Annotated in this window: 51 protein-coding genes and 1 pseudogene (1 of these 52 running past the window's edge); 26 read left to right on the top strand and 26 right to left on the bottom strand. The window is 70.3% G+C overall.

From position 1 onward, the window contains the following. From OB08_RS03575 to OB08_RS03545, 7 genes are all read right to left on the bottom strand, one after another. A protein-coding gene (locus OB08_RS03575) for a clostripain-related cysteine peptidase (protein ID WP_461472185.1) crosses the window boundary here: on the bottom strand, window positions 1–1,645 show its 5' portion. It extends 275 nt beyond the left edge of the window; only the first 1,645 of its 1,920 coding nucleotides appear in the window; it begins with the start codon at window positions 1,643–1,645; its stop codon lies beyond the left edge, outside the window. A gap of 404 nt (window positions 1,646–2,049) precedes the next feature. Then, window positions 2,050–2,670 (bottom strand): hypothetical protein, encoded by a 621-nt coding sequence (locus OB08_RS03570; protein WP_461472183.1) that lies wholly within the window; start codon window positions 2,668–2,670, stop codon window positions 2,050–2,052. Between the two features lie 72 nt (window positions 2,671–2,742). Beyond that, entirely contained in the window at window positions 2,743–6,525 is a 3,783-nt protein-coding gene (locus OB08_RS03565; protein ID WP_461472181.1) for an efflux RND transporter permease subunit, read from the bottom strand. A 115-nt stretch (window positions 6,526–6,640) separates the two neighbouring features. After that, window positions 6,641–7,030 (bottom strand): CrcB family protein, encoded by a 390-nt coding sequence (locus OB08_RS03560; protein ID WP_461472179.1) that lies wholly within the window; start codon window positions 7,028–7,030, stop codon window positions 6,641–6,643. Then, window positions 7,027–7,446 carry a fluoride efflux transporter FluC gene (locus OB08_RS03555; RefSeq protein WP_461472177.1) on the bottom strand — a complete coding sequence of 140 codons (420 nt, stop codon included), beginning with the start codon at window positions 7,444–7,446 and terminating at the stop codon, window positions 7,027–7,029. The genes OB08_RS03560 and OB08_RS03555 overlap by 4 nt, the downstream gene beginning before the upstream one ends. Before the next feature lie 43 nt (window positions 7,447–7,489). After that, on the bottom strand, window positions 7,490–8,458 hold the full coding sequence (locus OB08_RS03550) for a DNA topoisomerase IB (protein ID WP_461472175.1): 969 nt from the start codon (window positions 8,456–8,458) through the stop codon (window positions 7,490–7,492). Window positions 8,459–8,507: 49 nt separating this feature from the next. Continuing rightward, entirely contained in the window at window positions 8,508–8,777 is a 270-nt protein-coding gene (locus tag OB08_RS03545; protein ID WP_461472173.1) for a DUF7218 family protein, read from the bottom strand. 240 nt (window positions 8,778–9,017) lie between these two features. Here OB08_RS03545 and OB08_RS03540 point away from each other — a divergent pair, with 240 nt between their 5' ends. Continuing rightward, window positions 9,018–9,182: a hypothetical protein gene (locus OB08_RS03540; RefSeq protein ID WP_191765153.1), complete on the top strand. Its 165-nt coding sequence runs from the start codon at window positions 9,018–9,020 to the stop codon at window positions 9,180–9,182. A gap of 94 nt (window positions 9,183–9,276) precedes the next feature. Here the strand turns inward: OB08_RS03540 and OB08_RS03535 are convergent, their stop codons facing one another. After that, complete coding sequence (locus tag OB08_RS03535; RefSeq protein WP_461472171.1) at window positions 9,277–10,056, bottom strand: MerR family transcriptional regulator; 780 nt, start codon at window positions 10,054–10,056, stop codon at window positions 9,277–9,279. 135 nt (window positions 10,057–10,191) lie between these two features. On the opposite strand from OB08_RS03535, the gene OB08_RS03530 reads away from it, so the two are divergent. Both OB08_RS03530 and OB08_RS03525 read left to right on the top strand, forming a co-directional pair. Continuing rightward, the gene (locus OB08_RS03530) at window positions 10,192–11,145 is read left to right on the top strand and encodes a DUF4097 family beta strand repeat-containing protein (protein WP_461472169.1); all 954 of its coding nucleotides are present in this window, start codon (window positions 10,192–10,194) and stop codon (window positions 11,143–11,145) included. Then, complete coding sequence (locus OB08_RS03525; protein WP_461472167.1) at window positions 11,145–11,750, top strand: PadR family transcriptional regulator; 606 nt, start codon at window positions 11,145–11,147, stop codon at window positions 11,748–11,750. Before OB08_RS03530 ends, OB08_RS03525 begins: the two co-directional genes overlap by 1 nt. A 60-nt stretch (window positions 11,751–11,810) precedes the next feature. Here the strand turns inward: OB08_RS03525 and OB08_RS03520 are convergent, their stop codons facing one another. Next, window positions 11,811–12,359: a universal stress protein gene (locus OB08_RS03520; protein WP_461472165.1), complete on the bottom strand. Its 549-nt coding sequence runs from the start codon at window positions 12,357–12,359 to the stop codon at window positions 11,811–11,813. 157 nt (window positions 12,360–12,516) lie between these two features. Between OB08_RS03520 and OB08_RS03515 the strand changes: the two genes are divergently transcribed. Further along, on the top strand, window positions 12,517–12,693 hold the full coding sequence (locus OB08_RS03515; RefSeq protein ID WP_461472163.1) for a DUF3073 family protein: 177 nt from the start codon (window positions 12,517–12,519) through the stop codon (window positions 12,691–12,693). A 38-nt stretch (window positions 12,694–12,731) separates the two neighbouring features. On the opposite strand, the gene OB08_RS03510 is transcribed toward OB08_RS03515, so the two are convergent. Genes OB08_RS03510 through purM form a run of 3 tightly spaced genes read right to left on the bottom strand, consistent with a single transcriptional unit; the run spans window position 12,732 to window position 16,609 of the window. Then, the gene (locus tag OB08_RS03510; protein ID WP_461472161.1) at window positions 12,732–13,961 is read right to left on the bottom strand and encodes an MFS transporter; all 1,230 of its coding nucleotides are present in this window, start codon (window positions 13,959–13,961) and stop codon (window positions 12,732–12,734) included. Between the two features lie 29 nt (window positions 13,962–13,990). After that, entirely contained in the window at window positions 13,991–15,451 is a 1,461-nt protein-coding gene (gene purF / locus OB08_RS03505) for an amidophosphoribosyltransferase (RefSeq protein WP_461472159.1), read from the bottom strand. 6 nt (window positions 15,452–15,457) lie between these two features. Further along, a complete protein-coding gene (purM, locus tag OB08_RS03500; RefSeq protein WP_461472157.1) occupies window positions 15,458–16,609 on the bottom strand; it encodes a phosphoribosylformylglycinamidine cyclo-ligase in 1,152 nt (383 codons plus the stop codon). A gap of 82 nt (window positions 16,610–16,691) precedes the next feature. On the opposite strand from purM, the gene OB08_RS03495 reads away from it, so the two are divergent. After that, window positions 16,692–17,303 (top strand): zinc-binding alcohol dehydrogenase, encoded by a 612-nt coding sequence (locus tag OB08_RS03495; RefSeq protein WP_461472155.1) that lies wholly within the window; start codon window positions 16,692–16,694, stop codon window positions 17,301–17,303. Window positions 17,304–17,366: 63 nt separating this feature from the next. Here the strand turns inward: OB08_RS03495 and OB08_RS03490 are convergent, their stop codons facing one another. Continuing rightward, on the bottom strand, window positions 17,367–17,702 hold the full coding sequence (locus tag OB08_RS03490; protein WP_461472153.1) for a potassium transporter Trk: 336 nt from the start codon (window positions 17,700–17,702) through the stop codon (window positions 17,367–17,369). A 67-nt stretch (window positions 17,703–17,769) separates the two neighbouring features. Continuing rightward, window positions 17,770–18,138, bottom strand: coding sequence for a sterol carrier family protein (locus OB08_RS03485; RefSeq protein WP_461472151.1), 369 nt, complete (start codon window positions 18,136–18,138; stop codon window positions 17,770–17,772). A 113-nt stretch (window positions 18,139–18,251) separates the two neighbouring features. On the opposite strand from OB08_RS03485, the gene purD reads away from it, so the two are divergent. After that, the gene (gene purD, locus OB08_RS03480; RefSeq protein WP_461472149.1) at window positions 18,252–19,523 is read left to right on the top strand and encodes a phosphoribosylamine--glycine ligase; all 1,272 of its coding nucleotides are present in this window, start codon (window positions 18,252–18,254) and stop codon (window positions 19,521–19,523) included. A 117-nt stretch (window positions 19,524–19,640) separates the two neighbouring features. On the opposite strand, the gene OB08_RS03475 is transcribed toward purD, so the two are convergent. Beyond that, window positions 19,641–21,167: a DHA2 family efflux MFS transporter permease subunit gene (locus tag OB08_RS03475; protein ID WP_461472147.1), complete on the bottom strand. Its 1,527-nt coding sequence runs from the start codon at window positions 21,165–21,167 to the stop codon at window positions 19,641–19,643. A 120-nt stretch (window positions 21,168–21,287) separates the two neighbouring features. Here OB08_RS03475 and OB08_RS03470 point away from each other — a divergent pair, with 120 nt between their 5' ends. From OB08_RS03470 to OB08_RS03460, 3 genes are all read left to right on the top strand, one after another. Next, on the top strand, window positions 21,288–22,241 hold the full coding sequence (locus tag OB08_RS03470; RefSeq protein ID WP_461472145.1) for a phosphoribosylaminoimidazolesuccinocarboxamide synthase: 954 nt from the start codon (window positions 21,288–21,290) through the stop codon (window positions 22,239–22,241). Between the two features lie 187 nt (window positions 22,242–22,428). Beyond that, the gene (locus tag OB08_RS03465; RefSeq protein ID WP_461472143.1) at window positions 22,429–23,763 is read left to right on the top strand and encodes a uracil-xanthine permease family protein; all 1,335 of its coding nucleotides are present in this window, start codon (window positions 22,429–22,431) and stop codon (window positions 23,761–23,763) included. Window positions 23,764–23,918: 155 nt separating this feature from the next. Continuing rightward, window positions 23,919–24,803: a VOC family protein gene (locus OB08_RS03460; RefSeq protein WP_461472141.1), complete on the top strand. Its 885-nt coding sequence runs from the start codon at window positions 23,919–23,921 to the stop codon at window positions 24,801–24,803. Between the two features lie 97 nt (window positions 24,804–24,900). Here OB08_RS03460 and OB08_RS03455 read toward each other — a convergent pair whose 3' ends face one another. From OB08_RS03455 to OB08_RS03435, 5 genes are all read right to left on the bottom strand, one after another. Then, window positions 24,901–25,914, bottom strand: a complete 1,014-nt coding sequence (locus tag OB08_RS03455; protein WP_461472139.1) for a LacI family DNA-binding transcriptional regulator — start codon at window positions 25,912–25,914, stop codon at window positions 24,901–24,903. 21 nt (window positions 25,915–25,935) lie between these two features. Next, window positions 25,936–27,405: a glycoside hydrolase family 1 protein gene (locus OB08_RS03450; protein ID WP_461472137.1), complete on the bottom strand. Its 1,470-nt coding sequence runs from the start codon at window positions 27,403–27,405 to the stop codon at window positions 25,936–25,938. 58 nt (window positions 27,406–27,463) lie between these two features. Beyond that, entirely contained in the window at window positions 27,464–28,378 is a 915-nt protein-coding gene (locus OB08_RS03445; RefSeq protein ID WP_461472135.1) for a carbohydrate ABC transporter permease, read from the bottom strand. Further along, complete coding sequence (locus tag OB08_RS03440) at window positions 28,375–29,397, bottom strand: carbohydrate ABC transporter permease (RefSeq protein WP_461472133.1); 1,023 nt, start codon at window positions 29,395–29,397, stop codon at window positions 28,375–28,377. The genes OB08_RS03445 and OB08_RS03440 overlap by 4 nt, the downstream gene beginning before the upstream one ends. Before the next feature lie 137 nt (window positions 29,398–29,534). Further along, window positions 29,535–30,815: an ABC transporter substrate-binding protein gene (locus OB08_RS03435; RefSeq protein ID WP_461472131.1), complete on the bottom strand. Its 1,281-nt coding sequence runs from the start codon at window positions 30,813–30,815 to the stop codon at window positions 29,535–29,537. Window positions 30,816–31,076: 261 nt separating this feature from the next. Here OB08_RS03435 and purS point away from each other — a divergent pair, with 261 nt between their 5' ends. Continuing rightward, entirely contained in the window at window positions 31,077–31,325 is a 249-nt protein-coding gene (gene purS, locus OB08_RS03430) for a phosphoribosylformylglycinamidine synthase subunit PurS (RefSeq protein ID WP_461472130.1), read from the top strand. Further along, window positions 31,322–32,029: a phosphoribosylformylglycinamidine synthase subunit PurQ gene (gene purQ, locus OB08_RS03425; RefSeq protein WP_461472128.1), complete on the top strand. Its 708-nt coding sequence runs from the start codon at window positions 31,322–31,324 to the stop codon at window positions 32,027–32,029. The genes purS and purQ overlap by 4 nt, the downstream gene beginning before the upstream one ends. Before the next feature lie 51 nt (window positions 32,030–32,080). Here purQ and OB08_RS03420 read toward each other — a convergent pair whose 3' ends face one another. Further along, on the bottom strand, window positions 32,081–32,518 hold the full coding sequence (locus OB08_RS03420) for a DUF1761 domain-containing protein (RefSeq protein ID WP_461472126.1): 438 nt from the start codon (window positions 32,516–32,518) through the stop codon (window positions 32,081–32,083). Window positions 32,519–32,625: 107 nt separating this feature from the next. Continuing rightward, window positions 32,626–33,849 carry an ROK family protein gene (locus tag OB08_RS03415; RefSeq protein ID WP_461472124.1) on the bottom strand — a complete coding sequence of 408 codons (1,224 nt, stop codon included), beginning with the start codon at window positions 33,847–33,849 and terminating at the stop codon, window positions 32,626–32,628. A gap of 112 nt (window positions 33,850–33,961) precedes the next feature. Here OB08_RS03415 and OB08_RS03410 point away from each other — a divergent pair, with 112 nt between their 5' ends. The 7 genes from OB08_RS03410 (at window position 33,962) to OB08_RS03380 (ending at window position 44,312) form a co-directional block, all read left to right on the top strand. Continuing rightward, window positions 33,962–35,257: an ABC transporter substrate-binding protein gene (locus tag OB08_RS03410; protein ID WP_461472122.1), complete on the top strand. Its 1,296-nt coding sequence runs from the start codon at window positions 33,962–33,964 to the stop codon at window positions 35,255–35,257. Further along, the gene (locus tag OB08_RS03405) at window positions 35,254–36,165 is read left to right on the top strand and encodes a carbohydrate ABC transporter permease (protein ID WP_461472120.1); all 912 of its coding nucleotides are present in this window, start codon (window positions 35,254–35,256) and stop codon (window positions 36,163–36,165) included. The genes OB08_RS03410 and OB08_RS03405 overlap by 4 nt, the downstream gene beginning before the upstream one ends. Before the next feature lie 86 nt (window positions 36,166–36,251). After that, window positions 36,252–37,073 (top strand): carbohydrate ABC transporter permease, encoded by an 822-nt coding sequence (locus OB08_RS03400; RefSeq protein WP_461472263.1) that lies wholly within the window; start codon window positions 36,252–36,254, stop codon window positions 37,071–37,073. 58 nt (window positions 37,074–37,131) lie between these two features. Continuing rightward, window positions 37,132–38,841 carry a glycoside hydrolase family 13 protein gene (locus tag OB08_RS03395; RefSeq protein ID WP_461472118.1) on the top strand — a complete coding sequence of 570 codons (1,710 nt, stop codon included), beginning with the start codon at window positions 37,132–37,134 and terminating at the stop codon, window positions 38,839–38,841. An 82-nt stretch (window positions 38,842–38,923) separates the two neighbouring features. Then, entirely contained in the window at window positions 38,924–39,841 is a 918-nt protein-coding gene (locus tag OB08_RS03390) for a 2-hydroxyacid dehydrogenase (protein ID WP_461472116.1), read from the top strand. An 845-nt stretch (window positions 39,842–40,686) separates the two neighbouring features. Beyond that, complete coding sequence (locus OB08_RS03385; protein WP_461472114.1) at window positions 40,687–41,331, top strand: sugar phosphate isomerase/epimerase family protein; 645 nt, start codon at window positions 40,687–40,689, stop codon at window positions 41,329–41,331. A 230-nt stretch (window positions 41,332–41,561) separates the two neighbouring features. Next, window positions 41,562–44,312, top strand: coding sequence for a PQQ-dependent sugar dehydrogenase (locus OB08_RS03380; protein ID WP_461472112.1), 2,751 nt, complete (start codon window positions 41,562–41,564; stop codon window positions 44,310–44,312). A gap of 183 nt (window positions 44,313–44,495) precedes the next feature. On the opposite strand, the gene OB08_RS03375 is transcribed toward OB08_RS03380, so the two are convergent. Continuing rightward, window positions 44,496–44,957: a hypothetical protein gene (locus OB08_RS03375; RefSeq protein WP_461472110.1), complete on the bottom strand. Its 462-nt coding sequence runs from the start codon at window positions 44,955–44,957 to the stop codon at window positions 44,496–44,498. Window positions 44,958–45,013: 56 nt separating this feature from the next. Then, entirely contained in the window at window positions 45,014–45,583 is a 570-nt protein-coding gene (locus OB08_RS03370; protein WP_461472108.1) for an adenine phosphoribosyltransferase, read from the bottom strand. A gap of 45 nt (window positions 45,584–45,628) precedes the next feature. On the opposite strand from OB08_RS03370, the gene OB08_RS03365 reads away from it, so the two are divergent. Genes OB08_RS03365 through OB08_RS03355 form a run of 3 tightly spaced genes read left to right on the top strand, consistent with a single transcriptional unit; the run spans window position 45,629 to window position 49,660 of the window. Continuing rightward, window positions 45,629–47,311, top strand: coding sequence for a glycoside hydrolase family 13 protein (locus tag OB08_RS03365; RefSeq protein WP_461472106.1), 1,683 nt, complete (start codon window positions 45,629–45,631; stop codon window positions 47,309–47,311). Between the two features lie 60 nt (window positions 47,312–47,371). Further along, window positions 47,372–48,391 (top strand): LacI family DNA-binding transcriptional regulator, encoded by a 1,020-nt coding sequence (locus tag OB08_RS03360; RefSeq protein ID WP_461472104.1) that lies wholly within the window; start codon window positions 47,372–47,374, stop codon window positions 48,389–48,391. 39 nt (window positions 48,392–48,430) lie between these two features. Beyond that, on the top strand, window positions 48,431–49,660 hold the full coding sequence (locus OB08_RS03355; protein WP_461472102.1) for an amidohydrolase: 1,230 nt from the start codon (window positions 48,431–48,433) through the stop codon (window positions 49,658–49,660). A gap of 32 nt (window positions 49,661–49,692) precedes the next feature. On the opposite strand, the gene OB08_RS03350 is transcribed toward OB08_RS03355, so the two are convergent. Continuing rightward, window positions 49,693–50,787, bottom strand: a complete 1,095-nt coding sequence (locus OB08_RS03350; protein WP_461472100.1) for a VanZ family protein — start codon at window positions 50,785–50,787, stop codon at window positions 49,693–49,695. 69 nt (window positions 50,788–50,856) lie between these two features. Here OB08_RS03350 and OB08_RS03345 point away from each other — a divergent pair, with 69 nt between their 5' ends. The 3 genes from OB08_RS03345 (at window position 50,857) to sufU (ending at window position 54,856) form a co-directional block, all read left to right on the top strand. Then, window positions 50,857–53,022 carry an APC family permease gene (locus tag OB08_RS03345; RefSeq protein WP_461472261.1) on the top strand — a complete coding sequence of 722 codons (2,166 nt, stop codon included), beginning with the start codon at window positions 50,857–50,859 and terminating at the stop codon, window positions 53,020–53,022. Between the two features lie 110 nt (window positions 53,023–53,132). Then, window positions 53,133–54,416, top strand: coding sequence for a SufS family cysteine desulfurase (locus tag OB08_RS03340; RefSeq protein ID WP_461472098.1), 1,284 nt, complete (start codon window positions 53,133–53,135; stop codon window positions 54,414–54,416). Further along, window positions 54,413–54,856: a Fe-S cluster assembly sulfur transfer protein SufU gene (gene sufU / locus OB08_RS03335; RefSeq protein ID WP_461472096.1), complete on the top strand. Its 444-nt coding sequence runs from the start codon at window positions 54,413–54,415 to the stop codon at window positions 54,854–54,856. The genes OB08_RS03340 and sufU overlap by 4 nt, the downstream gene beginning before the upstream one ends. Here sufU and OB08_RS03330 read toward each other — a convergent pair. Further along, window positions 54,853–55,083, bottom strand: a complete 231-nt coding sequence (locus tag OB08_RS03330; protein ID WP_461472094.1) for a hypothetical protein — start codon at window positions 55,081–55,083, stop codon at window positions 54,853–54,855. The genes sufU and OB08_RS03330 overlap by 4 nt on opposite strands. A 126-nt stretch (window positions 55,084–55,209) precedes the next feature. On the opposite strand from OB08_RS03330, the pseudogene OB08_RS03325 reads away from it, so the two are divergent. After that, a pseudogene (locus OB08_RS03325) lies at window positions 55,210–57,051 on the top strand (ATP-binding protein); the annotation flags it as partial. Beyond that, the coding region (locus OB08_RS03320; protein ID WP_461472092.1) for a response regulator at window positions 57,048–57,671 on the top strand (624 nt) is incomplete at its 3' end. The pseudogene OB08_RS03325 and the gene OB08_RS03320, both read left to right, overlap by 4 nt.

Raw genomic sequence — 57,671 nt, 5'->3', positions numbered from 1 at the left:
CGATGCTGCCCTCCTCGTCGATGACGATCGACAGCAGCGCATCCTCGTACTCGTCGGGGTCGTCACCGGTCGCGACATAGTCGAGCGGGATGTCGATGACGGTGTTGCCGGTGCCGGGATCGATGCCGATGCTCTGATAGACGAGGTGCTCGTCCTGGCCGTCGCCGATCGTCATGTAGGTCAGGTCGTAGTCGGCGGTGATGCCCGTGCGCCCCGCGTCGTCCTGCTCGATGTACGCCGGCATCTCGAGCAGGTAGACGGCGTCACCCTCGCGCTCGAAGCCGACCGCGACCGTGGCCTCGACGATCGACTCGTCGGTGCCCTCCTCGAGCGGTACGAAGATGCTCAGCCCGTCGTCCGCGAAGGTGCTCTCGAGCGTCGCGTCGTCATCGAACACCGCGCGCGAGCCCTCGTCGAGCAGCGAGCCGCTCGTGAAGAACTCCGCCAGCGTCGCCGGCCACGTGGGCACGTCCGCGAGCTCGAGGTAGTCGTCGGCGAAGTAGGTCTGCAGCGGCGGGAAGTAGATCGACAGCCCGGTGGACTCCGAGGTCGCCGGCCCCGAGACATGATCGACGACCACCGTGTCGAGTGCTTCGAGAGCGGTGCTCGCGTGGCCGGCGAGCTCGGAGTCGCCGCTCTGCACGAGGTTGTCGAGGAAGCCCCCGAGATCGATCTGGTAGGTGCTGTAGGCCGGGTCGGGGTCGCGGCCGAACTCCAGCACGTTCTGCTGCGCCGACGCGATCTCCGGCGTATAGGCGCCGGGGTCGTCGATGTACGCCTGCGCGACGTCCGCCATCGCGGCCTGCAGGTCGCCGACTGCGGCGAGATCGGGCAGGCCGAGCGTGATGTCGGAGTCGGTGCCCTCCGCCTCGGCCTCTTCCGTGTATCCCTCGAGCATCGCGGTGGCCAGGGCCGGGGCATCCGTCTCCGGATCCTCCTCGATGACCGCGAGCTCGCCGTAGTTCCACCCGTGCCCGGGCTCGACCTCCTCCGAGGCGACCATGTAGTCGGCGTACGGCGCGAGCGTGCTCACCACCTCGTAGGTCGCCATGAGGCACGCGTCGAACCCGATGAGGTCGAGCTTGTCGACGCCGGCGGCCGCCATGCCCTGCTCGATGCCCGTGGAGATCTCGTCCAGCGCGAGGCCGTCCTCGCCGTCGGTCTCGTCGGCGCCCATCCCGATCCATCCGCCGCCGTGGTCCCACAGCAGCACCGCGTAGTGCTCGGCCGGGTACGCGGTGAGTCCGGTCTCGACGAACGAGGCGAGGGTCTCGGGGTCACCGGTGTTGCGCTCGCCGAGGTCGGCCACCTCGACCAGCTCGTCCTCCTGCACCTCGAGGAGCTTGGTGTCCTCCCAGTCGTCGAGGTTGAGCACGCCGTCGGCCGAGTAGTCGGGGCTGCGGTCGACCATCGCGACCACGTTCAGCTCGTCGCTCGAGCCGACCGAGGCCATCTCGGCGAGGTCGTCGAGGGCGTAGGGCTCGAGGTTGGTGTCGCCCATCATGTAGACCATGAACGTCCAGGATGCCTCGGCCTCGGCGTCGCCGTCGCCGTCGCCGTCGACGTCGTAGACCACCAGCGCCACGATCGCCATGATCGCGATGAACGGGATGGCCACCAGCCACATGAACCGCCCAGCCGACATCGAATGCCCCTTTCGCGCGCGGGCGACCCGATGAGCCGACCCCCCGACCTCTGGCTCGGAGCCTAGGTCGGGGGGCCGGAAAGCGGCATCACCCTCTCCGGGTGGGATGCCGGGGCGTCGTGGTCGGCGTCGAAGACGTCGATGACGACCCTTCCTGCCCTCTGAGTCGCGCGTCAGCAACCGGGGCGGAACGCGCGGCGGCGACGACAGCCCGTCGTCGATTGCGCCTTCGCTGACGGGATCGAGATAGCGCGGATCGCTGGACGTTGCTCGTCAGCTATGTCTCTGTTCGCGGTTCTTGATATCGAGCTCGCATTGCTTACGGAGCGCCTGACGGTCGGGGAAGATGAGAGCCCCGAAGGCAACCGCGCCCAGAGCACTGGCCGAAATTACGTCGGAAGTTCTTAGAAGTCTTCCGCGCCAACCGGGTCTCCGGCGTTCACGCGGAACGCTTCCAGATCGGGCGAAGTCAGGATGCTCTGGATCACATGCTCCTCCGCACTCACGAAAACGCTTCGCGCATATATGTCGTTCCCCACAACCCAATGAAGATCCGGATGCCACCAGCGCATGGGCAGTCTGTCCAGCCGTGGCAATTCTTCGACGTGCACTGACCAGATCCAAGACTCCCGGCTAGGAGGGAAGGTCACCGATTGTGCCGAATGCGGCTGCTCGGCGTCGGCGTAGCCGTCCCACTGCCCGACGAAGACTTCCTCAGAAGCCGGGAGAGGCAGCACGCCGAGCAAGGCTGCTCTAGCTACACGGTCATCTATTCCCCCGGTCAGCGGCGACATCGCCGCCTCCGACGGCAGGCCGCCTTCCAAGTCCCGCCATTGAAAATTGCTCGCAGGCACGAACGAGTCCCTGGCAAGAGACGCCCAGGTGAGGGGCTCTCCCCTCGCATCGCGAGCGGGATTGAGTACTCGCGCGATCGCATCGTGATGGCGGATCACGTACGAATCGACGGCAAGGCCCGTCGGCGTCAGTTCCGCGACGAGCTGATCAGCGCTCGTCGGAATCGTCATCTCTGCCCCTTGAATGTGGTGTTCTCGCTGCCTTGTGATGATCGGGCCAGGCTCGTCCGACTCGTATACGACTCAGACGTCCTCGGTCGAAGGTTCGCCCGAATCGGACGCTTCGACGTGCTGGCGCGGCTCAGACATGAGCTCCTCGGCCTCCTGGTCGTCGGACAGGCGCTCCTCGCCGCGCAGATGCTCGTGAGCGGACTCGTCTTCCATCAGACCCTCCGTCGAAGGCTCCTCGCCATCACCACCGGTAGAGTGCTCGACCGTCTCAGTGGGATCCGACTCTTCGCTATCCACGCCTTGTCGCTCAGTGGGGTTTCGCTCATCGACATCGTTCACGACCGCGAGATTGGCATCGTCGGACGTCCCAATCGTGTCATGACCGTCCAAGTGCACGTACTCCTCGTTCAGCGAGAGATTCGCCCCGGCGACGATGACCGGCGCCTCCGGGAGGGACACCGGGTCGCCGACCTCGGGCAACGGCCGGTCGCCATCGGCGTCGGCCAGCGGGACGTCGCGGACAGCCTCGGCCGCCTCGGGCACCTCGATGTCGGGGCCCTCCTCGATCATGGGCACGTCCACCTCGGCCACGGCGACAGCCGCACCTGCGGCACCCGACGCAGGGGCGGCTCCCGCCTCGAGTGCGCGGCGCTCGCGGCGGGTGAGCACCGGCGCGGCGTCGCCCACCGTCGCGGGTTGGGCCGCGGCATCCGCTCCGCCTTCTCCGGGCGCGCCCGCGGGGCCTCCCGCACCGGCCCCGACGGCACCGTCGTCACCGCGTCGGCGCGCGATGCGCCGCTCCTTCGCACCCTCGACCAGGTTGTAGAGCGTGGGCAGCACGAGCAGCGTCAGCACGGTCGACGACACCAGGCCGCCGATGACGACGATCGCCAGCGGCTGCGAGATGAATCCGCCCTGACCGGTGATGCCGAGCGCCATCGGGGTCAGTGCGAAGATCGTGGCGAGCGCGGTCATGAGGATCGGCCGCAGACGGCGCGAGCCGCCGGCCACAGTGGCGTCGTGCGCCGTGAGGCCCTTCTCGCGGTACTGGTTCACGAGGTCGACGAGCACGATGGCGTTCGTCACCACGATGCCGATGAGCATCAGCACGCCGATGAGCGAGGCGACGCCGAGCGGCACACCCGTGATGATCTGCAGCAGGATCGCGCCGGTCGCCGCGAAGGGGACCGAGATGAGCAGCAGCAGCGGCTGGCGCAGCGACTTGAAGGTCGCGACCATCACGATGTAGACGATCAGGATCGCGGCGAGCATCGCGAGGCCCAGCTGCGAGAAGGCGTCCTGCTGCTGCGAGACGACACCGCCGAGCGAGGCGTCGGCCGACGCGGGCAGATCGGCATCCGCGAGCGCGGTCGTGACGTTGGCACTCGCCGTCGCGAGGTCGTCGGTCGACGGCGTGACCGTCACCGTCGCGGTGCGCTGACCGCCCTCTGTGGTGATCGACGTGGGGCCTTCGCTCTCCTCGACGGTCGCGACGTCCTCGAGCGGCACGGGACCGGCAGCGCTCGGCACGGGCAGCTGACGCAGCTCGTCGAGCGTCGCCGGAGTCTCGGACGCGGCGAGGTAGACCGTGAGCGACGTGTCGTCGATCTCGACCGAGCCGATCGACTGCGGCTGCATCGTGTTCGACACGAGCGCGCCCACCGCGACCTCGGACAGCCCGAGAGACGCCGCCTTGTCGCGATCGACGACCACCGCGATGAACGGCAGCGACGCGGAGAGGTTGCTCGACACCTGGCCGACGCCGTCGGCGTCCTCCACCGCGGCGACGACGGCGTCCGTCGCCTCCTGCAGGGTGGCGGAGTCGGGAGCGGTCACGTCGATCGCGATGTCGCTCGACCCGAACCCGCCGCCCGACGCGGCGACGGTGATCGTGCCGGCATCGTCGATGCCGGCGACGGCCTCCTGCACCTCTTCGCGGAGCGCGACCTGGTCGACGTCGGGGTCGGTGGTGATGGAGTACGTGATACCGCTGCCGCCGCCCGAGAAGGCGTCGCGCAGCGCCGAGCCGCTCGAGCCGATCGAGACCTGGACGGTCTCGATGCCCTCGATGCCGGCGAGGGCGTCCTCGACCTGTTCCGCGGCGGCGCTCTCGGCCTCGATGCTGGGAGCGGCACCGATCGTCTGCGTCATCGTGAACGTGTTCTGGCCGGAATCGCCCAGGAAGTTCGTCTTCATGAACGGCGCGGCGGCGATCGTGCCGATGAGCACGAGCACGGCGAGCGACAGCGTGATCCACGAGTGCCGCAGCGTCCAGCGCAGCACCGGGAGGTAGCTGCGCTGCAGGCGGCTCGGCGGCGCGTCGGGGTGCTCCGGGTCGATCGCGTCGCCGTTGGCGTCGAGCAGCGGCTTGCCCGGGCGCAGGAACCAGTACGCGAGCACCGGGACGATCGTGAGCGCCACGAACAGCGACGCCGTCATGGCGATCGTGACCGTCATCGCGAACGGACGGAACAGTTCGCCCGTGACGTCGCCGACGAACGCGATCGGCAGGAAGACGGCCACGGTCGTGATCGTCGAAGCGGTGATCGCGGCGGCGACCTCGCGCACGCCGAGGAGGATCGACTGCAGCTTGTCGGCATCGCCGACGTAGTGCCGCTTGATGTTCTCGATCACGACGATCGAGTCGTCCACGACGCGCCCGATGGCGATCGTGAGCGCGCCGAGCGTGAGGATGTTGAGCGAGTAGCCGAAGGCCTGGATGCCGATGAACGTGATGAGCACGCTCGTCGGGATCGAGATCGCCGTGACGAGCGTCGCGCGCACCGACAGCAGGAAGATCAGGATCACGAGCACCGCGAAGAAGAGGCCGAGCAGGCCCTCCTTGGCGAGCGTGTCGATCGACTCCTGGATGTACGGCGCCTGGTCGAACACCACCGTGAAGGTGGCGCCGTCGAGCGAGTCCTCGAGGTCGGGCAGCACCGCGAGGACCCCGCGCGAGACGTCCACGGTGTTCGCGGCGGGAAGCTTGGTCACCGCGATCGTCAGCGCGGGCTCGCCGTTGACGCGCGAGATCGTCGTGACGGGATCCTGCTGCTGCTCGACCGCGGCGACGTCGCCGATCGTGACGGTCCCCTCCTGGAACTGCGCCGGGTCGCTCGGCACGAGCGGGAGCGCGGCGATCTCGTCGACCGACTCGATCTTCGTGCCGGTCTGCACGGTGAGGGTCTCGCCGTCCTCGGTGATCTGACCGCCCGGGAACAGCACGCCGTTCTGGTCGAGAGCGTCGCGGATCGCCTGCTGCGTGTAGCCGGTCGCGGCGAGTTCGGCCTGGTCTGGGGTGATCGTGATGCGCTGCCCCACGCCGCCGACGATCTGCGCCGCGTTGACGCCCGGCACGTCCTCGAGGTCGGGGATGACGGACGCCTCGAGCTGCGACTGGATCGTCGCTTCGTCGTCGTAGCCGGTGACAGCGAGCTGGATGACCGGGAAGTCGTCGATGCTGGCCGAGATGACGTTCGGCTCGACGCCGTCGGGGAGCTGCGAGCTGATGCGGTTGATCGCCTGTGTGATCTTCTGCTCGGCCGTGGCGAGGTCGGTGCCGTAGGCGAAGGAGGCCTGCACGATCGAGGCGTTGGTCGTGCTCGTCGCGGTGCTCGACTCGAGACCGGGCACGCCCTGGATCGCGGTCTCGATCGGCGTCGACACGTCGTTGTTGACGACTTCGGGCGACGCGCCGGGGTAGGTGGAGACGACGATCAGCGCGGGGAACTCGATCGAGGGGATGAGCTCCTGCTTGAGGTTCACGAGGGCGAGGCTGCCGAAGATGGCGGCGACGATCGTGACCAGCGCGATCAGTGCGCGGTTCTTGAGGCTGAGGACGGCGAGGTTCGACACGGATGCCTTCGCAGGAATGGGGCGCGCGATGAGCGCCGGAACGCGACGGATACGGAAATGTATCGGACTCAGTATCTCATCCGGCTTCCTGACCGCCGCCTGCGAGGAGGAGGCGTCAGGGCAGAGCGGATGCCGCGATCCACAGGCCCGCACCCAACCCCGCCGCGCCCGCGGCGACGGCGAGCACGAGAGTGCCGAGCAGGTTGGCCGCGGCATCCCTCCACCGCCGTCGCTCGGCGAGGAGCACGGTGTCGACCGAGACGGCGCTGAACGTCGTGTAGCCGCCCAGGAGTCCGGCGCCCAGGATCAGCGCCACGTCCGGCGCGACGAGCGTGCCGAGGCCCGCGATCAGCCCGAGGAGGAGGGAGCCCGACACGTTCACGACGAGGATCCCGACCGGCAGACCGCCGTCGCGCGCGCCGATGACGCGGTCGAGCACATAGCGCAGTCCCGCGCCCGCGCCGCCGGCCACGGCGACGACGAGCATCAGCAGCGGCCGGCTCACTCGGCCTCACCCGCCTCGGGGCGACCGGGCGCGCGCCCGGTGAGGAGGCGTCCCACGACGAGTCCGGCGAGCGCGCCCGTGACGCCGGCCAGGACGGATGCCCCGGCCAGCGCGGCCGCGAGCGCGGGCGTCGCGAACCAGACCGCCGTCTCGACGGCGAACGCGCTGTACGTGGTGAAGCCGCCGAGCACCCCCGTGCCGAGGAAGGCGCGCGCGTGAGGATGGCGATCGTCGAGCAGGCCCACCACGACGCCGAGCGCGAACGAGCCGACGGCGTTGATCGCCAGTGTGACCCACGGGACGATCGCCTCGTCGGACACGGCGGCGAGGATGCCCGCACGCGCCACCACCCCGAGCGCCCCGCCGACCACGACGTACCCGAGCGTGAGCACGTCGACGGGATGCCGGGAGCTCATGCCCTCACGCTACCGGCGACGGGTGCGACCGCCTCGCGCGTCCTCAGCGGGTGGCGCGGATGAGCGCGAGGATCGCCGACTCGGGCGAGCGCGACAGGTCGAGCAGCTGGCCGTCGCGATAGCGCGCGAAGACCCGCGGGTCGATGTACGAGCCGCGGGCGACCGCCGGGGTGTTGCCGAGCGCCTCCGACGTCGCCCGGACGGCGAGGTTCTCGGCGCGCTTGCGGTCGGTGACGGTGTCGACGGTGCCGATGCGCGCGAGCGCCTCGGCGGCCAGGATCGTGCCCCGCAGCGTGCGGAAGTCCTTCGCCGTGAACCGGCCGCCGGTGAGCGATCGCACGTAGTCGTTGACTTCGGGCGGCGCGAGCGCGACCCGGCGCCGACCGCGCTCCCACGCGAGCAGCGCCGACCGCGGACGCCCGGCGGCGAGCAGCGCCATGACCTCGGCGAGGTCGGCGTCGTCGATCTCGAGCAGCTGCCGCTTGCCGCTCTTGCCGGGGAACGAGAGCGTGACGACGGATGCCTCGACCGCGGCATCCCGCCTCTGCAGCGTCGTGAGACCGCGACTGCCGTGCGCGGCCAGGTAGCGCTCCGACCCGATGCGCGGCGCCGCCTGGTCGAGCAGCCGGAAGGCCGTCGCGAGCACCCGCTCGCGGTCGAGCGCACTGCGCCGCAACGAGGTCGTGACCCGTGCCCGCGCACGCGGCAGCGTCTCGGCGAGCAGCAGCGCCCGCGCGTACTTGCGCTTGTCGCGCCCCGCGGTCCAGTCGGGGTGGTAGATGTACTGGCGCCGCCCAGCGTCGTCGGTGCCGACCGCCTGGATGTGCCCGTCGGGGCGGGCGCTGATCCACACGTCGTCCCACGCCGGGGGGATCACGAGGGCGCGGATGCGCTCGACGTGCTTCTCGGGCGCCGCGGCACCCTTCGCGTCGACGTAGCGGAAGCCCGTCCCGGCGCGGCGACGACGGAACCCCGGGTCGTCGAACGGGCGCACACGGGCGAGCTTCGGCATCCGTCACCTTCCTGCTGGGGGGAGCGCTCAGCGCCCGTCGTGCTCGGGATCAGTGGTTGCGGAGCATGCTGACGAGCTCGGACTTCCGCTTCCCCGAGTATCCCGTCAGTCCGAGCTCCTTCGCGCGCTTGCGCAGGTCGTCGACCGTCCAGTCGTCGTACGACCCGGACTCCCCGCCCCGCCGGCCGACGCTCTTGCGCCCGTCGCGGGCGGCGGCGTTCGAGATGCGCGCCGCCTTCTCCTTCGACGCGCCCTCATCGCGCAGCTCCTCGTAGAGCTCGGGATCCTTGAGGCTGTTCGAACCGCGTCCGCGAGGCATGGCCCCTCCTCGATTGTCGTCGTGGCGTCACGCTATGGCCCCGCCCTCCACGTCCGCAGGGGCTTGACACCGGGCGCGGCGGAGGCCTACCCGATGCCCCGCGCATGCGGCTATCACCGCTGAGCATCGGTCGTCAAGCCCCTGCCCGAGAGGGTGCGCCGGTGCCAGTGTGACGCTCGTGCCCACAAGGCATGCGATGTGCCGACCCCCGCACATCGACGAAGGAGAAGGAGAAGCTCCATGAACCTCGCCCTGATCATCATCATCGTCGTCGCCGTGGTCCTCGCGATCGTCGGCGGCCTCAACAGCGCGCTGAGCTGGCTGCTGTGGGTCGCCCTCATCGTCGGTGTGATCGCACTGATCGCGTTCCTGTTCCGAGTCATCGGCGGCAGTCGACGCGTCTGACACCTGGCTCCGGAGCCATCCCTCCGGGAAGAAACGGATGCCGCGACCCTCGGGTCGCGGCATCCGTCTTCGTGTGCGGGCGTTTCGTCTTCGCTCAGAGGTTCGCCTCCGCGTAGACGCGCAGTGCGTCGCGGACGAACTCCGCACCGCCCGTGCCGCCCGCGCTCGTCGCGTAGTTCGCGCCGAACCGCGGGTCGGCCACGTACATCTCGCCGAGGCCGATGACGTAGCCCTTCACATCGCCGCCGGGCGCCGCGGCGGGCGTACCGGGGATGCCGGTCAGCCACTCCACGTGCCGTCGGGCGATGCCCTGGGCCTCGTCGCTCTCGGGTGCGATGCCGCTCTCGGCGGCCGCGATCCAGTCGCGGCCGAGGTCCGAGACGCGCTGCTGCCACGCCTTCTTCTCGTCGGCGCTCATGCCGCGCCACCAGCGGTCGCTGTCGGCGTAGGCCCTCTTGCCCCAGCGCTCCTCGACCTCATTCTTGTAGCGGGTGTGATCGAAGCCGTCGAACATGTTCTCTGCCATCAGTCGTTCACCTCCTCTCAGTGCTGTGATGGTGCTCTCGACCGACGCGACCTGGCGCGCCAGCCTGTCCTGCTCCTGACGGAGCCACGCGAGATGGCTCTCGAGGGCGTGTGTCTCGGACGCTTCGCGCCCGAGAACGTCCGCGATCTGCGGCAGTCCGAGTCCGAGCTCGCGCAGCAGCAGGATCCGCTGCAGCCGCACGAGCGCCGCCTGGTCGTAGTAGCGGTAGCCGTTGTGGCCGACGCTCGACGCGGGCAGCAGCCCGATGTCGCCGTAGTGGCGGAGTGTGCGGCTGGTCGTGCCGGCGATCTTCGCGATCTGCTGGATCGACCACTCGTTCTCGTTCATGGCAACCACGCTAAAGGTTGACGTCGCGTCAAGGTCAAGCGCTGATTCCGGCGACTGGTTGACAATCTCGCGATATATCGTGTTAGTCTCGAAACACGCGATATATCGCGAGCAACCCAAACCCTGGAGAACACCATGACCCTGGAGAAGTGGATCATCCACCCGGGCGAGACCCGCGTCATCGACATCGAGACCGTGCGCAAGCTCAAGGTCGGCCTCGTCGGCGGTCAGATCGACGTCATCGCCCACGACGAGCCCGGCGCCCGCATCGAAGTGCACGGCGTCACCATCAAAGACCTCCGCATCGAGATCGTCGGCGACGAGATCGAGATCGACCACCCGCAGCTGCGCTGGGACAACTTCCTCGAGGTGTTCCGCAACTTCGGCGACGGTGGCCCTAAGGCCGAGATCAGCGTGGCCGTCCCCCGCTCCGTCGCCCTCACCCTCGGCGTCGTCAGCGCCAGCGCCCTCGTCTCGGGCCTGCGCACCGGCGCCCGCCTCAACACCGTCTCCGGCGACATCATCGTCGACGGCCTCGAGGGCGACCTCACCGTCAACGCGGTGTCGGGCGACGTGCAGGTGCGCGAGCTCGTCGGCGCTCTCAACGCCAACAGCGTGTCGGGCGACGTGGCCGCCACCGGCTCGCTGCGCAAGGCGACCATCGACACCGTCTCGGGCTCGATGCTCATCGACTCGGCGGGCGACCTCCACACCGTGAACCTCAACACCGTGAGCGGCTCGTCCACGATCCGCCTCGACGCGGGCTACCCCGCGAACTACGTGATGCGCAGCGTCAGCGGGCGCGTGCAGGTCGACGGCATCGTGCGCTCGGGCAACGGCGCAGGCCCGACCACGAACTTCAGCGGCTCGGTGGGCGAGCTCAGCGGCTCGTTCGCCGATGTGCGCGCCAACTCGGTCTCGGGCGACGTGACCGTGCTCCGTCGCGCCGCGTCGGCACCCGCCGCCGAGCAGGGCGCCGAGCCCGCGGCGGTACCGGCCTCCGAGCCCGCGGCCGACACGAGCGCCGCTGCGACCACCGAGGCGGCGCCGACCACCGAGTCCGCGCCGTCCACCGAGGAGGAGTGGTGATGAGCCCCGTCTTCTCGCACGGCGACCTCCGCCTGTACCTGCTGAACCTCCTCGACGAGGGTCCGCGCCACGGCTACGACATCATGCAGGCCCTGTCCGACCGCACCGGCGGCACCTACACGCCGAGCGCGGGCACCATCTACCCGCGCCTGGCCAAGCTCGAAGAAGAGGGACTCGTGACCAAGACCGTCGACGGCCGCAAGACCGTCTACTCGATCACCGAGGCGGGCCATGCCGAGGTGACGTCGCGTGCCGGCGATCTCGAGGGGATCGAAGCGGGTCTCGCCGACTCGGTCCGCCTGATCGCCGACGAGGTGCGCGGCAGCGTCCGCGAGGCGATGAAGAGCCTGCGCGCCGACCTGGCCGCCGCCGGCGCCGAGGAGCGCACGACGGCCACACGTCCGCCGGCCGACGATCCGCGCGTCCGCAGCCGCGAGCAGCTGCATCGGGCGGATGCCGCGATCAGCGAGTTCCGCGCACGCCTGCGCGCCGACATCCGATCGCACGTCGCGCGTGGCGGCGAGCTCGCCGAGTCGTTCGTCGACGGACTCACCGACGACCTCGACCGCATCGCCCGCGACGTGACGCGCACACTCAAAGGCTGACCCCGGAGAAGCAGGGGGCAGGAGCCGATCGGCTCCTGCCCCCTTTCCACGTCTTCCCGGCTACGCGGGCCAGATCTCCTCGTCGTCCGGCACCGGCTCGCCCAGCGGCACGACGAGGATCGACCGGTGCTGACGGTGCGCGAGGCGTGCGGCGACGGATCCGGTGAAGAACTCGCGGATCGACTCGCCGATCCCCCGCTTGCGCGTGCCGACCACGATGAGCCGGGCATCGATCTTCTCGGCGAGCTGCTTGATGGCCATCGCGGGGTCGCCGACCAGCTGGCGCACGCTCCACTGCACGTCACGCCCGGCAAGGAATGAGGTTGCCGTCGCCCGCACCGCCTCGAGCTGCCCCTCGCCGGTCGCGACGTTGATGTCGATCGGCGCGGAGTGGACGTAGCCGTCGGGGTCTTCGTAGGTCACGAACCGGGTGACGTCGACATGCACCACCACGAGCGGAGCACCGAGCAGCGACGCGTACCGTGCGCCTTCGCCGAGCACGCGGGTCGGCTGGCCGGGGATGACGCCGACGATGACCGCCCCGGTCAGTGCCGCGTCGGCCGCCGCTTCCGCCGCAGCCGGCGTCTGGTCCGATGCCTCGTCGGTCATGCGTCGTCGCTCCTCTTGCGTCCGGTGCACAGTCAGGGGGGAGCCGGCCGGTGCGGCGAGGCTCCGTGTTATCCTGAATGCTACTCTTACCGGCCTCGAGCCGGCGTCGTTGCGGCGGGCCTCCTGAGCCCGCGACTCACAAATGAGGGGGTCTCGCATGGGGCGTGGCCGTCAGAAGGCGAAGCACACCAAGATCGCCCGCGAACTCAAGTACGACGTGCACAGCGTCAACTACGGTGCACTCGAGCGCGAGCTCGGGCACCCGACCGACGATCAGTACGTCGACAAGTGGGCGGACCAGTACTCCGACGAGTACGAAGACGAGAAGGCGTAGTCCCTACGCAGCTCTCCGGCATCGCCTGAGCGGTCGCGTCACCACGCGCCGTGGCGATGCTCCCAGTCGTCCTCGACCGTGTGCCGGCGTGCCGCGACGACCCCTGCCGGGATCGCTGCGGCGATCACTCCCGCGAGGATGACGAGCGGCGCCGTCCACGAGTCCGTCGCCTCGTGCAGCAGGCCGATCCCGAACGGGAACAGCGCCGCGATGGCGTAGCCGACGCTCTGCACGAAGCCGCTGAGCGCGACCGAGCCCTCGTGCGTGCGCGTGCGGAGCCCGAGCAGCACCAGGATCATGGGGAAGAGCAGCGGCGCGAGTCCCAGCAGCGCGACCCACAGCCAAGGAGCGGATGCCGGTGCCAGCAGCAGCCCGGCCACGCCCGCCAGGCCGGTGACCACTGACACGCCGAACAGCACGCGCGTCGCGTTCCAGCGCGTCACCAGCAGCGGCACCAGCAGCGATGCCGGAAGGCCCATGAAGGCGAAGAGCGACAGCAGCACCCCCGCCACCGTCGGCGTGACGCCCGCGATGTCGACGAGGATCGTCGGCAGCCAGGCGAAGGCGGTGTACGCGAGCGTGCTCGACACCGCGAACCCGACCATCAGCGCCCACGCGAGAGGGAGCCGCCACATGCGCCCGAGCACCCCGGGCGCAGCGGCTTCGATGTCGTCGTCGCCGGCACCGTTGCGGCGTCGCACCGCGAGCCCGACCCACGGCACCATCGCGACGACGGCGAACACCGCCCAGAGCCCCAGCGACATCCGCCACCCGGCGGAGTCCGCCACCGGCACGGCGACGAGCGGCGGCACGAAGGTGGCGACGGCCATCGTGGTGGAGAAGATCGTCGTGAGCAGCCCGATGCGGTCGGGGAAGTACCGCTTCACGAGCGGCGGCAGCAGGATGTTGCCGGTGCCGACCGCGGCGAACACGAGCGCCGTGCCCGCGAGCAGCAGTCCCGGGTTGGGAGCGAGGGCACGGGCGATGAGGCCGAGCGTGACCACGACCATCGCCGCGACGGCGAGGCGCTCGAGCCCGAACCTCCGCTCCAGCGCGGGCGTCAGCAGGCCGAAGATCGCGTAGCAGACGGGCGGGGCCGTGCCGATCAGCCCGATGACGGCCGCGGGCACGTCGAAGTCCTCGGCGATGTGGTCGAAGAGCGGCGACAGCGAGGCGACGGCCGAGCGCAGCGAGAACGCGAACAGGACGATGCCGACGAGGGCGAGAGCCCTCCCCTGCCAGAGCGGACGGGCGGGGGACGACTTCACTTCCCCAGCCTAGGGGCCGATCGGAAGAGTCAGCTCTCCTGCGAGCCCTCGACCCAGGCCAGGTACTCCTCGGTCACGGTGCCGGTGACGTAGCGGCCGTCGAAGCAGCTCATGTCGAGGTCCTCGACGTCGGAGCCCTCGAGGATCGCCGCCTTCAGGTCTTCCACCTCCTGGTACACCATGTAGTCGGCGCCCAGCTCCTCGGCGATCTCGGGGATCGTGCGGCCGTGCGCGACGAGTTCGTGGCGCGACGGCATGTTGATGCCGTAGACGTGGGGGTAGCGGACGGGTGGAGCGGCCGAGGCGAACGTGACGCTCTTGGCCCCGGCATCCCGCGCCATCTGGATGATCTGCTTCGACGTCGTGCCTCGCACGATCGAGTCGTCGATGAGGAGCACGTTCTTGCCCTTGAACTCGCTCGACATCGCGTTGAGCTTCTGGCGCACGCTCTTCTTGCGCGCCGCCTGGCCGGGCATGATGAACGTCCGTCCGACGTAGCGGTTCTTGTAGAAACCCTCGCGGTACTCGATGCCCAGCTTGCGCGCGACCTGCATGGCGGCGGGGCGCGACGAATCGGGGATCGGCATGACGACGTCGATCGCTCCCTTGGGCGTGTACTTCGCAATGGTGTCGGCCAGTCGCTCGCCCATGCGCAGGCGGGCCTCGTAGACCGAGATGCCGTTCATGACGGAGTCGGGGCGGGCGAGGTAGACGTACTCGAACGAGCAGGGCACAAGCTTCGGGTCGACGGCGCACTGCTGGGTGTGCAGGTGGCCGTCGAGGTCGACGAACACCGCCTCACCGGGGTCGACGTCGCGGACGACCTCGAACTCGCCGTTCTCGAGCACGAGCGACTCGCTCGTGACGACCCACTCGTAGCTGCCGTCCTCGTTCTTGCGCGTGCCGAGCACGAGGGGTCGGATGCCGTACGGGTCGCGGAACGCGAGCAGACCGTAGCCGGCGATGAGCGCGATGGCGGCGTACGACCCCTCGACGCGCTCGTGCACCCGCGTGACGGCCTGGAAGATCTGCTCGGGTGCGAGCTCGACGCCCGAGATGGAGCCCTGCAGCTCGTTGGCGAGGACGTTAACCAGCAGCTCGGTGTCGGAGCTCGTGTTGAGGTGCCGGCGGTCCTTATGGAAGAGCTCCTCGGTGAGCTCGCGCGTGTTCGTGAGGTTGCCGTTGTGAACGAGGACGATGCCGTACGGCGCGTTCACGTAGAACGGCTGAGCCTCCTCCTCGTTCGACGCCGTGCCCTTCGTGGCGTAGCGCACATGCCCGAGGCCGAGGTTTCCGAGGAGCGCGCGCATGTCGCGCGTGCGGAACGCCTCGCGCACCTGGCCCTTCTCCTTGTGCACGTGGAAGACGCCGTTGGTCTCGGCGGTCGCGATGCCGGTGGAGTCCTGTCCGCGATGCTGCAGCAGGAGGAGTGAGTCGTAGATCTCCTGGTTGACCGGGCCTCGGCCGACCATCCCGACGATTCCGCACATGGGGTGTTACTTCGCTCCGTTGTTCTCGGCGTACGACCCGACGAGGCGCACCGCGCCGCCGTCGACGCCCTTCGCGCCCTGCTCGAAATCGCCGTCGGGGCGGGCCCCGCCGCGGACGACGCCGACCTGCCACGTGGCGATGCCTTCGGCGGTGAGAGCGGATGCCGCGGCCCCCGCCCTCTCGGCGGCCACGACGGCCAGGAACCCGATGCCCAGGTTCCAGGTGCCCTCGGTGGCCTGCAGGTCGAGGTCGCCGAGATCGGCCAGCACACGGAAGACCGGGGGCGGCGACCACGTCGACCGGTCGACCTCGACCCAGGCGTCCTGCGGGAGCACGCGGGCGAGGTTCGCGGCGATGCCACCGCCGGTGACGTGGCTGAGGGCGTGGACGGCGTCCTTCGTCTCGGCGATGAGGCGCAGGAGGGGCTGGGTGTACAGACGCGTCGGCTCGAGCAGAACCTCACCCCAGGTCGTGCCGTGCGCGCCGAGGTCGGGGGCGCGGTCGCCGTACTGGATGCCCGCTCCCGCGACGATGTGACGCACGAGCGAGTAGCCGTTGGAGTGCAGGCCCGAGCTGGCGAGCGCGAGCACCACGTCGCCCTCGCGCACGCGGTCGCCGCCGAGGACCCGGTCGGCCTCGACGATGCCGGTCGCGGCGCCCGCCACGTCGTAGTCGTTGACGCCCAGCAGACCGGGGTGCTCGGCGGTCTCGCCGCCGACGAGGGCGGTGCCGGTCTCGTGGCAGCCGGCCGCGATGCCGCGGACGATGTCGGCGATGCGCTCGGGGAAGACCTTGCCGCACGCGATGTAGTCGGTCATGAAGAGGGGCTTGGCCCCCACGACCACGATGTCGTCGACGACCATTCCGACCAGGTCGAGACCGATGGTGTCGTGCTTGTCGATCGCCTGCGCGATCGCGACCTTCGTACCGACCCCGTCGGTGCTCGTCGCGAGGAGTGGCTTGTCGTAGGCCTTGAATGTCGTCGCGTCGAAGAGTCCGGCGAAGCCGCCGACGCCGCCCAGCACCTCGGGACCGTGCGTGCGCCGGACGGCCGACTTCATCAGCTCGACGGCGAGGTCGCCGGCGGCGGTGTCGACCCCCGCGGCGGTATAGGGGTTCACTGAAGAGTGGGGGGCATCGGGCGAAGAGGAGGCCACGCCTCCAGCCTACCGGCGGCGGGGGCGGGCAGACGCCGCCGTGACGGAGCTCGATCGGGGTGGCCGGATCTACAATGGCCGCATGGGCGGCACTGGGGCTCCGGAGTGGCTGATCCGCGAAGACGCAGGTCAGCCGGTGCTCCTTGCGCTCTACCTGCGGCAGGTGCTCGGCATCCGCTCCCCCGACGAGCTGCCGCACCTGCGCGGCATCCCTCCGCGCACCAACAGCCGCACCGAAGACGCGCAGGCGCTGCTCGAGCGGCAGTGGCGCGAGTACTGGGCCATGACGGTCGAGCCGCAGGCGCACCCCTCGCCCGTTCCGCTCGGCCTGGTCGACGGGTTCGACACGCTGCTCGCGCTCCCGCTCGAGGGGGCCGACGCCTTGCGTGCCGCCGTGACGCCGCACGCGTCCGAGGCGCTCGCCTTCACCCAGTCGGCCCACGCGCGATACCGCCGCGACGCGAGCCCCGGCACGGGCACGGCCTACCGCGCCTATGCCAGCGCGATCGCCGAGCACGAGCGCCAGGTGGGCCGCCGGGCGCATTCGTTCGAGCTGAACGTGCAGGTGCTGCCGCTCAGCCAGCGGGGGGTGTGGTGGATCGGATCCCTCACGATCGCGGTGACCGACGGCCTGCGCGGCGACGTGGCTGCGTTCGACGCGGCGATCCACCCCATCATCGCCGAGCTCGCCTGAGCCCGAGCGGTCCCGAGCGCGCGCCGCCGGGCTCGCCTGGGCCCGGAGGGCCGCGCAAGGGCCTCAGCCGCGGGCGTCGTCCTCGTCGACCTGCACGGACTCGTGGTCGACGGTGACCTGCCGCGTGTGACGACGCGAGCGGCGGTCGAAAGCGAGCGCGATCACGGCAGCCAGCGCGAGGCCGACCGGCACGCAGACCAGCAGGAGGAAGCCGAACACCTGGCCCTGCGAGTACACGAGGCCCGTGTTGGGGCTCTTGCCGGTCGACCCGTCGAAGGCGAAGGTCAGGATCAGCGCCGTGATGACGCCGACTGCCGCGCCGACGAGCAGGAAGACCGAGAACTTCGGAGCGCGGCGCACGCGCACGGTCTCGATGTGGTCGTCGACGTGATCCGGCATGCCTCCATTGTCCCACTCCCGGGCAGCCACAGGCACGAAAGGGGCGGCGTCGGTGACTCGTCCCGCCTCAGGGCCGCAGCGGCAGCAGGTCGGAGATGTCGGCGCGCGTCCCCGACGCGAGGATGCGGCCCTCGGCCGCGGCATCCGTCCACTTCAGCTCACCCGTCGAGAGCGCGATCCACGTCGCCGGATCGGTCTCGACGACGTTCGGGGGCGTTCCGCGGGTGTGCCTCGGCCCCTCCACGACCTGCACGGCGCCGAACGGCGGCACCCGCACCTCGACCGAGTTGCCCGGCGCCTTCTCGGCCAGCAGCTGCAGCAGGTAGCGGACGGCGGTCGCGAGGTCGGTGCGGGAGGGGAGGGATGCCTCGCCCGCCGCGCGCACGCCCTCGAGGGCTGATCGCCCTTCGTCGGTCGTGATGCGTCGCGGCGGCATGCCTCAACGGTACGCCGTGCGGGGAAGGGGTGGACCGGGCGCGCCGGGACGGCGGTCACCGGGGTGCCCGGCTCTGCCGAAATGCCACGGAGCCCCCTCGGTAGGCTGGTCGGGTGAAGATCCTGGTTCTCGGCTCGGGCGCGCGCGAGCACGCCATCATCCTCGCGATCCGCTCGGAGGAGGCCGCGCACGAGATCTTCGCCGCCCCCGGCAACGCCGGTATCGCGCACGATGCGACGATCGTCGACCTCGACGCGAACGACCCCGCCGCGGTCACCGTCTTCGCCAACGGAAACGCGATCGACCTCGTGGTGATCGGCCCCGAGGCGCCGCTCGTCGCCGGGGTCGCCGATGCCCTCCGCGAGCGCGGCATCCCGGTGTTCGGCCCCGGAAAGGCGGCGGCTCAGCTCGAAGGCTCGAAGGCGTTCGCGAAGCGCATCATGGACAGCGCCGGCGTGCCGACCGGCCGCGCCGTGCGCGCCGCCAATCGCGCCGAGCTCGAGGCCGCGCTCGACGACCTGGGCTCGCCGTACGTCGTCAAGGCGGACGGCCTCGCCGCGGGCAAGGGCGTCATCGTCACCGAGAGCCGCGACGACGCGGTCGCGCATGCCGACACGTATCTTCCGTCCGGACCCGTGCTCGTCGAGGAGTTCCTCGCCGGTCCCGAGGTGTCGCTGTTCTTCCTGAGCGACGGCGACCACGTGCTGCCCCTCAGCCCCGCGCAGGACTACAAGCGCCTGCTCGACGCCGACGCCGGCCCGAACACCGGCGGCATGGGCGCCTACTCTCCGCTGCCGTGGCTGGCCGAGCGGTTCGGCGGCGAGCACGAGTTCGTCGACCTCGTCACGCGCGAGGTGGCCGAGCCCGTGATCCGCCGGCTCGACGCCGAGGGCACGCCGTTCATCGGCCTCCTCTACGCCGGCCTCATCCTCACCGACGCCGGGGTCAAGGTCATCGAGTTCAATGCGCGGTTCGGCGATCCCGAGACGCAGGTCGTGCTGCCCCGGCTCGTCGACCCGCTGTCCGAGCTGCTGCTGGCCGCGGCATCCGGCAATCTCGAATCGCACGCGCGACCGGCATTCGCCGACGCCGCGGCCGTCACCGTCGTGATCGCGAGCGAGGGCTATCCGCAGTCGCCCGTCACCGGGCGCGAGCTGACGGGGACGGATGCCGCGGCCGCGGTCCCCGGTGTGCACCTCGCGCACGCCGCCACGGCTGAGTCGGGCGACGGGCTCGTCGCCACGGGGGGCCGCGTGCTCAACGTCGTCGGCCTCGGATCGACCTTCGCCGAAGCGCGCGACCGGGTCTACCGCGCGGTCGCCGCGATCGGCCTCGAGGGCGGGCAGCACCGCACCGACATCGCCGCACGCGTCGTCGAGGACTGACCTGCGTTAGGTTTTGAGGCACGGATGCCTCTCCCGGCCTCCCGGAAGGAGGCGACGGTGCCTGCGCGTTCCCGGTCCCGCGTCGTGCTGGTCGTGACAGGACGCCCGGCCCCTGGGTCAGACCGCGTCCTCGGCGGCCTGCCACTCGGCTGTCGGGGTGGGCTCGGGGCGGCGGAGGAACAGCACCGCGACCACGCCGATCAGCAGCACCGCCGCCGGCAGGAGGATCGCCTGCGCCATCGCCGTCGAGAACAGCTCGGCGATCTGCGGCGGCAGGGCATCGCGCGCGAAGCCGCCCTGCGCGTCGGCCGCCCCCGGGATGTTGGCCTCGATCCGGGACTGCATGAACACCGCGATGGCGGCAGAGCCGAGCACCGACCCGATCGTGCGCGTCGTGTTGTAGATGCCCGCGCCGGCGCCAGCCTGGCGCGGTGCGAGGTTGCGCGTCGCGGTCGTAGCGAGCGGGCCCCACATTCCCGCGTTGCCGACGCCCATGATGAACGACGGGATGAGGAACACCCAGATCGGGGTGTCGAGGTTCATCAGGAACGAGTAGAGCACCAGCGAGCCGGCGACCAGCAGCAGGCCCGGAACGAGGAGCACCCGCGGGTCGGTGCGGTCGAGCCAGCGGCCGGCCAGCGGCGACAGCACGCCGGCGGCGATCGCCATCGGCACGAGCAGCAGCGCCGCCTCGGTCGGCGTGAGCCCGCGCCCGAGCTGGATGAAGAACATCAGTGGGAGCGACATGCTCGTCACGGTGAAGCCGACGGTCGCGATGCCGAGGTTCGCGATCGAGAAGTTGCGGTCACGAAACAGCGCGAGCGGCACGAGCGCCTCGGTCTTCGTCTTCGCCTGCTGCCAGATGAACAGTGCGAGCACCGCGACGCCGGTGAGGATGAGACCCCACACGGTGATCGGCCCCCAGATGACGCCCCAGTCGTAGGTCTCGCCCTCCTGCAGGCCGAACACGATGAGGAACAGCGCGACCGCACTCAGAACGACGCCGACGAGGTCGAACCTGTGCGGGTGGGTCTCGAGGCGGGGCACGAGGATCCACGCGAGCACGAAGCCGACGATGCCGACCGGGATGTTGATGAAGAAGATCCACTCCCATCCGAAGCCGTCGACGAGCAGGCCGCCGGCGAGCGGGCCGACGAGCATGGCGACGCCCGACGTCGCTCCCCACAGGCCCATCGCCGCGCCGCGCTGGTTCGGCGGGAACGTGCGCGTGATGACCGCCATCGTCTGCGGCGTCATCATGGCCGCGCCGAGACCCTGCACCGCGCGGAACGCGATCAGCGCACCGAGGGTGGGCGAGAGTCCGCACGCGAGCGACGCGAGAGTGAAGACGGCGAGGCCGATGAGGTAGATGTTCTTCGGCCCGAAGCGGTCGCCGAGGCGCCCCGTGATCAGCAGCGGCACCGCGTAGGCGAGCAGGTAGGCCGACGTCACCCACACGACGTTGTCGAGGTTGTTCGTCTCGGGGTCGAGTGCGGCCTTGATCGCGGGGTTCGCCACCGAGACGATCGTGGTGTCGACCAGGATCATGAAGAACCCGATGACGAGCGCCCACAGGGCCGGCCAGGGGCTGCGCGGAGTCTTGCCGGGAGCGGATGCCTCGGCCCGCGTGGTCTGTTCGGTCATAGCCGTGCGGCCTTTCGTTCGGCGAGACACCGTTCCGAGGGTACGCCGTCCTCGGCCACGCGGCGCCTCGTCGACGACATCACGCCGTAGGCGCGCGCGGGGCTCCGGGATAATGGGCGGGTGACGAGCCCCCTCGAACTCCCCGGCTGGCGCCATGTCTACTCGGGCAAGGTCCGCGACCTGTACATCCCCGAAGACGCTGCCGACGCGGCGTCCGCCGACCGCATGCTCGTCGTGGCGAGCGACCGCGTGAGTGCGTTCGACCACGTTCTGTCGCCGGGCATCCCCGGCAAGGGGGTGCTGCTCACGACCCTCAGCCTGTGGTGGTTCGACCGGCTCGCCGGCGCCGACGGCGGGCGCGGCATCCCGAACCATCTCGCGGCCACCCACGTCCTCGGTCTCGGCGCCGACGGCGAGGCGAACACCGCCGACGACCTGCGGTCGTTGATCCCGGATGCCGTCACCGGCCGGGCGATGGTCGTGAAGAGCCTCGACATGCTTCCGGTTGAGTGCGTCGTGCGCGGCTACCTCACCGGCTCGGGCTGGGCCGAGTACCGGGTGAGCGGCACGGTGTGTGGCATCGCCCTGCCTGCCGGACTCTCCAACGGCGACCGTCTGCCCGAACCCATCTACACTCCGGCCTGGAAGGCGCCGATGGGCGAGCACGACGAGAACATCTCGTACGAGCGCACCGTCGAGCTCGTGGGCGCCGAGCGCGCGGCCGAGCTGCGCGACCTGTCGCTCGAGATCTACGAGCGCGCGGCCCGCACCGCCGAGCGGCACGGCGTGATCCTCGCCGACACCAAGTTCGAGTTCGGCGTCGACGACGAGGGGGTGCTGACCCTCGCCGACGAGGTGCTCACGAGCGACTCGTCGCGGTACTGGGATGCCGCGGCCTGGGCGTCACGCGCGACGCCGGACGAGCGCATGGCGAGCTTCGACAAGCAGATCGTGCGCGACTGGCTGGCGGCGAACTGGGACAGGCAGGGGGAGCCTCCGGCGCTGCCGCCGGAGATCGTCGAGCGCACCGCCGACCGCTACCGCGAGCTGCTCGGGCGCCTGACCGCCGTCTGACCACCGCCCGATCCGGCCGTGCCGTCAAAGCGCCGGGAGATTCCACCCGTCGCACGGCGCGTCGCACCGCGAGAACCCGATTCCTCCCGGCGGTTGACGCGCCGCCCGACCGCGCCGGTCCCCGGCCGCATGTCAGCGCGCCGCTAGGGTGTCAGGCGCATCATCCCCGAGCGCAAGGAGCGCGCCCATGCCCCTGTGGACCCTTCACGGCAACGGCCGGACCGTCGAGCCCGGAAAGGTCGTGAAGCCCGACGAGCGCCTGAACTGGCCCGCGACCGCCGCGATCGGCGCCCAGCACGTGATCGCCATGTTCGGTGCGACCTTCCTCGTGCCCGTCCTCACAGGCTTCCCGGTTTCGACGACGCTGTTCTTCTCGGGCGTCGGCACGATCCTCTTCCTCCTCATCACGCGCAACAAGCTGCCCAGCTACCTCGGCTCGTCGTTCGCGTTCATCGCACCCGTCACCGCGGCCACCGCGTCGCAGGGAATGGGCTCGGCGCTCGCCGGCATCGTCGCGGTCGGCGTGCTCCTGGCGGCCGTCGGGTTCATCGTGCAGTTCGCCGGCATCGGCTGGATCGACAAGCTCATGCCCCCCGTCGTCGCCGGCGCGATCGTCGCGCTCATCGGGTTCAACCTCGCACCGGTGGCGTGGACGAATTTCCAGAAGCAGCCGGTGACGGCATCCATCACCCTCGTCGCGGTGATCCTCTTCAGCGTGCTGTTCCGCGGATTCCTCGGCCGCATCTCGATCTTCCTCGGCGTGCTCGTCGGCTATGCGGCCGCACTGCTCTTCCGCGAAGTCGACTTCACGAAGGTCGGCGAGGCCGCGTGGTTCGGCTGGCCCGAGTTCCACATCGCCGACTTCGCGTCGCCGGGCACGTGGTCGGTGATCGCGATGTTCCTGCCGGTCGTCCTCGTGCTGATCGCCGAGAACGTCGGCCACGTGCGCGGCGTCGCGACGATGACGGATGCCTCGGTCAACCGCCACACCGGACGGGCGCTCATCGCCGACGGCGCTGCGACGACGCTCGCCGGACTGTTCGGCGGCTCGGGCACCACGACGTACGGCGAGAACATCGGCGTCATGGCGGCCACCCGCGTGTACTCGACGGCCGCATACTGGGTGGCCGGCGCGGTGGCGATCCTGCTGGCGCTGTCGCCGAAGGTCGGGGCGCTGTTCAACTCCATTCCGGCGGGCGTGCTCGGCGGCGTGACCACGGCCCTCTACGGTCTCATCGGCATCATCGGCATCAAGATCTGGGTCGACAACCGCGTGGACTTCTCGCGTCCCGTCAACCAGTACACCGGCGCCGTCGCGCTGGTGATCGCGATCGCCGGCTTCACGATGCAGTGGGGCGACTTCCAGCTGGGCGCCATCGTGATCGGCGCGGCGGCCGCGCTGCTGATCTACCACCTCGGCAACGCGATCGCGCGCTGGCGCAGGACCGGTGCCGACGACGGCGGTCCGATCCCGGCGGTGGGCCCGCTCGGCGGCGACCCCGAGAACCCGCCGGTCCGCTGACACCCGCTCGTCCCGCGTCCGGGGCTGATCCATGTCCCGATTTCCCGCGGTGACGTCCCACTTTCGGTCGTAGCGCGGCCGCTTTGCGAGCGAAAGTGGGACACGCGGGACTGGGGCCGGGAAGAGAAGCGGATGCTGCGGCGTTGTGTATTCACATGCATGAAGCAGCCGCACCCGCCGATCGCCTCGCGGCCGACACCTCGATGGGGGCGGTGACGCTCCTCGTCGGCGACCTCGACGCGATGACCGCGTACTACCGCGACGTCGTCACGCTGCAGGTTCTGGCCGCCGAGGGCGAGACGGCGACCCTCGGACGCGCCGGCCGGCCGATCGTGGTCCTGCGGCACGAGCCCTCGCTGCGCCACGCGTCGCCCGGGTCGGCCGGGCTCTTCCACACCGCGATCCTCTTCGAGACCCAGGCGGCACTCGCGGCGGCCCTTTACTCGGTGGCCCGCCACGCGCCGGGCACCTTCACCGGGTCGGCGGACCACCTCGTGAGCCAGGCGTTCTACTTCACCGACCCCGAGGGCAACGGGATCGAGCTGTACTGGGACCGCGCCCGTACCGAGTGGTCGTGGACGCACGGCAGCGTCGAGATGGCGACGCTGTACCTCGACCCGAACGCCTTCCTCGGGGAGCACCTGACCGAGGAGGCCGCTCTCGGCGGCACGGCGGGGGACGCGGCATCCGTCGGTCATGTCCACCTGTCGGTGGGCGACGTCGCCACCGCCCGCGCGTTCTACGTCGACGCCCTCGGCTTCGACGCCACCGCGTCGCTGGGGAACCAGGCGCTGTTCGTGAGCGCCGGCGGCTATCACCACCACATGGCGATGAACGTGTGGAACTCGCGCGGCGCGGGTCGGCGGATGCCGGCACTCGGCCTCGGCCGCGTCGACCTGGCTCTGCCCGATGCCGACTCGCTCGGCGAGCTCGGTGAGCGACTCAGGCACCACGGGTTCGCGGTGCGCGACGACGGCCGGACCCTCTCGTTCGACGACCCGTGGGCCAACCTGCTCGTCGCCGCGACCCCGGGGTCCTGACCGTCCACCCCCGGCCCACTTGCCGGTTGCGGCGACCCGCGAGTGCCGGACGCCCACCCGAACCGGCAACTCGCCGTTCCGACCGGGCGGACCGCAGTCAGACCGACTCGCGGACCACCAGCTCCGTCTCGAGGATCGTGACGTGGCGGGGATGCTTGCCCGCCAGGAGGTCGAGCAGGACGGTCGCCATGCGCTCCCCCTGCGCGAACGACGGCTGGCGCATCGTCGTCAGCTGCGGGTTCACCGAGGTGGCCACCGGCGAGTCGTCGAAGCCCATGATCGCGATGTCGTCGGGCACACGGATGCCGGCACCCGCGAGCACCGCGAGCGCACCGCGCGCCATCAGGTCGCTCGCGATGAAGATCGCGTCGGGAAGCGGCTCCGACTCGAGGATCTCCCGCATCGCATCGGCCCCACCGTCGGCGGTGAAGTTGCCGTCGACGATCCGCCCCTCGGGCAGCTCCCACGCCGCGAGCGCGTCGCGGTAGCCCTGCAGGCGGTCGACGCCGGCGGGCATCGTGAGGGGACCGGTGATCGTCGCGATGCTCCGGTGTCCGCGTTCGATCAGGTAGGTCGTGGCGTCGTGACCGCCGCGGACGTTGTCGACGTCGACGTAGTAGTCGCGCTCGCGCTCGCGCACGGGGCGACCGCCGTACACGACGGGCACGGCCGACGCGATCCGGTCGATGAAGAGGTCGCTGGTGTGGTGCGACACGATGATCGCGCCGTCGACGGCGCCGCTCCGCACATAGCTGGTTGTCTTGTCGCCCGGGTCGTCGTTCGCGATGAAGAGGTTCAGGACGTAGTCGGACCGGCTCAGCCGCGCGTTGATGCCCGAGACGATCGCCGCGAAGAACGGGTCGCCGAAGAACCGCGTGGTGTCTTCGGGCACGATGAGCGCGATCGCGTGGGTCTGCCGGCTCGCGAGCGAGCGCGCCGCGCGATTGGGCACGTAGTTGAGGTCGGCGATCGCCCGCCTGACCGACTCGAGGGCTTCGGGGCTGACGGCGGTCGAGCCGTTCACGACGCGCGACACCGTCGATCGCGAGACGCCCGCCGCGGCGGCCACCTCTTCGATCGTCACCGATCCGCGCATCGCGTCCGTCGTCATGCCCCCTGCCCTTTCTGGATGCTACGACCCGACGGTCGCCGTATCGCGTGCGAGCGACCGCGCGGCGATGATCCGGCTGTACTCCCGGCCGCTGTCCTTCACCGTGCGGAGCTGGGTGTCGTAGTCGACGCGGACGATGCCGAACCGCTTCTCGTACCCCCACGCCCACTCGAAGTTGTCGAGCAGCGACCAATAGAAGTATCCCCGCACATCGACGCCGGCTTCCACCGCGTCGAGGATCGCGTCGAGGTGCGCGCGCACGAACGCGGTGCGGTCGGCGTCGTGCACCCGCACCTCGCCGTCTTCGACGACGCGCTCGTCGTCGTAGGCCGCGCCGTTCTCGGTGACGTAGAGCACCGTGCCCGAAGGCTCGGCGAACTCGTCCCACACCCGGCCGAGCAGTCGCGTGAGGCCTTCGGGCTGCACCTCCCAGTGCATGGGGGTGCGAGGCAGCCCGCGCTCGTGCCAGTAGATGCCGTCGTGCGACGGGAAGGGGGAGGATCCGGGGCGATCCGTCGGCGCGTCGCCGCCGACCGGCGGCACCGCCGGCGCGTGACCGCCGACGAACTCACCGTGGTAGTAGTTCACGCCGAGGGTGTCGATCGGCGTCGCGATCGCCTCGAGGTCACCGGGCTGCACAGCGGCCTCCCAGGCGGCGATGGCCGAGGCATCCACCTTCCTGATGTCCTCCACCACGTCGGCGGGGTACTCGCCGCGGAAGATCGGGTCGAGGAACCAGCGGTTGAACTGGCCGTCGATGCGGCGCGCCGCGTCGAGGTCGGCCGGGTCGTTCTCGTCGACCGGGTCGGCGACCGTGAGGTTGAGGGTGATGCCGAGGTTCAGCGACGCGTCGCGGGCCCGCAGCTCACGCACTGCCTGACCGTGCCCGAGGAGCAGGTGGTGCGCCGCGAGCACACCCTCGGTGACGCTGTAGTGGCCGGGTGCGTGCAGGCCCGCCGTGTAGCTCAGGAACGACGAGCACCACGGCTCGTTCAGGGTCGTCCACACGTTGACGCGGTCGCCGAGCGCGGCGTGCATGTCGAGCGCGTACTCCGTGAACCGATCGGCGGTGTCGCGGTTCGCCCAGCCGCCCTTGTCCTGCAGCGCCTGGGGCAGGTCCCAGTGGTAGAGCGTCAGCCACGGCAGGATGTCGGCGCCGAGCAGCTCGTCGACGAGGCGCTTGTAGAAGTCGACTCCCTGCGCGTTGAGCGCGCCACCGTCGGGCCGCACGCGCGACCACGAGGTGGAGAAGCGGTACGTCTGCAGCCCCATCGACTTCATGAGCGCCACGTCGTCGGTGTAGCGGTGGTAGTGGTCGCACGCGACGTCGCCGTTGTCGGCGTTGATCACGGCACCCGGCACACGGCAGAACGCGTCCCAGATGGAGTCGCGACGGCCGTCCTCGTGCGCCGCGCCCTCGATCTGGAAGGCGGCGGTGGCGGCGCCGAACAGGAAGTTCGACGGGAAGGCGCGCTCGGTGGTCGCGGTCATGCGGAGGGCGTCCTTTCAGGGGTAGGAAGAGATCGTATGGAGCGGGCCCGGGCCCGTGTCAGCCCTTGACCGCGCCGGCCATGATGCCGCTGACGAGCTGCTTGCCCGCGAAGGCGAAGAGGATCAGGAGCGGGATCGTGGCGAGGAGCACACCGGCGAGCACGATCGAGTAGTCCACGAAGTAGTTGGACTGCAGGAGCGAGAGCGCCACGGGCAGGGTCGGGTTCTGGCGGTCGAGCACGATGAACGGCCAGAAGAAGTTGTTCCACGCGCCCACGAAGGTGAAGAGGAACAGCATCGCGGCGGCGGGGCGGGCAGCCGTCACGCCGATCACCCAGAAGGTGCGGATCATGGATGCCCCGTCCACGCGCGCGGCCTCGATGAGCTCGTCCGGCACGGACTGCTGCAGGTACTGCGTCATCCAGAACACGCCGAACGCGCTCGTGAGGGCCGGGATGATGATGGCGCCGATCTGGCCCGTCCAGCCGAGGTCGGCGAACAGGATGTAGAGCGGCACGACGCCGAGCTGCATCGGCACGGCCATCGTCGCGACGACGAACACCAGGAGCGCCTTGCTGCCCGGGAAGCGGAGCTTCGCGAACGCCCAGCCGGCGAGCGTCGAGGTGATGACGACGGCGGCCGCGATGAGCGTGGAGCTGTAGATGGAGTTCCACAGCGCGGGCCAGAAGTTCACCGCCGGGTTGTTGACCACCGCCAGGGCGTTGTCGATGAAGTTGCCGCCGGGGATCCACGACATGTTCGGGTCGTTGATCGTCGACGAGTCGCCCGATCCGATGAGGAACGACCAGTAATAGGGGAACACCGCCGACAGGAGCACGATGCCGAGCCCCGCGTACACCCAGAAGCCGGGGCGGTAACCGCGGATCTTGGTGGTCCGGTTTCGGCGACGCGCCGATTCCTGCGGGATGCCCTCTTCGATGATCGCGAGCGGAGGAGGAGTGCTGATGCTCATCGACGGAATCCCTTCTTGCGCGGAGACACGACTCCGCGGCCGCCCTCGTCGCGGACGAGCCGGCGGGTGACGGCGAGGTTGATGAGGCCGATCAGGAGGATGATCAGGAACAGGATCCACGCGAGCGCCGCCGCGCGGCCGAAGTTCCACTCTCGCCAGCCGATGTTGTAGAGGAACAGGGTGATCGTGAGCCACTGCTGCGCAGCGCCGCCTTCACCGGTGTTGTCGTACATGCGCGGCTCGTCGAAGATCTGCAGGCCGCCGATCGTCGACGTGATGATCACGAAGATGAGGGTCGGGCGCAGCGACGGGACGGTGATCGAGAGGAACTGGCGGAACGGGCCCGCGCCGTCGACTGTTGCAGCCTCGTAGTAGTCCCGCGGGATGGCCTGCATCGCGGCCAGGAGGATGAGCGCGTTGTAGCCGGTCCAGCGGAAGTTGACCATCGTCGCGATTGCCACATGGCTCCAGAACGGGTCCTTGTGCCACGGGATCGGCTGCAGCCCGAGGTCGGTGAGGATGTTGTTCACCAGGCCGTGGTTGTCGCCGAACATGTTGCTGAAGATGAGGGCGACGGCGACCGGCGCCATCACGTAGGGCAGCAGCACGCCCATGCGCCAGAACGTTTTGGCACGGATGTTGCGGTCGAGCATCGCTGCGATGAAGATCGCCAGGACCAGCTGCGGCACCGTCGACAGCAGGAAGATGCTGAAGGTGTTGCGCAGCGCGGTCCAGAACTGCGGGTTCTGGAGGATCCAGACGTACTGCTCGAACCCGACGAATTCGCCGGAGTTGCGCACGAGGTCCCAGTCCTGGAATGAGATCACCGCCGTGTACCCGATCGGGAAGAGACCAACGATCGCGAACACGATGAAGAACGGCGAGATGTACAGGTAGGGCGAGAACTTGAGGTCCCAGCGGCTGATGCGGTGGGAGAAGGAGATGACGCGCGGCTGGCGTACGGGAGTCGGCTTGTCGGCCGGCCCGGATGCCGCGGGGCGGGTTGCGGTCGAGGTCACCGGTGGCTCCGATTCGATGTCAGGGAAGAGGCGGGCGGTGCAGGAGGAGTGCACGCGGACCGGGTGAGACCCGCGCGCACTCCTCCTGTCGTCAGACCACGACCGGGCGAGCGGCCATGGCGGCTAGACGGGGCCGATCAGAACGCCTCGACCTCGGCGACCCACGTGTCCCACGAGGTCTGCTCGTCCTCGACACCGTCGAAGACGCGCGTGACCGCGTTCTGGAGCGCGTCGTGGTACTTGAAGTAGCTCGCGTCCTTGTAGGGAGCGACCGTCACGGCCTCGGCACGCGTGCTGAGGATCTGGCCGGTGGGAGCGTCGTTGAAGTACTCGTTCGTCGCGTCGGTGAGCGCCGGGTCCTCGTACGCCTCGAGCTGGCTCGGGAAGGTTCCCGCGTTGGTGAAGGCCTTGACCTGCTGCTCGGGGGCGGTGAGCCAGTCGGCGAGCGCGAGCGCCGCGTCCACGTTGGCGCCGTTGGCGGGGACGGTCAGGTACGAGCCGCCCCAGTTGCCGCCGCCGTTCGGGAAGACGTCGGCGACGTCCCACCCGGTGACGTCGGGCGCGTTGCCCGAGATGACGCCCAGCATCCAGCCGGGGCAGAGCATCGTGGCGAACTCGCCGTTGGCCATCGAGGCGAACCAGTCGTCCGACCACTGGCCCGGGTATGCCGAGTTGGGCACGGCGCGCTCGGTGACGAGCTCGTACGCGGCCTGGATGTCGGGGTTCTCGGTCGCGATGACCGTGCCGTCGGGCTCGGTGTACGTGTACTCGATCTGGTTGACGATGCCCTGGAGCACCGAGTTCGCCGAGTCGATCATCGGCTTTCCGGTGGCCTCGCGGTACTGGTCTGCGACGTCGAGGTAGTTCTCCCAGTCGCCGTCGAACAGCTCGGCGACGCCCTCGCGGTCGCTGGGGAGCCCCGCGGCCTCGAACAGGTCGGCACGGTAGCAGATCGCCTGCGGGCCGATGTCGGTGCCGAAGCCGACGAGACGGCCGTCGGGGTCGGTCGCGGCGGCTTCCTTCCAGTCGAGCCAGCGGCCCTTGACGCTGTCGGGCGCCTCGGCCAGCAGGTCGGAGTACTGCATCGCCTCGGCGAACCAGTCGATCTCGACGGCCTCGATGTCGGCGAGGCCTTCCTTGCCGAGCTTCTGGAAGTAGTTCGCGCGCGCGTCGCCGGACTCAGCGGCACGGTTGTGGACGATCGTCACGTTCGGGTGCTCGTCCATGTACTCCTGGAGGAGCTCGTCGGTGTAGCCGAAGTCGTTGAACGTCGCGATCGTGAGCGTAACCGGCTCGTCCGAGTCGGTCGAGCCCTCGCCGTCGCCGCTGCCGTTGCTGGCGCAGCCGGCGAGCACGAGAGCGGTGGCCGAGAAGGCGGCGACCGCCACGGCGCTTCTGCGGAAGGCGCGTGAGTTCACTGTCACTCCTTTGTGTTGTCAGGGTCGGATGTGTGTTGCAGGGTGTGTGCGGCCCGGGACGGGTTCCGGGCCGCGGTGCCATGGGAGCGTTCCCACCGGACGATACGGAACGCTATGGGATCGCTCCCACGAATGTCAAGGGAGCGCTCCCACGAATCGGTCACGGTTGCATCACGACACATCACCGGCCGCCGGAAGCGCGGGGATGCCGCGGCCCGTAGACTGGTCACGACCCCTTCCCGCGACATCCGGAGCTCTCGTATGCCCACCATCGTCGTCGACGTCATGCCCAAGGCCGAGCTTCTCGACCCGCAGGGGAAGGCCGTCTCCGGCGCCCTCGCGCGTCTGGGTCAGGATGCCTTCACCTCGGTGCGCATCGGCAAGCGCTTCGAGCTCACCGTCGAGGGCGAGGTCGACGACGAGCTCCTCGCCACCGCCCGCAAGGTCGCCGACGAGATCCTCTCCAACTCCGTGATCGAGGACGTGGTCGGAGTCGAGGTCGTCGAGTGACGACGCGCATCGGGGTCATCACCTTCCCGGGCTCCCTCGACGACCGCGACGCGCAGCGCGCGATCGAGATCGCCGGCGCCGAGCCCGTCGCGCTGTGGCACGGGTCGCACGACCTCGACGGCGTCGACGCGCTCGTGCTCCCCGGCGGCTTCAGCTACGGCGACTACCTGCGCGCCGGCGCGATCGCCGCGCTCGCGCCGATCATGACCGAGGTGAAGGATGCCGCGGCCAAGGGCATGCCCATCCTCGGCATCTGCAACGGGTTCCAGATGCTCGTCGAGGCCCACCTGCTGCCGGGCGGCCTCATCCGCAACGCGCACCAGCAGTTCATCCGCCGCGACCAGCGCATGCGCGTCGAGAACGCCGACACCGCCTGGACGAGCGGCTTCACCGCCGGCCAGGAGATCGTGATCCCGCTGAAGAACGCCGACGGCGGCTACATCGCCGCGGAGGCCGAGCTCGATCGCCTCGAGGGCGAGGGTCTCGTGGCCTTCCGGTACCTCGGCGTGAATCCGAACGGGTCGCTGCGCGACATCGCCGGCATCGCGAACGAACGCGGCAACGTCGTGGGCCTCATGCCCCACCCCGAGCACGCGGTCGAGCCGGGATTCGGCCCGGACACGGCCGACGCCATGCGCTCCGGCGTCGACGGACTGCCGTTCTTCACGTCGGCGATCGCCGCCGTGGTCGCCGCGGCGGCCTGAGCCGCGGCATCCGCTCGCCTGATCGCGGCGGACCAGACGGCACGGACCGGATCAGACGGTGCCGGCCGGCGGCCAGACGCCGATGATGACGCCCATGACCACGAACGTCACGAGTTCGTGGGCGATGTTCATGACGGTCAGCGAGGTCGGGCGACCTTCGAACTGATCGTGCGTGATGAACCGGGCCGCCGTGAATCCCGCCCACAGGATGATGGCCGTGCCGAGCGATGCGAGCAGGTAGCCGCCGCCGTAGAAGTGCCACGCGATGTTGGAAGCGCCCGCCAGCACCCACGCCGACACGAAGCTCACGAACACCGTGACGATGATCGGCATCCACGCCTGCAGCGCGGTCTGCTCGCGGTTCATGTCGACGTTCGCCAGTTTCGCCCAGCGGGTGCCGAAGACCTTCGGCGCATACCAGACCGACCCGACGAGCATGGTCGACAGCGTCGCGATGAGCACAGCCCAGTAGTTGATCTCGGGGACCATCTCCGCCTCCTTCGTCAGGCGGTCGGCCCCGCTGCCGCCGCTCGGGGCGAGCGTAGCGCCGCGATCGGGGCGAGACCCGACAGCGCGCCGGGGTTGCGTGCGCGGCGTCAGGCCGGGACGGACCCCTCGCCCTCGACCGCCGACCACACGTCGAGCGCACCGTCTCGCGCTGCGGCCGACGCCGCTGCGACGGCGCCCGTGACCACGACGTCGGCACCCAGCGCCGACACCACGAGCTCCGGCGCCGGCAGGTCGAGGTCGGTGGGCAGATGGCGCCGGGCGGCCGCCACGACGTCCTCCACTCCGGCCGAGATCCCACCGGACACCACGACCCGCTGCGGGTCGAACATGCTCCCGAGCACGCTGACGATGCGGGCGAGCACGACGCCGACCCGCTCGGCGATCTCGCGCGCGCCGGGATCGCCGGCAGCGGCGAGCTCGAGGACCTTCCTCGCGTCGAGCTCGTCGGCCGGGATCGCCGCGAGGCCGCCCGTCGAGGCCCGGGAGGTGTCCGTTGCCGCCGCGGCCGCCCACGCTGCCACCCGGGCGCCGAGCCCATCGGCCGAGCCGACGCCCTCCACGTGGTCGAAGGCGACCATCTCGCCCACGCCACCGTGGCGACCGCGCAGGAGCACGCCGTCGACCACCACGCCGGCGCCCAGGCGCGTGCCCGCAAGCAGGGTGACGTAGTCGCGGCAACCGACCGCGGCGCCCAGCGTCCCCTCGGCGACAGCAGCCAGCGACGCGTCGTTGTCGATCCTCAGATTGCGCGCCCAGCCGAGGGCGTCGACGAGGTCCGGGTTCATGCGCTCCCAGAAGCCGGTCGGATGCCGCGGCGAGCGCCCCGCGGCGTTCACGGGCGCCGGCACCCCGACGCACATCGCGAGCACGTCCGCGCGGTCGCGACCCGCTGCGCGCAGCGCATCGTCGATGGCGGCGAGGATGAGCGCGGCCCGCGCGGCGGGCGGGTCGTGATCGACCTCGAGCGTGGCTCGCCGCGTCGCAAGCGTCCGGGAACGCAGGTCGGCGACGACCGCCGTGACGTGCACGTGGCCGGCATCCACCCCCACGAGGACCGCGGCGTCGTCGCGAAGCGAGAATCGCCGCGCCGGCCGCCCCTTGCGGTACTCGCCCGCGAGCCGGGCGTTCGGCAGCTCCCGCAGAAGCCCGAGCTCGGTGAGCGCGTCCAGCGCGTCGATGGTGGTCGAGCGCGTGAGTCCGGTGGCGTCCATCGCCTCGCTGGCGGTGAACTCCTGCGTCGACCAGGCGAATGCCAGGAGCGCATCGTGACTCGCGGGTCGCGGCGGGGCGGGGAGGAAAGGAGCTGACACGGGTATTGACCTTCTCGTTCGGGCGATGCCATACTGCCGTGAATGATTTGATTTGGCGAGTAAATCTATTTACTTGAGATTCTAGGAAGCGCACCTGCGCAGGAGGACGAAGATGTCACGGACTGCACTACGCATCACCGCCGCGGCGGCGGTGATCGCCCTCGGAACGGCGCTTCTCGCCGGGTGCTCCTCCGACGGGCGCGAGACGATCCGCTTCACGTTCAGCAAGCGGGAAGCGCTCGAGTTCATGAACGGCGTGGTCGCCGATTACAACGCCTCGCAGGACGACGTCCGGGTCGAGATGGACACGTCGGGGGTCGACGTGGTCTCTGCCAGCTTCGTGCGCGGCAACCCGCCCGACCTGATGCTCGCGAACTACAACTACGAGGTCGCGCGCTTCGTGCAGCGGTGCGCGCTGACCGACCTGTCGGGCACCGACGCCGCCGCGACGGTGCGCGATGACCTCCAACCGCTGATGGATCAGTACGGTCGGTGCGAAGGACGGGTCAGCGCCCTCCCGTACTCGGTGATGGCGGCATCCGTCATCTACAACAAGGATCTCTTCGCGCAGAACGACCTCGACGTGCCGGAGACGTGGGACGAGCTGATCGAGGTGTGCGAGACGCTCCAGGCGGCGGGCGTCACGCCCTTCTACGCCACCTTCAAGGACGACTGGACCATCGGCCAGGGCTGGTACGACTACTCCGCCGGCGGCTCGCTCGACGTCATCGACTTCTTCAGCGGCCTCGCGACCGAAGGCACCGAGGTCGGCCCCGGCTCGGACGTCTCGTTCGAGAAGGACTTCGCCGAGCCGATGGACCGGATGCTCGCGCTCACGAGCACCTATGTGAACGACGACGCCGCGAGCCGCGGCTACGGAGACGGGAACCTGGCCTTCTCCAACGGAGAGGCAGCGATGTACCTGCAGGGGCCGTGGGCGTTCGGCGAGATCGCTAAGACCGCCCCCGACCTCGAGCTCGGCACCTTCCCCCTGCCGATGACGGACGACCCGGACGATCTCGCCGTGCGCGTGAACATGGACCTCGCCGCGATGATCCCCGAGGGCTCTCGGCACCAGGACGCCGCGCGGAAGTTCCTCGAGCACCTCTACCAGCCCGAGATCATCGAGGCCTACAACGCCTCACAGCTCGGCTTCGCGCCCACGACCGACGCCGCGCCGCCGGATGATCCGCGCATCGAGGGCATGCAGGAGTACTACGACGCCGGCCAGGTCTACCAGGGTCCGTCGGTGCTGGTCCCGAAGACCATCCCGGTCTTCAACTACACGCAGGCGATGGTCCTCGGCGCGGCGCCGTCATCCGTCCTGCGGACGATGGATCAGGACTGGGCACGGCTGGCCTTCCGTCAGCCCGCACCGTCCGACGAGACGAAGGAGTCCTCGAAGTGACCACCACCACGACGATCGTCACCGGAGGGAAGGGACGACCATCGCGCAGCGGGAGGGTGGAGCCGATCTACTACCTCTTCCTGCTCCCGAGCCTGGTCCTCTTCACCCTCGCGATCACCGTCCCCGGGGCGATCGGCATCTTCTTCAGCTTCACCGACTCCATCGGCATCGGCGACTGGAACTTCGTCGGCCTGACGAACTACATCGCACTGTTCAGTGACCCCGCCATCCTGCAGAGCTATCTGTTCACCTTCGGGTTCTCGATCGCCACGGTGATCGCGGTCAACATCGTCGCGTTCCTGCTCGCCGTCGGCCTCACGTCGCGGATCCGCTTCAAGACCGGCCTGCGCACGATCTTCGTCATCCCGATGGTGATCTCGGGCATCATCATCGCCTACGTCTTCAACTTCCTCTTCTCCAATTCGATCCCCGCCGCGGGGAGCGCGCTGGGGATCGGATGGCTCGAGACCAGCCTGCTTGCGAACCCCGACCTGGCGTGGGTGGCCATCGTCCTCGTCACCGCCTGGCAGGCGATCCCCGGAACGATGCTCATCTACATCGCGGGACTGCTGTCGGTCCCGGGTGAGGTCTACGAGGCCGCCGACATCGACGGGGCCTCGAAGACGCAGCAGCTCCTGCGCATCACCCTCCCGCTCGTCGCCGGCTACGTCGTCATCAACGTCATCCTCGGCTTCAAGGGATTCCTCAACGCCTACGACATCATCGTCGGTCTCACCAACGGCGGCCCCGGCACCGCGACGCGCAGCATCGCGATGACGATCATCGCCGGATTCAACGGCGGCGACTACGCCTACCAGATGGCCAATGCGACCGTCTTCTTCGTCGTCGCCATCCTCATCTCGGTCCTCCAGCTCTCGCTCACGCGCGGAAGGAATCAGCTCTCATGACCGTCACAAGCCAGCCGGCCCTCGCCTTCGAGCAGGCCGACGTGTCCGTCGGGCTGCAGAAGCAGGCCCCCGCCCGACGATTCGCGATGGAGCGGGTCAACTGGTCGGCGACCATCATCCTCATCCTCTGCGCCGTCACCGTCCTTCTCCCGCTCTACGTGACCGTCTCGATGGCGTTCAAGACGACCGAGCAGGCCGTCGACGGCAACGCCTTCTCGCTCCCGGCGCCGTTCAGCGTCGACGGGTTCGTCGAGGCCTGGAACCTCACCAAGTTCCCCGTCGGAGCGCTGATCTCGCTGCTCGTCACGGCGGGCACGGTCGCGGCGACCATCGTGCTGGCCGCCTTCGCGTCGTATGCGATCGTGCGCAACTGGGACCGACGGCTCTTCCGGTACTCGTTCTTCTACCTACTCGCGGCGATGTTCATCCCGTTCCCGGTCGTCGCTCTGCCCCAGATCCAGCTCACCGGTCGCGTCGGTCTCGACAATCCGGTCGGCGTCGTCGTGCTGGCCACCATGTTCCAACTCAGCTTCAGCGTGCTGCTGTTCACGGCGTTCCTCCGCTCGATCCCGATCGAGCTGGAAGAGAGCGCGCGCATGGACGGCGCCACGACCTGGCAGACGTTCTGGAAGCTGATCTTCCCGCTCCTGGCGCCGATGAGCGCGACGGTGGGGATCTTCGCCTTCCTCTACGCCTGGAACGACTTCATGATGCCGTCACTCATCATCTCCGACCCGGCGCTGCAGACGCTGCCCGTCCGGCAGAACCTCTTCCAGACCCAGTTCAGCAACAACTACAACGTCTCGTTCGCGTCGTACCTCATGGCCATGGCGCCCGCCATCGTCGCCTACCTCTTCACCCAGCGCTGGGTGATGGAGGGCGTCACGCAGGGTGCCGTCAAGGGATGAGCCGGCGCCGGACAGCGCCCCAGACCACCGTCACCCCTCACGAAAGGATCTCCATCCAGTGACAATCTCCACCGACCTCGACCGCGACGGCGTCTTCGCAGCCTCGGTCCCGCAATGGTGGCGCCAAGCCGTCGTGTACCAGATCTATCCGCGCAGCTTCGCGGATGCGAACCGCGACGGCCTCGGGGATCTGCCCGGCATCACTTCGCGTGTCGAGTACCTGCACGAGCTGGGGATCGACGCGGTGTGGCTGAGCCCGTTCTATCCCTCGGAGCTCGCCGACGGCGGCTACGACGTCGCGGACTACCGCAACGTCGATCCACGCCTGGGCACCCTCGTCGACTTCGATGAGATGCTGCGCGCCCTGCACTCCAACGGCATCAAGGTCGTCGTCGACATCGTTCCCAACCACACCTCCGACCGTCACGCGTGGTTCATCGAGGCGGTCGCCGCCGGGCGTGGCTCGGCCGCGCGCGAGCGCTACATCTTCCGCGAGGGTTCGGGGCCGGACGGCAGCCTGCCTCCCACCGACTGGCTGTCGATCTTCGGCGGCCCGGCCTGGAGCCGCGTGGCCGAGCCCGACGGCAGCCCCGGGCAGTGGTACCTCCACAACTTCGCCGCGGAGCAGCCCGACCTCAACTGGGATCACCCGGACGTCCACGCGGACTTCGTCACGACCCTGCGGTTCTGGTCGGACCGCGGTGTCGACGGATTCCGCATCGACGTGGCGCACATGCTCACGAAGGACCTCACCGATCCCCTGCCCTCCCGGGCGGAACTCGAGCTCATTCCCCGCGACGGCAGCCATCCGCTCATCGATCGAGACGACGTGCACGAGGTCTACGCGGAGTGGCGGGAGGTGTTCGACTCGTACGACCCGCCCCGCACGGCCGTGGCCGAGGCATGGGTCGACCCCTCTCGGATCCACCTGTACGCCCGCCCCGAGAGCCTCGGCCAGGCGTTCAACTTCGATCTGCTCGAGGCCGAGTTCGACGCCGGGGAGTTCCGCCGGATCATCACCGACAACCTGGCGCTGGCGGCGCAGTCGGGGTCGTCGAGCACGTGGGTGCTCTCCAACCACGACGTGGTCCGCCACGCCACGCGGTACGGGCTTCCCGCGCCGCGCGAGGGCGCCGCAGCGCCCACGCGGCACGGCGGCGAATGGCTTCTCGGCGGCGGTGAGGAAGCGCTGCTGGACCGCGACCGCGGCGCGCGGCGCGCGAGAGCGGCGACGCTGTTCATCCTCGGGCTGCCGGGCTCGACGTACCTCTACCAGGGCGAGGAGCTGGGGCTGCACGAGGTCGCCGACATCCCTGCGGCTGCGCGTCAGGACCCGACGTTCTTCCGGACCGGAGGGGAGGAGATCGGACGGGACGGATGCCGCGTCCCGCTCCCGTGGAGCACCGACGGCGCCTCCCTGGGCTTCGGCGACGGCGGGGCTCACCTGCCGCAGCCGGCGTGGTTCGCCCGGCACGCGGTCCAGGCCGAGAAGGCCGACCCTGCATCGACGCTCACCCTCTACCGTCGGGCGCTCCGACTGCGCGACGAACTGCAGACCGGTGAGGCCCTGGAGTGGATCGAGACCGGGCGACCGGACGTGCTGCGCTTCGCGCGGCCGAACGGCTGGCACATCGTCACGAATTTCGGCGAGGAGCCCTACGCGCTCCACGACGGCGACGTCGTGCTCGCGAGCGGCCGCACCGCTCACGGCGAGGTCGCGGGTGAGACCACCGTGTGGCTGGCCCCGGCGGGATTCGTCGCGGAATGAACCCGAGGGGCGGCGGTCGGGGGGCCGCCGCCCCGTCGGTCGGCGGCGGCCCTGGCCCGTGCCGCGCCGCTAGCGTGGAAGCGTGACCCTGATCGTGTGCGTTCCGACCGAGAGACTTGCCGCCGACCTGGGTGAGCTGCCCGAAGACGTCGACGTGGTGGTGTGGCCGATGGACGGTTCCGCGCCCCGCCCGTCCTTCGACATCGTGGTGCCGCCGTACATGCAGATGGCCACGGTCCTCGCGCGCCTCGAGGGCGTTCCCACCCGCCTCGTGCAGAGCCAGTCGATCGGGTACGAGGGCGTCGAGGACCTCCTTCCGGACGGCTTGATGTTCGCCAACGCCGCGACGGTCCACGAGACGTCGACGGCTGAGCTCGCGGTCGGCCTCGCCATCGCCGCGCAGCGCCGCATCGACGGGTTCGCGGTCGATACGGCAGCCGGCCGCTGGGCGCCCGAGTTCCGGCCGAGCCTGGCCGACCGCCGCGTGCTGCTGCTCGGTTACGGCGGCGTCGGCAAGGCGGTCGCGACGCGCCTGGCCGGTTTCGAGGTGGACCTCACGGTCGTCGCGAGCCGCGCGCGCGACGAGGCCGGCGTGCGGGTGCACGGCGTGGATGAGCTGCCCGAACTGCTCGGCCGCGCCGAGATCGTGATCCTGACGCTTCCCGGCGGAGACGCCACACGCCGTATCGCCGACGACGCGTTCCTGTCGGCGCTGCCCGACGGCGCACTTCTCGTAAACGTCGGCCGCGGCTCGCTCGTCGACACCGACGCGCTCGTCGACCATGTCGTGCGTGGGCGGATCCGGGCGGCGCTCGACGTCACCGATCCCGAGCCGCTGCCGGCGGGGCATCCGCTCTGGTCGCTTCCGGGCGTGCTCATCACTCCGCACGTCGGCGGCGACACGAGTGCGATGGCACCGCGGATCGCGCGTCTCGTGCGGACGCAGATCGAGCGCCTGCGCGCCGGCGATGAGCCGCTGAACGTCGTCATCGGCGGCTGACCGGCGCGGCCCCGCGGAGGGCCCCATCCGAGTGCGGCAGTTTCCTGCGACAGCGACGTCGAACGACGTAGCGACCGCAGGAAAATGCAGCGCTCGCCTGCGCTGAACAACTTTTGACGATTGTTGATGAAAGTTGCGTGAGAGACATTTTTCTTTTGCTTGACCCGCAGAATACAAATGCCCTAGCGTCTGAGAAAAGTCAGCGATGATCTAGGAAGGCACAGCGGCGTGCCGTGACACACACGGAGCGACGCGGGGGAGCGACGGGTGCTCCCTCAGCCCTGCCTGATGGCGCCGACGCCACTGGAACGATCCGTGCAAGGGAGCATCATGGACGACCTCACCCACCAGGCCGAAGAGGACGCACGAGTCCTCGGGCGAAAGCTCGGCCTCAGCCGGCGGCAGCTGCTCGCCGCCACCACGGGCATGGCGGCAGCCGCCATGTTCGGGCTCGGCACCGGCCACGCGCACGCCCACTCGGGCGGAGCGGCGGCGGCCGGCCTCGCCGCAGCGAAGGGCAACGGCGTGCTCGTGCCTCCCGGCAAGCGCGGCATCATCCTCTACACGGTGCGCGACGCGATCAGCCGCAATCCGCTGACGACCGACCCGGCCCTGCCGTCGGGGTTCAAGGCGGTGCTGGAGGATCTCGCCCGCATCGGGTACAAGCAGATCGAGTTCGCCGGCTACAACCAGAACGTCAACTCGCCCGGCGGGAACCTCAACTCGGTCGCCGGCGCGCAGCAGCTGCGCCAGTGGCTCGATGACAACGGCCTCGAGGCCGAGGGCAACCACGGCAGCATCCCGGGCACGATCACCGACGCGACGCTCGCGTCGTTCGACGCCGCGTGCGAGATCGCGAACATCCTCGGCTTCGGCCACATCGGAACCGGCAGCGACCCCACCGGCAGCGCCTACTCGCCGACTGGCAGGCGGCCGCCGACCGGTGGAACGTCCTCGGCGAGCGCGCCGCGGGTCACGGGCTGAAGCTGTACACGCACAACCACGACGCGGCGTACAACTTCCTGCTCGACAGCGGTCCGCTCGACGCGCAGGGGCGTCCGACGGCATCGTCGGGCGTGCGGCGCCTGGAGTGGTTCCTCGAGAACACCGACCCGAACTACGTCTACCTCGAGATGGACATCTACTGGGCGCACGTCGCGCAGTACCGGTTCCAGTCGTTCACGGCCGCCGACGGCTCGGTCGTCGCCGACGTCTTCGACCCCGCCGGTCTCGTCTCGCAGCAGACCACGCGGTTCCCGCTGTTCCACGCGAAGGACGGCCTGTTCACCGAGACCGGCTACTCCATCACGCCGTTCGGTCAGGGCAACATCGACTTCACGACCTTCTTCCAGCGCGTCGGCGCCAAGGGGTACCACAACTCGATGTACGAGCAGGACAACGCGGCGTCGGTCCCGGCGCCCGCGAGCCCTGCCCTGTCCATGCAGAACGCCGCTTCGTCGTACACGAACCTGGCAGCGCTCCGCGGCTGAGCCGCGCCCGACCCGGAGGGGGGCGCCGAACAACCGGGTCCAACCGCCCCCCTCCACACTCCCTGTCCACCGACGACGACGGCCCACCCCCAGGTCGGCCGATGAGCGGATGCCTCGTCCTCCGCGACACCGGGCCGCACGGTTCCCGTGCGGCCCGGCTCCAGAAACGGATCCCGCCACCCTCCCCAATCCGACTGGAGCAGTACATGCGCACTGCAGCGCCACGAACCGTGGCACTCGCGACGGGCCTTCTCGTCGCGGCATCCCTCGCCATCGCGGCCCCCGCGGCCGCCCACCCCGGCCATGATCACGGCGACGAGATCTCGGCCACCACGTGGGCCAACTACGAGCGCGTCACCCTTTCGAAGAACGTCGGCGAGGGGATCGACCTCGCCGTCCTCCCCGATCTGCGCGTCCTGCACACGACGCGCAACGGGCAGGTGCGCCTCACCGACCCCTCGCTCGGCACCACGACCGTCGTCAACACCATCGACGTGTACGCGAACTCCGAGGACGGACTGCAGACCGTCACGCTCGACCCCGACTTCGAGACGAACAAGTGGGTGTACCTCTACTTCGCGCCCCGCGTGATGGAGGGCGACTACCCCACGACGACGGCGACCGGGTCGGCGCCCAACACGCTGCCGGCGGGGGCCGACGTCTCGTACTGGGACCAGTGGCTCGGCTACAACCAGCTCAGCCGGTTCAAGTGGAACGACGAGACAGACTCGCTCGACCTCGCCACGCAGCAGGACATCATCCGCGTCGAGGTGCAGCGCGGCCAGTGCTGCCACGTCGCGGGCGACGTCGCGTTCGACAAGGACGGCAACCTGCTGCTCGCCACCGGTGACAACACGCCCGCCGGCACGCCGGGCGCGAACGGCATGGCGCCGATGAACGACCGCGTCGGCTACAACCCGGGCCTCGACGCCCGCCGCGGGGCCGGCAATACGAACGATCTGCGCGGCAAGATCCTGCGGATCGACGTGCAGGAGGACGGCTCGTACACGATCCCGTCGGGCAACCTCTTCGCGCCCGGCACGGCGAACACCCGTGCCGAGATCTTCGCGATGGGCCTGCGCAACCCCTTCCGCATCGACGCCGACCCGGTCACCGGAGCCGTGACGTGGGGCGACTACGGCCCCGACGCCGGCACCGCGAACCCCGACCGTGGCCCGATGGGCTACGTCGAGTGGCAGTCGACGACGGTCGCCGTCAACGGCGGCTGGCCGTTCTGCCACGGCCCGAACGCGAACTACAACGACTGGGACTACGAGCTGCTCGTGCCCGGGGCGTGGTACGACTGCGACGGAACCCTGGTAAACAACAGCCCGTACAACACGGGCCTGTCGACGATCCCCAGCGCCACGGCGCCGCAGCTCTACTACGGCGACCAGCCGACCCACCAGCCGTGGCCCGAGTTCGGGTCGGGCGGCCAGGGCCCGATGGGCGGACCCACGTACCGCTACGACGAGGAGAACGAGGCGACCACCAAGTTCCCCGCGTACTGGGATGGCAAGGCCTTCATGGGAGAGTTCTCCCGCGACCGCATGTTCGTCTTCACGCAGGACGACCCGGACGGCGAGGTCACGCGCATCCAGGACTTCCTGCCGAACACGGCGCTCAACGCGGCCGGGATGCCGCCGTGGGACAACCCGATCGACCTCGAGTTCGGCCCCGACGGCTCGCTGTACGTGCTCGACTACGGTGACGGCTTCTTCCGCCCGAACCCCGACGCCGGCCTGTACCGCGTGGACTACGTCGAGGGCACGAAGGGGCCGCGTGTGGACCTCCAGGCCTCGGTCACGTCCGGGCAGGCGCCCCTCGCCGTGGAATTCGACGCCTCCGGCTCGACGCACCCCGACGGGCTCGCGCTGAGCTACGCGTGGGACGTCGAGGGCGACGGCACCTTCACGCCCGGCACCGCGACGGCATCGCACACCTACGCGGAGAACGGGCAGTACGCGGCGCGCGTGCAGGTGACGGACTCGTCGGGTCGCGTGAGCCTCGCCTCGGTCACGATCACCGTGGGCAACACCGCCCCGACGATCGAGATCGTGTCTCCGGTGAACGGCTCGTTCACGGATTGGGGTGACATCGTCGAGTTCGAGGTGAGGATCACCGACCCGGAGAACACGACGATCGACTGCAGCCGCGTGCTGTGGAGCTACGGCCTCGGCCACGACAACACCCACACCCACCCGCTGTTCACGGGCTCGGGCTGCACCGCGCAGATCGAGACGTCGCTCGAGGCGGGGCACGGCGAGACCGAGAACATCTACGGCCAGATCGGCGCCTCGTACACCGACGGCGGCGGCACGGGCGCCCCGGCGCTCACGTCGGACGACGCGGTGCTGCTCAACCCGCGCGAGCTGCAGGCCGAGCACAACGACGCCCGGTCCGACGGGGTGACCGTTGTCGACGACGAGACGGCCTCGGCATTCCGCAAGCTCACCGACCTCGGACCGGGCGAGTGGATCGCCTACGACCCGATCGAGCTCGGCGGCATCACGGGAGTCGAGCTGCGTGCGGCCGGCGAGGGCGAGGTGTCGCTGCACTGGGGCGACGCCGGGGCCGATGCATTCGCGACGTTCGCTGTCGACTCGAGCGACTGGTCGCTGACCTCGGTGCCGCTCATCGAGGTGCCCGAGGGCACGGGCAGGGTCGTCGTCACCTCTACCGGCGGCGTGGACCTGGACCGGTTCCTGTTCACGACGTCGATCGGGGACTTCGACGCGACGCTGACTGCGCTGCGCGCCTCGGGCGACATCACGAAGGGCGCGCTCACGTCGCTCGGGCTGCGGGTCGACCGTGCCCTGGCCGCCGAGGCCGCCGGGAACGAGGCGAAGGTGCTGTCGGAGCTGCGGTTCATCCGCACGCAGATCCCGGAGCGGGTCGAGAACCTCGACGCCCGCGCCGTGCTCCTGCGTTCGGTCGACGCGGTCATCTATGACATCGAGCAGCCCCGAGCAGAGGAGTAACCCGAAACAAGGCAGGTGCGGCCGGATAGACACCTTGGCGGGATCCGCCGGCCGCACCCACCACCCGACACCGGGCCGCGTTCCTCAGGGGACGCGGCCCGGTCCTTCTGCGTCTGTCCCGAGAGTGAACGAATCACCGTCGGCCGGGGCCCGGAACGGTGATTCGCGGCCCCGCGACGCGGCTCAGCCCAGGTCGGTCAGCACCAGCACACGGCGCCTATCGGCGCCGCAGAAGCGCCCGAACGAGCCGAAGTACGACTCGGAGGTCGCGCCGTCGGGAAGCTCCGCGAGCTCGACGATCTCGCCCGAGCCGACGATCGCGTCGCCGTCGCCGAGCCGGGTGCCGCCGGCGAGGACGACCTCGCCGCCGTCCTGCTCCGCGGTCTCAGGCCAGACGATCCACGTGCCGTGCGCCGCGGCGGCGGAGTCCCCGGGCACCGCGAAGAGGAAGCATCCGTTCGGTCCCACCTGCAGGGCGCCGTCGACGGGCGCGGCGTCCGGGGCGATGCTCGCCGCTTCGGCGGCCGGCAGTCGCGGAAGCGCGAACCCGCCCTCCGTGCTCGAGTCGTCCGCGGCGCACGCGCTCAGCGCGAGGCCGGCGACGACGACGGCGAGCACGGGCACGATACTGCGGCGACCGGACACGGCGACTCCTTCGGCGACGGTGGCCACAGCCTAGTGACGCAGACGGGGCCGGCGCGTCAGGCGGTGAAGACGGTGTGGACCTCGCCGACGACGGCGCGGCCGCCGAGCGCCTCGAGCTCCATGAGCACGGCGGTGCCGACGACGATTCCGCCGAGCCGCTCCACGAGCTGCCGGGCGGCCACGAGCGTGCCGCCGGTGGCGAGCACGTCGTCGACGAGCAGCACGCGCATGCCGGCGCGGATGTCGTCGTGCGCCTCGATGGTCGCGGTGCCGTACTCGAGGGAATAGTCGACGGATGCCGCGGGCCGGGGCAGCTTGCCCGCCTTGCGGATCGGCACCAGGCCGGCACCCGCCTCCATCGCCGCGGCGCCCGCGAGAAGGAAGCCGCGGGCCTCGACCCCGGCGACGACGTCGAAGTCGCCGTCGAAGGGTGCGATGAGCGCGTGGATGACCGTGCGGAGGGCCGAGGCATCCGCCAGCAGGGGGGTGATGTCGCGGAACAGCACGCCCGGTTCGGGGTAGTCGGGGATCGTGCGGATGAGCGACTCGGCACGGGTGAGGGCTTCGGTCACCGCCTCACGATACCGCCCGGATGGTGCCGCACCTGGGGGTCGCCGATGAATCATGCCTGTTCGCATAGCGAATGTAAGCGCTTGCAGTATCCTGGTCCGATGACTTCTCCGCAGATCGCCGAGCGCGCCGACGCGCCCACCGCTACGACCGGCAGCGAGTGGTGGCGCACCGCCGTCATCTACCAGATCTACCCCCGCTCGTTCAGCGACAGCTCGGGCGACGGCGTCGGCGATCTCCCCGGCATCACCTCGCGCCTCGACGACCTCCAGGACCTCGGCGTCGACGCGATCTGGCTGAGCCCGTTCCAGCGCTCCCCGCAGAAGGACGCCGGCTACGACGTCTCCGACTACTGCGACGTCGATCCGCTGTTCGGCACGCTGGGCGACTTCGACGACATGCTCGCGGCGGCGCATGCCCGCGGCATCCGACTCATCGTCGATCTGGTTCCGAACCATTCGTCCGACCAGCACGAGTGGTTCCAGCAGGCTCTCACCGCCGCCCCGGGCAGCGCCGAGCGGGCCCGCTACATGTTCCGCGACGGCAAGGGCGTCGAGGGCGAGCTTCCCCCGAACAACTGGGAGTCCGTGTTCGGCGGGCCCGCGTGGACGCGCGTCGTCGAGGCCGACGGCACCCCCGGGCAGTGGTACCTGCACCTCTTCGACTCGTCGCAGCCCGACTTCGACTGGTCCAACGACGAGGTGCGCGACGAGTTCCGCCGCATCCTGCGCTTCTGGCTCGACCGCGGTGTCGACGGCTTCCGCGTCGACGTCGCCCACGGCCTGGTCAAGGCCGACGGCCTGCCCGACTACACGCCCGACCCCGAGGCCGGCTCGATGGGCGGCGAAGAGGCGAATGTGCCGTACTGGGGTCAGGACGGCGTGCACGAGGTCTACCGTGACTGGCACCTGCTTCTCGCCGAGTACGACGGCGACCGCGCGCTGTGCGCCGAGGCGTGGCTGCCGACGCCGGAGAAGACCGCGCTGTGGGTGCGTCCGGACGAGATGCACCAGGCTTTCAACTTCGCCTACCTCGAGACGGCGTGGGATGCCCCCGCCCTGCGCTCGGTGATCGCCGAGTCGATCGCCGCCTACGCCGCGGTCGGCGCCCCGAGCACGTGGGTGCTCTCGAACCACGACGTCGTGCGCCACGCGTCGCGCCTCGCTCTCACGGCCGAGAACCCGCAGGGTCACGGCATCGGACCGGAGTCCCCCGGCAAGCCGATCCCCGAGGTGGGCCTGCGTCGGGCCCGGGCCGCGACCACCCTGATGCTCGCGCTCCCCGGCTCGGCGTACCTCTTCCAGGGCGAGGAGCTCGGCCTGCCCGAGGTCATCGACATCCCGGGCGACGCCCGTCAGGACCCGACGTGGTTCCGCACGAACGGCGAGCGCTACGGCCGCGACGGCTGCCGCGTGCCGATCCCGTGGACGGCGGATGCCCCTGCCTACGGCTTCAGCCCGGCCGGCGACTCCTGGCTCCCGCAGCCGGCCGAGTGGGCCGCGCTCGCGCGCGACGTGCAGGCCGCCGACGACGACTCGACGCTGTCGCTGTACCGCTCGCTCATCGCGGCGCGTCGCGCACGCGGTCTCGGCGCCGGAAGCCTCGAGTGGCTCGAGGGCTTCGGCACGGACGTCGTCGCGTTCCGCAACAGCGGCGTGACGGTCATCGGCAACACCGGCTCCACGGCCATCCCGCTGCCGGACGGTATCGTGATCGCGTCGAGCGGTCCGGTCACGGACGGCGAGCTCCCGGCAGACACGACGGTCTGGCTCGCGAACGACTGAGACCCGCCTGCCCCGAGGGCGGTGGCGACGCGTGCCGGGCGCACGAAGAGAGGTGACGACGTGGTCAGCATCGACGAGGTGGCGCGCGACGCGGGCGTCTCGACGGCCACCGTCTCGCGCGCGCTGAGCGGTCGCGGTCACGTCTCCGACGCGACCAAGGCACGGGTCGAGGCGGCGGCGAAGACCCTCGGCTACGTGGTGTCGGCGTCCGCGTCGAGCCTCGCCTCGGGCCGCACCCGGAACATCGGCGTGCTCGTCCCGTTCCTCGACCGCTGGTTCTTCTCGACCGTGCTGAGCGGCATCGCGTCGGCGCTCATGCGGCGCGGGTACGACATCACCCTGTACAGCCTGACTGCCGACCGCGCCGAACGCAGGGACGTGTTCGACACGTTCCTGCGCCGCCAGCGCGTCGACGGGGTCATCGCGATCTCGATCGAGATCGGCGACGAGGAGACCGAGCAGCTCATGGCCCTCGACCTGCCGGTCATCGCGATCGGTGGACCGAACCCGCGGCTCACCACCCTCACCGTCGACGACGTCGCCGTCGCGCGGCTGGCGACCGAGCACCTGCTGGCGCTCGGCCACCGTGAGATCGCCCACATCGGCGCCAGCCCCGAGTTCGACATCGACTTCCACATCCCGACCCACCGTCGGCAGGGCTTCGAGCAGGCGCTCGCCGATGCGGGCATCGAGGTGAAGCCGTCGCTCTTCGAGCCGGCCGACTTCACGATCGAGGGCGGCTTCCGCGCCGCCAAGCAGCTGCTCGGCAAGCCCGGCGGCCGCCCGACCGCGATCTTCGCGGCGTCCGACGAGATGGCGATCGGCGCGCTGCTCGCGGCCCGCGAGCTCGGCTACCGCGTGCCCGAAGACCTCTCGATCGTCGGCATCGACGGTCATGAGCTCGGCGACTTCTTCCGTCTCACGACGGTCGACCAGTTCCCGCTCGGCCAGGGCGAGCGGGCGGCCGACGCGATCCTCGCCGAGCTGGAGGCGAAGGATGCCGCGCCCCCGGCGCACCTGCCCGGCAAGCTGCCCTACGAGCTGATCGTCCGCGGCTCGACGGCCCGCCTCCCGGGCTGACCGCCGAGTCGCCGGAACCGCCCGGTTAGGCTCGGAGGCATGACGATCGACCTCGAGGCCCTCTACATCGACCTGCACCGGCATCCCGAACTGTCGTTCCAGGAGACCCGCACGGCCGGCGTCGTCGCGAAGCACCTCGCCGATCTGGGCGTCGAGTACGAAGAGGGCATCGGCAAGACCGGCGTGGCCGGGGTCATCCGCAACGGCGAGGGTCCGGTGGTCTGGCTCCGCGCCGACATGGACGCCCTCCCCGTGCCCGAGCAGACCGGCCTCGACTATGCGAGCACGGCCCGCGGCACCGACCCGACCGGCACCGACGTGCCCGTCATGCACGCGTGCGGCCACGACATGCACGTCGCCTCGCTGCTCGGCGCGCTCGAGCGGCTCGTCGCCACGAAGGACGAGTGGGCAGGCACGATCGTCGCGGTCTTCCAGCCCGCCGAGGAGTACGGCGCCGGGTCGCAGGCCATGATCGCCGATGGAGTCCTGGATCGCTTCCCGAAGCCCGACATCGTGCTCGGCCAGCACGTCACACCGCTTCCCGCCGGCACGATCGGGGTCCGCAGCGGCACCCAGATGGCGGCATCCGACGGCCTGACCGTGACCCTGCTGGGCCGCGGCGGGCACGGCTCGCGCCCGCACTCGACGATCGACCCGGTCGTCATGGCGGCCGCGACCGTGATGCGCCTGCAGACGATCGTGTCGCGTGAGGTCGACCCCCGCGACGTCGCCGTCGTCACCGTCGGCTCGATCCACGCCGGTCTCAAGAACAACATCATTCCGGCCGAGGCGCGGCTCGAGCTGAGCCTGCGCTACCCCGACGACGAGGCGCGCGCCCGCGTGCTCGAGAAGGTCGAGCGGGTCGTGCGTGCCGAGGCGCAGGCATCCGGCGCCGAAGAGGCCCCCGTCATCGCGATCGACCATTCGCTGCCGCCGACCATCAACGACGTCGATGCCACCGCGCGCCTGCGCCTCGCGTTCGACACGGCGTTCGGCGAGGGCACCGTCCTCGATCCCGGCATGTTCACCGGCAGCGAGGACGTGTCGTGGTTCGCGCGCGAGTCCGACGCCCCGCTGGTGTTCTGGTTCTGGGGCGGCGTCGACCCCGACGCCTACGCCGCCGCTGTCGCAGGCGGCACGGTCGAGCGCGACATCCCGACGAACCACTCCCCGTTCTTCGCGCCGGTGCTGCAGCCGACCCTCGACAACGGCGTCGCGAACCTCGTCGTGGCGGCGCGCGAGTTCCTGGGGTCGCCCTCAGGCGACTGATCCCGGATGCCGCGACCCGCGGCATCCGCTCATCAGCGCCAGCGCGCGGAGGGCCGCCGCGGCGGTGTGTCGGGATCGATGGGTCCGCGTGCGTCGACGAGATGCTGTCCCGAGGCGAGGCCGGGGAGCCCTCGGCCCGAGCGAGTCGCGAACACCAGGATCACCGACGCCAGCGCGAAGAGCCAGCCGACGAAGTCCCAAGCTCCGGGCAGCGCGAACAGCACCGTCAGTCCGCCGATGCCCGCGGCGAAGCGCAGCACCCGCGCGAGGCCGCCGGGCAGCCCGCCGCCCTCGAATCGCAGCTCGACGGCGAGGTCCCCGACCGTACGACCCGTCGCGAGGACGACGACGAGGCAGACCGCGATCGCCGTGACGGACGCCGCCGCCGACGCCGCCCCTCCGTCGCGCACCTCGTCACGCGCGCCGAGCGCGTACAGGACGAGCTGCAGGACGACGCCCACGGCGAGGAACACGAGCCAGGCGGCGAGCGCGTCGCACGCCATGCCGAGCAGGCGCCGGGCCCGAGTGACCGGGCGCGGCCGATCCGCGTCGGCCGCCCGCCCCATGCCGCGGTGGTGACGCGGCACCGAGAGCGCGAGAAGCGACCCGATCATCGCGCCGACCGTGTTCGTGACCAGGTCGTCGACGTCGAAGACGCGGTACGCGCAGGGGTAGAGGCTCCACACGCCGGTCAGCTGCGTGAGCTCGATGAACGCCGAGAGCCCCAGGCCGGCGAGCGTCGCGACCACGATCCCCCTGCCGCCGAGCACGCGCACGAGGAAGCCGAACGGCACGAACAGCAGCACGTCGAGAAGCACCTGCAGTGCCGCGGGATCCGTGAATGCCGACGCCGGCCGCAGAGTCGCGCCCCGCACGTCGTCGACGAACGCGAACAGCTCGAGGTTCGACGGGACGCAGACCACCGCGTCCGGATCGGGCAGCGGCAGGACCGTGTAGGTCCAGACCGCCATGACGTAGACGAGCGCGGCGAACCAGAGCGCGAAGCGACCGAGGCTGAGCCCGCCGCGCCGACGGAAGCTGACCGCCACGAACGGGACGAACAGCACCACGCCCGCCACGACGCCGAGCGCGATCGCGAATCCTCCGAGGAGCAGACGGTCGTCCACGCCACAGATCCTCGCAGAGGCCGCATGGATTCCGTGAGGATGGGGCCGACGGCCCTCCGGCGCGGCGTAATGTCGCCTGCCGTGACGAGTGAACCCCGAGATCCTTCAGGCGAGCAGCCGCGCGCGAAGCGGCTCATCCTGGGCGACCCGCTGACGTCCGAGAAGATGGACGAGCAGCTCCTGCCCAAGAAGCGCGCGCTGCCGATCTTCGCCTCCGACGCGCTCAGCTCCGTGGCCTACGCGCCGCAGGAGCTGCTGATGATCCTGCTGATCGGAGGCACGGCGTTCCTCGCCTTCTCCCCCTGGGTCGCGGCCGCCGTCGTCGTGCTGCTGATCGTGGTCGTCGCGAGCTACCGCCAGCTCATCAAGGCGTACCCGTCGGGCGGCGGAGATTACGAGGTCGCCAGGAAGAACCTCGGCGAGGGTCCGGGGGTCGTCGTCGCGGCGGCGCTCCTCGTGGACTACGTGCTCACCGTCGCGGTGTCGGTCGCCTCGGGCGTCGACAACATCATCTCGGCCATCCCCGAGCTCGACCCCGGCCGCATCGAGCTCGCGGTCGGCTTCGTCGTGCTCATCATCATCGTCAATCTCCGCGGAGTGCGCGAGGCCTCGTTCGCGTTCGCGATCCCCACCTACGTCTTCATCGGCTCGGTCGCCGTCATGATCGTCGTCGGACTGACCCGCACGCTCATGGGAGACCCGCCGGTCGTATCGAGCGCCGAGTACGCGGTGCAGGCCGAGCAGCTCACGCAGGCGGCGGTCATCCTCCTCGTGCTGCGCGCGTTCTCGAGCGGATGCTCCGCGCTCACCGGCGTCGAAGCCGTGTCGAACGGCGTGCCGGCCTTCCGCAAGCCCAAGGTCCGCAACGCGCAGATGACCCTCACCCTCATGGGCGGCATCGCGATCCTGCTGTTCTCCGGCCTCACCGCCCTCGCCCTGGTGTCGGGTGTGCACTACGCGGAGAACCCCTGCCACCTCATCGGGTTCGACTGCGAGAGCCAGCCTCAGCCGAGCCTCATGGCACAGGTCGCCGCCGCGACCTTCGGCATGGGATCGATCCCGTTCTTCATCATCCAGGCGGCGACCGCCTGCGTGCTGCTGCTGGCGGCGAACACCGCGTTCAACGGCTTCCCGCTGCTGGGCGCGGTGCTCGCCCGCGACGGCTTCGCGCCCAAGGCGCTCAACACCCGGGGCGACCGCCTCGTGTACTCGAACGGCATGATCATCCTCGGTGTCGCCGCGATCGTCGTGCTGATCGTCTACCAGGCGAACCTCACGACGCTCATCCAGCTGTACATCATCGGCGTCTTCGTGTCGTTCTCGATCGGCCAGATCGGCATGGTGAAGCACTGGCGCCGCTCGCTGCGCGCGCTGCGCGGTCTGTCACCGGATGCCGCGGCTCAGGCATCCGCTCATCATGAGCGCCGCTCGGCCTACAGCGGCCTGGCGATCAACGCGCTCGGCGCGGCCATGACCATCTCGGTGCTGCTGATCGTGACCATCACGAAGTTCACACACGGCGCGTGGCTCGTGTTCATCGCCATCCCCGTGCTCTCGGTGCTCATGATCGGCGTGAACCGCTACTACCGCGACGTCGAGCACGAGATCCGGGTCGACGACACGACGCACTTCGGCGCCGAAGGCGACCTCGCCATCGTCCTGGTCAACCGGCTGCAGAAGCCGGTACTCAAGGCGATCGACTACGCCCTCGCCGCGAGGCACGACAAGACGATCGCCGTGCACGTCGCGGTGAGCGAGGAGGAGTCGGCCGAGCTGCAGCGCCAGTGGGAAGAGCATCGCGTGCCGGTCAAGCTCGTCATCATCGAGTCGCCGTACCGCTCCTACGCGGCTCCGGTCGCGAAGTTCATCAAGCAGTACCGCGAGACCTACGGGTCGTCTGTGGTCACGGTCTACCTGCCGCAGTACATCGTGGGCCACTGGTGGGAGTCGCTGCTGCACAACCGGCGGTCGCGCCGCATCGCCCAGCAGCTCATGCTGGTGCACGGCGTCTCGATCACGCTCGTGCCGTGGCTGCTCGACTCGTCCGAGCTGATCTACGGCAGGCGCTCGCGACCGCTCCCCGGCGACGAGCGGGCCGGACGCCCCGCCCCCGTCGAGATCCAGCACAGCGGACGACGGGCGACGCGTCCCGCCGGCCCACCGGCCGCGAACGAGGCCGAGGCACGCGAGCCTGGCACGCGCGAGCCTGCAGGGATCGGCGGTCCCTCGGCGTGAGACCGCGGGGCCGGGCATCCCACTGCCCGGTCCCGCCCCCGCCCGGCGCCCGTCCCCGCCCGGGCGCCCGCCCCCGCCCGGCGCCCAGGCAACGCGCGTAGCCTGGGAGGGTGACATCTCCCGCGCCCGTGCTCGACCTCACGGCCATCCGCGCCGACTTCCCGCTCCTCGGCGAGCGCGTCGGCGACGCCCCCCTCGTCTACCTCGACTCCGGCGCGACCAGCCAGAAGCCGCAGGCGGTCATCGACGCCGAGGTCGCGTTCGTCACCCGCTCGAACGCCGCGGTGCACCGCGGCGCCCACACTCTCGCCGCCGAGGCGACCGAGCTCTTCGAAGACGCCCGTGCCGCCGTCGCCGGGTTCGTCGGCGCGCGGCCCGAGCAGCTCGTGTGGACCAGCGGTGCGACGGCCGGCCTCAATCTCATCGCCTACGCCATCGGCAACGCGACCCTCGGCCGGGGTGCCCCCGAGAGCGAGCGCTTCGCCCTGCGGCCCGGCGACGAACTCGTCGTGACCGAGAGCGAGCACCACGCGAACCTCATCCCGTGGCAGGAACTCGCCGCCCGGACCGGAGCGACGCTGCGCCACATCCGCGTGCACGACGACGGCACGATCGACCTGGACGCCGCGGCATCCGTCATCACCGACCGCACGCGCCTCGTGGCGTTCCCCCACGTCTCCAACGTGCTCGGCATCGTCAACCCGGTCGCCGAGCTCGTCGCCCTCGCGCAGGGGGTCGGCGCTCTCACCGTCCTCGACGCGTGCCAGTCGGCGCCCCACCTGCCGCTCGACCTCCCGGGCCTCGGCATCGACCTCGCCGTGTTCTCCGGCCACAAGATGCTGGGCCCGTACGCGGTGGGCGGTCTCTACGGCCGGGCAGACGTTCTCGCGGCGCTCCCGCCGTTCCTCACCGGCGGCTCGATGATCACGACGGTCACCCTCGACGAGGCGAAGTACCTCCCGCCGCCGCAGCGTTTCGAGGCGGGCACCCAGCCCGTGTCGCAGGCGATCGGCCTCGCCGCCGCCGTGCGCTACCTCGACGAGGTCGGCATGCCCGCGGTGCACGCGCACGAGCGTGCGCTCGAGGCCCGCATGCGGGAGGGGCTCCGGGGCATCCCCGGCATCCGCCTGCTCGGCGATGCCGCCGGGGTCGAGCGCGTCGGACTGTGGTCGTTCGACGTCGACGGCGTGCACGCCCACGATGTGGGACAGTTCCTCGACGCGCGCGGCATCGCGGTGCGCGTCGGGCACCACTGCGCCCAGCCGCTGCACCGCCGCTTCGGACTGACCGCGTCGGTGCGGGCATCCGCCGCGCTCTACAACACCGCCGACGAGATCGACCAGTTCCTCGACGCCGTCGCCGGCGTGCGCGCATTCTTCGGAGCGGGCGCATGAGCGGGCTCGAGTCGCTCTACCAGGAGCTCATCCTCGACCACTCGAAGCGCCGGGTCGGCTTCGGCCTGGCCGACGAAGAAGGTCGCGCCGCGACCTCCCACCAGCACAACCCGCTGTGCGGCGACGAGATCACGCTGCGCCTGCGCCTCGCCGAGGACGGCGAGGTCATCCGCGACGTCACATGGGAGGGCAACGGCTGCTCGATCTCGCAGGCCTCGGCCTCGATGCTCGCCGAACTCGTCGACGGGATGCCGCGGGCCGAGGCATCCGCCCTCATCGACGGCTTCCGCGAGGCGCTGCGCTCGCGCGGCACGATCGAGCTCGACGAGGACGTCTACCTCGACGCCGCCGCCCTGTCGGGGGTCTCGAAGTACGTCGCGCGCGTGAAGTGCGCGATGCTCGCGTGGGTCGCCCTCGAGGACGACCTGGCTCGCGCCTAGGTCTCGGTCAGCGGGTCGGGCCCGGCGGGGTCGACCGGGTTCAGGGGGTGGGCGGGGCCGGACGCGCCGGCGGCGCTCGCCTGCCACTGCACCTTCCACTTCGTGTGCGCCTTGAGCGCGTGGAGCACGGCCAGCCGCACGACGAGGTACAGCGCGAGCCCGATCACCGCCAGCACGAGCAGATAGAAGATGATCACGAAGTGCCAGCCGGTGAGTCCCTGCATCATGGCTCGACGGTAGGGGACCGGGGCGCCCTCGCGCTCGCGTTGTCCACAGCGGCCACGGCACGCTCCGCATGGAAACCGTGAGGATCGGCGGACGGCGCCGTGCACGGGTGTTGGATCGGAAGTGTGGACGAGATGGACAGCGCGCTGAGCGCGCGTGAGCGCGTGGTCGTCGCGCTCAGCGGCGGCGCCGAGGGCGAGACGCTGATCCGCCGTGCCGCCCGGCTCGTCGAGCGCACGCGGAACGCCGAGCTGCTGGCCGTCCACGTCGCGAGCGAGGACGACGCGCGCGCTCCGGAGCCCGCCCACCTGGCCGCGCAGCAGGAGCTGGCGGAGGCGCTCGGCGGCACATATCACCAGGTGGTGGGCGGCGACACCGCGCGCGCGGTGCTCGAGTTCGCGCGCTCCCGTCAGGCGACGCAGCTCGTGATCGGCGTCAGTCGCCGCAGCCGGATCGCCGCCGCCCTCTCGGGACCGGGCATCGGCGCGGCCGTCGTGCGCGAGGCGGGGGACATCGACGTGCACGTGGTGGCGCACGCGCGCGCGGGCGACCGCTTCGCGCTGCCGCGACTCTCCGGCGGCGCGCTCAGCCGCCAGCGCGTCGTGCTCGGCTTCGTCGTCGCGCTGGTGTTCGGACCGCTGCTGACCTGGGTGCTCTACTCGGCGCGGACGCCGGAGTCGATCACGTCGGACGTCCTCGCTTTCCAGCTGCTGGTGGTGGTCGTCGCGCTCGTCGGCGGCATCTGGCCGGCACTGTTCGCCGCGGTGCTGTCGGGGCTCACGCTCGACTTCTTCTTCGTCGCACCGCAGTTCACCGTCGCCGTCTCCGACCCGCTCCACCTGTGGGCGCTGTTCCTCTACGTGCTGATCGCGCTGCTCGTGAGCTACATCGTCGACCAGGCAGCGCGGCGAGCGCGCATCGCGCAACGGGCCACCGCCGAGGCCGAGCTGCTCGCGACGGTCGCCGGCAACGTGCTGCGCGGCGAGAGCGCCGTCCCCGCGCTCGTCACCCGCGCCCGCGAGGCGTTCGGCCTCGCCGGCGTGCGCTTGATCGACGCCGACGGCACGGTGCTCGCGACCGACGGCGAGCCGGTGCGCGACGGACGGTTCGAGTCGGTCCCCGTGGGTCGACGCGACGGCGCGCCCCGGGCGGCGCTCGAACTGCACGGCCGGGCGCCGGATGCCTCGGAGCGGCGCCTGCTGGACGTCGTCGTCGCGCAGCTCGGCGCCGCGCTGGAGAGGGCCGAGCTGACCCGGGCGGCGCGCGCCGCCGAGGCCCTGGCCGTCGCCGACCAGGTGCGCAGCGCCCTCCTGTCCGCGGTCAGCCACGATGTGCGCCGACCGCTCGCCGCGGCGATCGCCGCCGTGGGCGGACTGCGCGCGGCCGGTCCCACGCTGAGCGACGAGGACCGCCACGAGCTCGTCGAGACCGCGGACGAGAGCCTCGCCGCGCTGTCGACGCTCGTCACCGATCTCCTCGACGTCGGCCGCGTGCAGGCCGGCGTGCTGGCGGTGTCGCTGCGCCCCGTCGACGCCGCCGACGTCGTGCTCGCTTCGCTCGAGGAGCTCGGGCTCGGACCCGGCGCGGTCGACCTGACGCTCGACCCCGACCTCCCGCCCGTCGCCGCCGACCCCGTCCTGCTGCAGCGGGTCATGGTGAACGTGCTCGCGAACGCCGAACGGCATGCGCCCGCGGCGACGCGCGTCGAGGTGACCACGGCCGCGCAGGATGGCCGGGCCGAGCTGCGCGTGATCGACCACGGCCCCGGTATCGCCGCCGAGCGGCGCGACGAGATGTTCGCGCCGTTCCAGCGTCTCGGCGACACCGACAACACCACGGGCCTCGGGCTCGGTCTCGCCCTGTCGAAGGGGTTCACCGAGGGCATGGGCGGTACGCTCACGCCCGAGGACACCCCCGGAGGAGGACTGACCATGGTGATCGCCCTCCCCGTCGCCAGGGCCGCGACGTGAAGGTCCTCGTCGCGGACGACGACCCGCAGCTCGTCCGCGCCCTGCGCATCACGCTCGCGGCCCACGGCTACGACGTGGTGGCCGCCCCCGACGGCGCCGCCGCGATCGCCCTCGCGGCGAAGGAGCGTCCCGACATCGTGATGGTCGACCTCGGGATGCCGCGGCTCGACGGCGTCCAGGTCATCGAGGCGCTCCGGGGCTGGTCGTCGGCGCCGATCATCGTCGTCTCCGGCCGCACCGGCTCGGCCGACAAGGTCGAGGCGCTCGACGCCGGCGCCGACGACTTCGTCACCAAGCCCTTTCAGATCGACGAGCTGCTCGCACGCCTGCGCGCCCTCTCACGCCGGGCACCGGCATCCGCCGACGAGCCCGTCGTCTCGTTCGGCGACGTGCGCGTCGACCTCGCCGCGAAACTGGTGACGCGCGCCGGCGCGGCCGTGCATCTCACCCCGACCGAGTGGCAGATCCTCGAGTTCCTCGCGCGCAATCCCGGGGCCCTCGTCACGCGGCAGGCGCTGCTGAAGGACATCTGGGGCACCGAGCAGGTCACCGACACCGGCTACCTCAGGCTGTACCTGTCGCAGCTGCGCAAGAAGCTCGAGGCCGACCCCGCGCGCCCC

This window comes from Microbacterium sp. HJ5, from assembly GCF_054824025.1.
This window is presented reverse-complemented; position numbering and strand designations above follow the sequence as displayed.

Bases quoted from the DNA above. Each gene is read 5' to 3' on its own strand.
- OB08_RS03495 (WP_461472155.1), top strand. From the start codon at position 16,692: ATGGGCGGCACTGGGGCTCCGGAGTGGCTGATCCGCGAAGACGCAGGT.
- OB08_RS03330 (WP_461472094.1), bottom strand. From the start codon at position 55,083: ATGATGCAGGGACTCACCGGCTGGCACTTCGTGATCATCTTCTATCTG.
- OB08_RS03445 (WP_461472135.1), bottom strand. From the start codon at position 28,378: ATGAGCATCAGCACTCCTCCTCCGCTCGCGATCATCGAAGAGGGCATC.
- OB08_RS03465 (WP_461472143.1), top strand. From the start codon at position 22,429: ATGCCCCTGTGGACCCTTCACGGCAACGGCCGGACCGTCGAGCCCGGA.
- OB08_RS03530 (WP_461472169.1), top strand. From the start codon at position 10,192: ATGACCCTGGAGAAGTGGATCATCCACCCGGGCGAGACCCGCGTCATC.
- OB08_RS03455 (WP_461472139.1), bottom strand. From the start codon at position 25,914: ATGACGACGGACGCGATGCGCGGATCGGTGACGATCGAAGAGGTGGCC.
- OB08_RS03450 (WP_461472137.1), bottom strand. From the start codon at position 27,405: ATGACCGCGACCACCGAGCGCGCCTTCCCGTCGAACTTCCTGTTCGGC.
- OB08_RS03420 (WP_461472126.1), bottom strand. From the start codon at position 32,518: ATGGTCCCCGAGATCAACTACTGGGCTGTGCTCATCGCGACGCTGTCG.
- OB08_RS03485 (WP_461472151.1), bottom strand. From the start codon at position 18,138: ATGCCGCCGCGACGCATCACGACCGACGAAGGGCGATCAGCCCTCGAG.
- sufU (WP_461472096.1), top strand. From the start codon at position 54,413: ATGAGCGGGCTCGAGTCGCTCTACCAGGAGCTCATCCTCGACCACTCG.
- OB08_RS03515 (WP_461472163.1), top strand. From the start codon at position 12,517: ATGGGGCGTGGCCGTCAGAAGGCGAAGCACACCAAGATCGCCCGCGAA.
- OB08_RS03555 (WP_461472177.1), bottom strand. From the start codon at position 7,446: ATGAGCTCCCGGCATCCCGTCGACGTGCTCACGCTCGGGTACGTCGTG.
- purS (WP_461472130.1), top strand. From the start codon at position 31,077: ATGCCCACCATCGTCGTCGACGTCATGCCCAAGGCCGAGCTTCTCGAC.
- OB08_RS03400 (WP_461472263.1), top strand. From the start codon at position 36,252: ATGGAGCGGGTCAACTGGTCGGCGACCATCATCCTCATCCTCTGCGCC.
- OB08_RS03550 (WP_461472175.1), bottom strand. From the start codon at position 8,458: ATGCCGAAGCTCGCCCGTGTGCGCCCGTTCGACGACCCGGGGTTCCGT.
- OB08_RS03490 (WP_461472153.1), bottom strand. From the start codon at position 17,702: ATGCCGGATCACGTCGACGACCACATCGAGACCGTGCGCGTGCGCCGC.
- OB08_RS03460 (WP_461472141.1), top strand. From the start codon at position 23,919: ATGCATGAAGCAGCCGCACCCGCCGATCGCCTCGCGGCCGACACCTCG.
- OB08_RS03535 (WP_461472171.1), bottom strand. From the start codon at position 10,056: ATGAACGAGAACGAGTGGTCGATCCAGCAGATCGCGAAGATCGCCGGC.
- purF (WP_461472159.1), bottom strand. From the start codon at position 15,451: ATGTGCGGAATCGTCGGGATGGTCGGCCGAGGCCCGGTCAACCAGGAG.
- OB08_RS03410 (WP_461472122.1), top strand. From the start codon at position 33,962: ATGTCACGGACTGCACTACGCATCACCGCCGCGGCGGCGGTGATCGCC.
- OB08_RS03520 (WP_461472165.1), bottom strand. From the start codon at position 12,359: ATGACCGACGAGGCATCGGACCAGACGCCGGCTGCGGCGGAAGCGGCG.
- OB08_RS03540 (WP_191765153.1), top strand. From the start codon at position 9,018: ATGAACCTCGCCCTGATCATCATCATCGTCGTCGCCGTGGTCCTCGCG.
- OB08_RS03525 (WP_461472167.1), top strand. From the start codon at position 11,145: ATGAGCCCCGTCTTCTCGCACGGCGACCTCCGCCTGTACCTGCTGAAC.
- OB08_RS03570 (WP_461472183.1), bottom strand. From the start codon at position 2,670: ATGACGATTCCGACGAGCGCTGATCAGCTCGTCGCGGAACTGACGCCG.
- OB08_RS03475 (WP_461472147.1), bottom strand. From the start codon at position 21,167: ATGACCGAACAGACCACGCGGGCCGAGGCATCCGCTCCCGGCAAGACT.
- OB08_RS03545 (WP_461472173.1), bottom strand. From the start codon at position 8,777: ATGCCTCGCGGACGCGGTTCGAACAGCCTCAAGGATCCCGAGCTCTAC.
- OB08_RS03365 (WP_461472106.1), top strand. From the start codon at position 45,629: ATGACTTCTCCGCAGATCGCCGAGCGCGCCGACGCGCCCACCGCTACG.
- OB08_RS03355 (WP_461472102.1), top strand. From the start codon at position 48,431: ATGACGATCGACCTCGAGGCCCTCTACATCGACCTGCACCGGCATCCC.
- OB08_RS03345 (WP_461472261.1), top strand. From the start codon at position 50,857: ATGTCGCCTGCCGTGACGAGTGAACCCCGAGATCCTTCAGGCGAGCAG.
- OB08_RS03370 (WP_461472108.1), bottom strand. From the start codon at position 45,583: ATGATTCATCGGCGACCCCCAGGTGCGGCACCATCCGGGCGGTATCGT.